Raw genomic sequence first — 41,596 nt, 5'->3', positions numbered from 1 at the left:
CTTAAATTTAAAAAATATTTTAAATAGTGTTTAGGTAACTATAAGTTGCATATTTTGCCGTCCTGAGATTAAAAAAGATATAAATTACGGTTGTTTTACTATTATTTTGCAGGGTTACTAAAATTAAAGTAACTTTAAATACAAAACACAAGCGGACAGGGTCTGCAAGTTTAACAAATACAATGAGGAGATTTTTAGCGGCTTTACTATTTACTGTTGCGTTTACAAATTGCAAGCCGCCTGTTTATACCTATGTATATAAGACATTGCCACCAGAAATACAAATCCACGATACCTCCAAGGGCATTGTACTAATTGATGCTACCCCAACAACAGGTGATAACAATAATGCCAATAACAACTACTCGCAATACCTTTTTGCTGCTATGCAGGAAGACGTAAAACTGCCAGTGGAAACAGCCAGCGATGTTTGCAAGGAAGAAATGCAGCTATTGTTGGCCAAAAACCCAACTGTAACCAGTAAAATAATGAAGCAATATAATGCCAACATGCTGGTTGTGATAACGAAAGAAGAAGTTGGTTTTAAGCTCGATAAGATTGATAAAGTGAAATATGAAAATGGGGCGGTATCGAAAACGGCCATGTTCGATGTATTTTTTGAAGCAAAGGCATTGATTGCACAAGACAATACTTTCCTGGAGCGTACTATATATGTAAGCCGCTATTATGCTAGCCGCAACGTGATTGACGGCGTGCAGACCCTGCCACCGGAAATGAAAGGGTGCGGCGCCGACATAAATATGATGGCAAAAGAAAACGCACAAAAATTGGCACACTTGTTTTTAGATAAAAAAGTAATTGAAACCTGGTTGAATAACAAACGGCATTTCAAGGAGGTGAATGAATAAAGTGGCTTGTATCTACTACCATGTATTTGTATAGCCACAAAGGCACGAAGTAGCACAAAGAAAGAAGAAGATATTGTACCAAACTTTTTTCTTTTTTTCTTCTTCCTTTAAAACTTTGTGCCACTTTGTGTTTTTGTGCCTTAGTGGTAGATTGACCAAAATTGCACCTGAGTAGCACCCTAGTTTTAAGCATTTATTACTTGGAGCGCAATTTTAAAGCATATGTTTCCTATGTTTTCTTCCTTTTTTTTCGCTTAAAACTATGTGGCTATTTGCCTATTTGGTGAAATGTACTTGAGCAGTAACTTTTTTATTATATGCCTATTCTTTCTTTCAAGAACAATATCGATTCGCTTATTGCGGCACTGAGCGGGGCTCTATTTATTTTTTTGCTTACTAGCTACCACGGTGTTGGCATATCGCCCGATTCGGTTTCTTATGCAGGGGTGGCAAGGAATATCCCTTTAGGCAAATGGCTGGTAGAGTTCAACGGATGCCCACTGATTATTTTCCCTGCTGGCTACCCTGTTTTCCTAGGCATTATTACCAAATTTGCTGGCACAGACGTGGTTGTGTTTGCCCCTTTTGTAAATGCGTTGTTGTTTGGCGTGGCCATTTTTGTAAACGGCTGCTTGTTGCAAAACATTGCCCCCAAAAACAAATGGTATAAATGGGCAGTGCTTAGCCTTTTGCCCATAAGCTACGCCATGCTGGATATATATACCATGCTATGGAGCGAGACTTTGTTTGTGATGCTGGTTTCTTTTTTTATGGTTGCCATTAGGGGCTACCTTGTTTCCCGTTCATTACCTGCATTATTATTAGCGGCATTGGTTACTGCATTGGCGTGCGATACCCGCCTTGCAGGGATTAGCGTGTTGGCTACTGGGTTGTTTTTTATCCTGCTGCAAAGGGATTTTTATTGGTTAAAAAAAATCATCCATTTAACAATATATCTTGTTGCTAGCGCATCCTTGCTGGCTACCAATTTAATAAGGAACCAACTTTTAAATGGCACGATGACAGGCATCAGGCAAAAAAGCATCACGCCATTAATAGTGAACATCCGCTTTTATGGCGAAACATTACTGCAATGGCTGCAACTGACTGGCACTAATAAAACGATAGCTGTTTTTGCTGGCATTTTGCTGGTAACCAGTGCTGCATTGATTATTGCATACCGTTACTTTAATGATAAGCAGTTTGCTTCTTTTGAAAACATTAACCTAGGGTTTTGTTTTATCTATATCTGCTTTATAGTGCTTACAGCTAGTATATCTAAATATGAACAGCTAAACAACCGCTTACTTTCCCCTGCTTATTTGCCAATGGTTGTTGGCATTTCCAGTTTAATACTACTTGGGCTTTCTAAGTTGCAAAAAGGCATTTGGCGGAATGTAGCAATTGCCTGCATTGCCCTTTGTTACCTTTTGTTCCAAGGGCATCAATTGTTGTTTGCGTTAGAGTTTCATTCAACGATAAAAGAAAACGGCATACCCGGTTACACAGAAGTTGGCAACCAGGAGAGCGATATAGTGCAATTCCTGGAAAAAAAGCAGCCCTATTTTAACCAAGATACGGCTATATATTCCAATGTTTGCGATGCCGTTTATTTTTACGGCGGCTTGCCTGCCATTACACTGCCTGAAAAAGCCCATATAATAGACATCCAAGAATATTATTTAGAAGACCCAAATTATATTGTTTGGTTTACCAATGAATTTGACAACAAAGCCATTATCCGTTTAGCTGAAATAAGCCAGCATAGGCAGTTGGATACGCTTGGGGTATTTAAAGATGGATTGATATTATTGAGCAAGCCTAAGGTGAAGTAGCAATGTAAATATTCATCTCAAAGGGAAAAGAAAGAAAAATGAGATAAAATATAGTATTTCGTTATATTTTTATCCAGTGTATCTGTTTTGAAATATAAAACACTATTTTCTTTCTTTATACTTGCGTACATCTAATGTTTCTATATGTTCTATCTGCTTAAAAAGTACCGAGTAGTAATTATACTGTGGAGAAAATGGTTTGAGAAAATCATCCTGATAAAAGCCTTTTAGGCTAAGGGGTTCAATCATGTAAATCATTTAATCATTGGTATAAAAGTAGTTTCCCGCTTATGAACTTGTATTACCTTATATCGTTACTGGTTATTTTATCGGCAGTTTTTGCGTATATCAATACCCGTTTGCTCAAATTGCCGCTTACTATTGGCTTGATGTTGCTTAGTACTATTTTCTCTGTGGGTTTACTGGCCGTTAACCAGTTTTTCCCTTCAACCCTCACGCCAGTAACTACTGCAATCAAAACTATTGATTTTAGTGCCGTGGTGCTGAATGTGCTGCTTAGTTTTTTATTGTTTGCAGGTTCAATGCACACAGACTACAGGCAGCTACAGCAAAACAGGAAGTCTATTATCTTGTTTGCTTTGGTAAGCGTATTGCTTTGTACAGTTTTAGCAGGGGCGGCACTCTATTTTTTAACCAGTTTTTTTGGCACGCCCATCAATTTCTTGTATTGCCTTTTGTTTGGCGCCATCGTTTCGCCAACTGATCCTATTGCAGTACTAGGCATATTAACCAAAGCCAATGTGCCAAAATCGGCAGAAATAAATATCGTGGGCGAATCGTTGTTCAACGATGGGATAGGGGTAGTGGTTTTTGTGTCGCTGCTGGCATTGATAGAAAAAGGCTCTGGCCATATACAAGCGTGGGACATGCCATTGGTCTTTCTCCAGCAAGCCGTGGGAGGCATTGGGCTGGGGTTTATTTTAGGATATATTATTTTCTTTTTATTAAAGTCGATAGACGACTACGAAACAGAAGTGATGATTACGCTGGCAGTAGTAATGGGCGGCAACTGGGTGGCGCATATAGCCGATGTTTCTGGGCCGTTGGCCATGGTAGTGGCCGGTTTAATCACAGGTTACAAAGTAAAAAAAGAAGTAATGAGCGATGTAACCATGATGTATGTAGAAAAATTCTGGCATTTGATAGACGTGCTGATGAACGCTATTTTGTTTGTGTTGATGGGGCTAAAAATATTGTCCATCCATTTTGAATGGGGTTATTTGCTTGTTGCGCTGGCCATTATCCCCTTGCTATTGTTGTGCAGGTATTTGTCTTTGGCTATACCATACCAAATTTCCAAGCAATGGCTGGACGTTTCCCCCAAAACCATACTGCTTATGACGTGGGGCGGCCTGCGTGGCGGGTTGTCCATTGCCATGGCATTGTCGCTATCACCCAGCTTCGCCGTAAAAGACGAGTTGGTTTTTATTACATACATTATCGTAATGTTTTCAATTTTTGTACAGGGGCTAACCGTGGAAAAAGTGGCTAAGAAGATTTATGGGCATCGGTAAGTTTAGTGGTTGTTTTAAGTGTTGTGTTTTAAGTTTTGGGTTTCATGAAATTCGCTTCAATTCGTGTTATACGTTTTACCGGTTTTTGTTTATCATGCAGCTATAAATGTAAATGTTATGGGAGAAACTACTTTGGAAATAAAAGGCACAACACAAAAGCAGCCCTCATGGAGGGCGGAATATGATCGGAAGGTAAAAATGTCAGAAGAAGAGCAGTTGAAAATAAGGGACTCTAAATGGCAAGATATACTGGAAAAAGCCAAGGAATTAGATAAAAAAGGGGCAGGAAATGAAATTTCATTAACAGAAGATGAAATAGCTGTTATTGTAAGTAAATACAGGAGGGAAAGGTATGAAGCATCACTTCGTCATTGAAATATTAGTATTTATTACTTATCAGTGACAATCCACGACATTAAATGGTTCAAGGAAACTTTTCCCTTGCTGCTCTGATTGTTTTAAACGTTGGGCAATTCGGTCTAATTTGTGTTTTGGGTTTCGCTTTTTAAAGGTTACCTCCCAGTTCCTTCTGTATAGCAAGCCAAATCTTTCAATGAAACAGCCTTTATAGTTCTTGCCGTGGGCTACTCCCATAAAGTTTCTTCCGCTAAGGGTACTGCCTCTACAAAACGAAAAAATAAAAAGCCATGTTTACTTGCCACAATCCATTTTTCTTCCTTTAATTCCTGTAACCAATTCAAGTTGTAATAATTATTTTGTAATATTTTTTATTATTCTTTTATTTTTATTACAAATGTGTAATAAAAAATTTGCAATAATTTAATTTACTACAAAAAAATTATTACAAATGTGTATGTTGTCTGTGCGTAAATCAGTACAAATTTTAACAGCTTTAGAAATCAGAAAGGAAGACACTTTTTTTTGTAGCCTTAATGGCCTTGTTTTTTTTGTAAATATTCCTACAAAAGGGTAATGGAGTGAGTTAGGTGGCACCAACAATTCTACATTTAATTGTAATATAAATAGCCTAGCCATCGATGGCAAGGGCAATGTGTATGCAGCAGGGCTTTTTACAAATGGAAGTGGCAATCAATATGTAGCAAAATGGAACGGCAGTAATTGGCAAGAGTTTGTAAGTAGCATCAGTTCTGTGTTCAATAGCACTATAACTTGCCTCATCATCTATACTAGCGGCACTCTGTATGCCGGAGGGGATTTTACTAATGCCAATGGGAAATATTTTGTAGCACAATGTAAGGATAGCAATTAAAGTGTGGTTTCGTTGGGAGTAGTCTCCAGACTATTTCGCAGTGTTTTCAAATCTGCTGATTTGGGTTTTGAATATCGGCATAATTAGCGAAATATTTATTTTTAGCCAATGCAATAGAACTTTATAATGCTGATTTTGCGCAACAAAAATTAGCATACAACCATAATAATCACGTAAGGGCTTCAAATGTGGACAAAGCAGAAGATTATTTGTATTGCATTGAAAGGAATTATGCAGGCAAGAATGGGTTAATTGAAATTGATTTGTTGTATAAAGCATATCAGGATGCAAACGCAAGGACGTTGTGGGGGACTATGCCGAGTTAGGTGGGAGATGTGACACTTTTGCCAAACCCAATGTTGATTGCTAGGTCTTTGTCAATCGTTGTCAAGTTTTGTTTTTAGTTTTCGTAAATATTTTTTTATATCTCTATCAGCCTTGAATGAAACAATAAATTTTGGTAAACCAAAACCCAAAGCATATTTTACAAGGTCAATGTCAAAGTCAAGCGTATAAATAATTTCTGTCGAGTTGTCCGAAATTACTTTTACTTGTCGCTGGCTTTTTATATAAAATTGAGTGTTGTCAGGAGTTTCAAAAATTGCAAGTTTGTTTTTGTCATACTGAACGCACTTTAGTTCTATCAAATTGTTAGGTACTTTTTTTGACAAGTAAGAATATTCATGAATCGTCACGCCTAATTGCAATGGCCCAGCTAGTGTTGATTTATTTATTTCTGTCCGCCACAAATTGTCGTTAGTTGGATTAACAAAAAAGTCAAAAACACTTTCTAACTTTTTGTTTACTAAAATTGTCCCTGTGGTTTTGATGAGTTTCTTATTTGTCATATTACTTGCCAATGTCATTTCGTTGTTTCGTCAGAGAGCCTTTCCATTATGAGCCTGTATTTGCGATTGTGACTAAAAATAGCATTAAGTCAGCCAACAATTAAAGCCAAATACCTGCTCCTAAAATTCAAATATATAATCTACTTCCCAATATTGTTGGGGTCTGCCAGAACAAAAGCAAAAAAGGACTGAAAGCTGAGTTTGTTCCGTAATGCCAGCCATATTGCAAATACGGATGTTGCAAGCAGTACATGTAAGACAGGAGTGGTCTGCAAAGTAGACCACTCGAGCTAGTGAGACTAAAAAAGACAATTATGCTATAATCTATTTAAAATAAGGCATATTGCTATCCATAAAAGATTTTTCGGTGCTGTTCCAATTGTTCACAATGCTGTTTCTAATATTGTTCGCATTGTTATTTGTTTGGTTGTAGGAATTTACGCCTGCATTCATTTCTTTTACTGCTTTATTATAGGCATCTACATCTTCTTTCGTTCTGTCGGATGCCGATTTTGAGTCGAATGATTTTTTGATATTATTGAAGTTTTCTTCTTTCAAGTAATAGTCTGTCATTTTGGGTATTTCGGTTTCTGCCAACTTCTTATAGGCTTCTAAGGATTGCTTGCAAGCTAAAGCCAATGAAGCGTCTCCATTAAAAGAGCGAAGCGTATCAAGTGCTTTTAATCCTTCTTCTGCATATTTAATTAACGTATTGCGACATTGCTCAATATCATTTACTTTTTTATTGGTCAAGGCTTTGGTTAGTTGCTTATCTTCCCAATTGCTTTTAAAAAACTGGTTATATACTTTATTAAAGTATTTATTGAGCTTGCCTACAATCTCCATTTTTTCTCCCTTTTCAGATTTAGAATCAAGAATTTCTATTTTATACTTAGCAGCAAATGCCCGATATGCCAAATCATTAGCTTGATTTGCTTCTTTAAGCTTTTCACTAGTCTTTTCTTGCAATAGCAAATAGGCTTGCATTTCATCTACAGATTGCTCAGATATTTCTTCCAAATCTACAATATGTGCATAATCATCATTGAATAGTTTGTAGCAAAATTTTATATAGTCTATACTACTTTGCCTTAATGAATTATCGCCTTTGTACGGGAATAATAATTGGGTGTTGGTTAAACTTAATGAGATGCTTTCAACAGCTTGTTGTCTTAGTTTTTCTACTTTTCTCAATCGTTTACCATGAGCAGATGCGCTTACATAAGCTAGATATTTTTTATTCATATCCTCTTGTACTTTGGTAATACTATTCATATACGCTACTGGTGTTTCAACATCTTGCGCCATTACCAAGGCATTTTTTACTACAAAAAATGCGACAATCAATAGCATTTTTAGATTTGTTCTTGTTCTTTTAGTCATTGTAAGATTAATTTATGATTTTACAAATAAAAGGGATATTCTATTTAATCGTAATAAAAAATTGTTTTGGAGAAAATACTTTTTCTGCTACTATCATCACTTAGCTGCCATTGCTTCCATTAGCTTATAAACAGTACGTATATAGGGGTCTTGCGTAAGGAATGCTTTCCACTCCTTATTGCCATCTTGTAGGCTGCTGTTGGCTTCAATTTTTTTTGTTTCATAGGCGTTATTGGCAACTTGATAGTAAGCAGTAGTACTATCCTTTGGTGTTCCAAGTTTTGTTATATCAGCATCTGCATCCTCAGTATCATCGTCACTGTCATCATCATCCCAGCTTGTATGATTTAGTGCTATCAAATCAGCTAAAAACAAGGGTTTATCTTTCTTTTCTTTGTTTATCTTGGCTTCCATTATTTTTTTTTGTATGGCGGCAAATGCTGGGGAAGTAGCTATTTCATTGGTAGCAATAGCTTGAATAGGTGCTAAATTAATTGGGGGTAGCGGGGTAAAATATTTATTTGCACTAATAGGAACTACCTGCAAAGCAAGTGGGTCGTCGGCTTCTCTTTGGGCATTTGTGCCTAATAAATCTGGTAATGCAATATCTGGTTTTACGCCAATAGCTTGCGCCGTATTGCCAGTGATGCGGTATAATCGGATATTGGTAATTTTTATATAATCCTCGGCTTTTTTATTTCGTGTATCTTCTGTTATATTTACAGTTGTATCCATCGGAAGCACTACTTGCCCTGTTGCCTTTTCAAATGTAGTAGCACCTACAATTATTGCTCGATGATAATCTTGCAATGTTCCTGCAAACATTTCCGATGCTGAAGCACTATATCCATTTACCATTACTGCCAATGGCCCATCGTAAATAGTACCCCTGTTCATGTCTTTTAGGGTAATTGTTTTTCCCTCTTTTTCTTTTATCATAGCTACTGGGCCTGCATCTATAAAAATACCTGCTAAGTCTATTGCTTCCTTCACATCCCCGCCACCATTAAAACGCAAATCCATTACTAGGCCATCTATTCCTTCTTTTTTTAATTTAATTATTTCTTTTGCCACGTCATTTGCACACCCATTTACATCTTTGCTTCCTTTGTCCCAATCGATATAAAAAGCGGGTAAAGAGATATATCCAATTGATTTCGAGCCTTTTAAAATAAAGCTTCTCACTCTTTCCTCATCCTCGCTGCCATTATCTACAATCTCTTTTTGCAATGTTACCTGCCTCACTGTGCCATCACTTTTTTTTACTGTTAGTAATAGTTTATCCGATTTGTTTTCCTCTAATAAATCTTGTATAAATGCAACACCTTTTTCAGCAACAGCCATTCTTTCTTTGCCAGCCCATTGTATAAATTGTATTTTATCACCTTTGTTTAATTGTCCACTTTTATAGGCAGGGCTACCAGGCACTAAATTGTCAATTTTTACGCTCCCATCTTCTGAATCTTCAAGATAGAATCCAAATATCAATGGCTTTTTACCAAGTTGACCATCAAATTCTTCTTTTGCTTCCGCAGGAAAATAATTGGTATGTGGGTCGTAAGTATTGGCAATTACATCACAATAAATAGTTGCCACTTCTTTTTTTAGTGCATTTGGCTTTTCCAGTAATGGTTTAAAGGAGCGTTTTATAGATAGTACAATGTTTTTTCTTAGAATGGGTTCTATACTATCCAAATACTTTTTTTGTGCTAAAGGCGTAACTTCTTTTTTATAATCGCTAACTATTTCACGCACCAAAGCCCATTTCATTAATTTGTATAGCTTCGTTTTTAATGCAATAGTGTTATCAGCATAAGCTGTATCTTCTGAAACAGAAAGTTTTTCTTTAACCATAAAGTTAAATGGCTTTTTGCCAATATCATCTATTAACGAGTCTGTTTGTTTTATCCTGATGCCATATAAACCAATCAATTGTTTTAAAAAATCGGTTTTTACATTTTGTATTTGATCGTCTATTTGATAAGCAAACTTAGATAGTGATAAGACATCTTGTTTTGTAAAAAAAATGCGCTTGGCATCAAGTTTTTTTAATACCCCATCAAATACTGCTATAGAAAACTGATCGTTTAGTTCCTTTGGCTGCACATGAAATTTTGCTGCCATCCTGGAAATTAAGAAGGCATTGTTTGCAGCTTTTTCAGGAATATTTTGTGCATTAATTCGATAGCCTATAAACAATAGCATAAGAAAAAGAAGAAATTGCTTGCTTGTTCTGTTAAATTTTCTCATAGTGACGAAAATAATGGAAAATTTTATTATGCTGACTACATTTTGCAAGTTTTGGGTTGTTGCAAAAGCTATTTCAATTCACTTTTGCATCATGATATAAAGAAAATATGAAAGAGTAACAAAGTGTGAATTATGAGGAAACAATCAACTGCCCTGCCTTTGACGAAAAACAATATTTTTATCGGCCTTAAGGCTTGCTCAAGGTCTTTTCTTCAAACCATTTTGCTATATGCAAATGCACCTAATATTATTTTTCAACTATCATTTGTAAAAATGACAATAAACAGCCATTTTCGCAACAAAAGCACCATCATGAAGCCTGCCTTTATCATATCATTATTCTTTATAGTATCGTTAACCAATATTGCCCATGCCCAAAAAGACCTTACCCTATGGTACAAACAACCAGCCACTGTGTGGACAGAAGCGTTACCTGTAGGCAATGGCACGCTAGGTGCAATGGTTTTTGGTAAAGTAGATGAAGAACTATTGCAACTAAACGAAGCAACTTTATGGAGCGGCGGGCCAGTGAAAACAGGCGTAAACCCTACATCGCCGCAATATTTACAGCCTTTGCGGGATGCCCTGTTTAAAAGAGATTATGGAACAGCTACCAACCTTGCCCGTAAAATGCAGGGCTTGAATTCGGAAGCCTATATGCCCTTGGGTGATTTGAATATAAAACAATCGTTGGGCGGGGATACTGCCCAGCAGTATTACAGGGGGCTTAATATTGAAGACGCCATCAACACGACAGAATTTACCGTAAATGGGGTGCATTACAAGCGGGATGTATTTGTTTCTGCCCCAGATAAAGTAATAGTAGTACGGCTAACGGCAGACAAGCCCGGGCAGTTAACCATCAATGTATCTGCAAAAAGCAAAATAAAAAGCAATGTATCTACCAATAAAGAGGTATTTGTAGTAAAAGGCAAAGCCCCTGCCCGTGTTAACCCCAGCTATTACAACCCTGCAAAGAGGGATGCCATGGAGTATGAGGATGTGAGCGGCTGCCGGGGTATGCGGTTTGAAATGCTAGTAAAAGCAGCTATAAAAGGTGGCACGCAAGTAACAGATACAAGCGGTATTCATATTGCCAATGCCACCGAGATTGTTTTGTATGTAACAGCAGCAACCAGTTTTAATGGGTATGACAAATGCCCAGACAAAGAGGGCAAAGACGAGCACATGCTTGCTTCATCTTATTTAGCAAAAGCATCAGCACAAGATTACCAAAGCATATTGCAAGCACATTTGGCAGATTACCATCAATTGTTCAACCGTGTTTCCTTGAACCTAAACCCTAGCAAAGAAAGCAAAACAGCTATCCCTACCGATGAAAGGCTGGAAGCGTACAGGAACGGCGGTGCAGATGCTGGTTTGGATGCTTTGTACATGCAATATGGCCGATACTTATTAATATCATCCTCACGCACACCCAATGTGCCAGCCAACCTGCAAGGCATCTGGAATAAGGAGCTTCGTGCGCCTTGGAGCAGTAACTACACTACCAATATAAACGTGCAGATGAACTACTGGCCTGTGGAAAGCCTCAATTTGTCGGAGCTGCACCAGCCTCTTTTGGGGTTATTGAAAGAATTGGCAGTTACAGGCAAGCAAACGGCCAAGGAGTTTTACAATATAAAACATGGGTGGGTGGTAAACCACAATTCAGATATATGGGCATTGAGCAATCCAGTGGGAGATTTTGGCAAGGGCGACCCTAAATGGGCCAACTGGGCAATGGGTGCCAACTGGCTTAGCCGCCACGGATGGGAGCATTATTTGTTTACTGGCGATAAACAGTTCTTGCAAAAAGAAGCATACCCATTGCTAAAAGGGGCAGCGGAATTTACATTGGACTGGCTGGTAAAAGACAGCAGTGGGCATTGGGTTACAGCACCTGCCACTTCCCCTGAAAATGATTTTTATGATGGCGACAAAAAAGCCGCTATGTCTATTGCTACTACAATGGACATGGGCATTGTAAGGGATGTGTTCCACAATACCATTGCGGCAGCTAAAACTCTTAATGTTGATAAGGCTTTTTGCGAAACTTTAAACGATAGGTTAAACAACCTATATCCCTTCCAAATAGGCAGTAAAGGCAATTTGCAGGAATGGTACAAAGACTTTGGAGACGTGGACCCGCACCACCGCCATACTTCGCACCTTTATGCACTGCATCCAGCGAGGGAAATATCTCCATTAAGCACGCCGGATTTAGCAGCGGCGGCCAGGAAAACATTGGAAATGCGTGGCGATGGCGGCACAGGTTGGAGCCTTGCATGGAAAGTGAATATGTGGGCAAGGTTGCTAGACGGCAACCATGCCTATATCCTTTACAGGAATCTTCTCCACCTAGTAAAAGAAAACAATAAAAGTTATAGTGGCGGCGGTATTTACCCCAATATGTTTGATGCGCACCCGCCTTTCCAGATTGACGGCAATTTTGCCGGGGCTGCGGGTGTTGGTGAAATGCTGCTGCAAAGCCAAAACGATGAACTGCACCTGTTGCCAGCCTTGCCAGATGCGTGGGAAAGCGGGGATGTAAAAGGCTTGGTAGCAAGGGGCAATTTTGTAGTGGACATAACTTGGGAAAAAGGCAAACTAACCAATGCCTCTATATTGTCCCGCAATGGTGGGTTGTGCAGCCTCCGGACTAACCAGCCCGTGCAGCTAAAAGGCAATCCTGCTGTTGTGTCAAAAGCGAGTGCCATTGGCTATACATTGTCGTTTAAAACGATAAAAGGGGGAGTGTATGTGGTGAGTAGTGAGTGGTGAGTTGTACACTAATTTATTTGCAAAAATTTGTAAATTCCATATTGTCTACTTGAAAAAAGCCCAAACTTGTAGTTGCACAACCCAAACGTTTGATTCTGTAACCCCAAACTTGTGGTTGGTAACTCCATTTTTGGGGTAAAAGATCCTAATAATAGGATTAAACATCCTATTATTAGGGTTAAAAACCTTAAACTTTAGATTTTCAATCCTATTATTGAGGTTAAAGACCCAGGTTTTGGGTTGGATAACCCCATAGTTGGGGTTAAAAACCCTAAAATTGCGGTTGCTAATCCTAGCATTGGGGTTGAAAACCCAAACATACAGTTGTTTAATCCTATCCTTGGGGGTAAAGACCCCATCGTTGCGGTTCAGAGCCCCGAAACTTGTAGTTGGAGATAATATCCACCCTAATTCATAACTCATAACTCATCATTCATAATTAAAAAGTTTCTGTTTAGGTGGTGAAATGTAAACCACCCTATTGTTTTGGGCATTTAGTTGTGCGGAAGTTTTGGATGTATTGACTTGTTTCAACTATTTTTGATATTGCTGTAAGCTTAGTGCCATAACTTATGGTTTAGCTTTTATACGAATGCTTCATAATAATTGCCCCTTAATGCGTGCCAGTTTATTCATCATTTTATCATTTTTGTTTTTGAATACATGGTTATTAGCGCAGCCAAACGTGAACCAATACCAGTTTAGGCGTATAGATATTAGCAAGGGGCTATCCCACAACCAAATAAACTGTATTTTAAAAGATAGCAAAGGGTTTATGTGGTTTGGCACTATGTCGGGCTTAAACAGGTTTGATGGCTATCAGTTTAAGGTGTTTAAACACGACATAAAGGATTCTTTAAGTATAGATGATGACTTTGTAACAAGGGTTTTAGAATTGCCCGATGGCAAGCTGCTTGTAGCAACAAGGAGTTGGATGAATATTTATGACCCAAAAACTGAGAAGTTCAGCCATAATATAGCTGGTTATTTTGCATCGCTTGGCTTGCCTAACGGCGTGGTAATGAAAACTGTAAAAACACCCAATGGCGATTTTTACTTTCTTATTGAAAAAGAAGGGGTGTTTAAATATAGCATATCTACCCGCAAGGCATCAAAGATGCGTATCAATGAAAAATCGTATATCACTTCTATATCCCGTAATAAAGATGGCAATTTCTGGGTTATTTGCAATGATGGCAGCATAGAACTGCTGGATGCAAAAACAGAAAAGGTAGTTTACCACACAGATGTTGTTAATAAATACAACAACACTGAATTGATGAATTACCAGATTTTTGCCGATAATGAAAATGAGTTGTGGGTTTATACTTTTGGAGATACAAAAGGAGTGTGCCGCTTTAATCCGGCTACCAATCAATTAACCATTATCAATAAAGAAAGCGTGCCAGCCAAGTTGAATACTAACCTAGTAATGGGCATCCTACAAGACAATCAATCTAATATCTGGATATATACAGACCACGGTGGCATTAATGTATTCGATAAAAAGAAGAAAACTATTCAATATATTGTAAATGATCCTGACAATAACAATAGCCTTAGCCAGAATAGCATTAATACAGCATATAAAGATGATAACGGCATTATTTGGGTAGGAACTTATAAAAAAGGCATCAATTGCTACCACGAAAGCATTATCAAGTTCCCATTGTACAAAAACCATCCATCGCAGCCAAATAGCCTCCCATACGATGATGTAAACCGTTTTGTAGAAGATGCAAAAGGTAATATCTGGATAGGTACCAATGGGGGAGGGCTGATTTATTTTGATAAGGGGCGGGATGTTTTTACGCAGTACAAACACCAATCGGGCAATAACAATAGTTTGTGCAACGACGTAATTGTAGGTTTGTGCATGGATAAAAAGCAAAGGCTTTGGATAGGTACTTATTTTGGGGGCATGGATTGTTTTGATGGCAAAACATTTATGCATTACCAGCACAACCCCAATGATAATTCGTCTATTGCAGACAATAGGATATGGAGTATTTATGAAGATGCTGCCAATAACTTGTGGGTAGGCACACTAGGTGCCGGGCTAGACAGGTTTGACAGGGATAAGCATATTTTTTATCATCACAATGTCAATATTCCTAATTCCATCCAGTCAAACTATGTTTCCGTGCTTACAGAAAACAAGAAAGGTGATTTGGTAATAGGCACGGCTTCTGGAATGGATATTTTGGAAAAAGGAACAGATAATTTTACACATTATTTTTATAACCCTCAAGATGCTGGTTCTTTAAGCAATGGCAATGTAAATTCCCTTTTAATTGATAGTAAGGGTAGGATTTGGGTAGGCACCAGGGAGGGGTTGAATATTTTAAATGATAAAACCAAGGCGTTCCAGCATTTCACCATAGAAAATGGGTTGCCAGATAATGCCGTTTTAAATATTTTAGAGGACAATAAACATAGTTTTTGGATAAGTACGCCTAAAGGTATTTCAAATATAGCAGTTGCAGAAAATAGTGGCAAAGATGGTGCTATAGATATTAGCTGCCGTAATTATGATGAGTCTGATGGGCTGCAAGGAACACAATTTAATGAAAATGCAGCTTTAAAAACAAAAAAAGGCGAGTTGATATTTGGTGGAGCCAATGGGTTTAATGTATTCCAGCCCGAGTCAATTGTGCCTAACAAGCAAATACCAAACATTGTATTTACCGATTTTCAGGTATTCAATAAAAGCATCAGCCCCGGGGAAGAACTAAATGGCAAGGTATTACTTGAGGGTTCTATTACAGAAACAAAATCTATAACACTTAATTACAACCAAAATGTAATTGCCATAGAATTTGCAGCATTAAACTATTCCAATGCCGATAAAAATAAATATGCCTATAAACTAGAGGGCTTTAAAGATGAATGGCTGGTGGCAGATGGCAAAAACAGGAAAGCCGTATTTACCAACTTAGATCCCGGCAATTATACTTTTTATGTAAAAACAGCCAATGATAATGGCAAGTGGAATGATAATGCTATAAAGCTAAGCATAAAAATACTGCCACCTTTTTGGAGGGCGCCACTGGCTTACTCTATCTATCTACTAATAGTGGTAGTAGTTTTGTATATTGGCAGGATAAGGATTATCCATAAAGCGAGGGAAAAGTTTGCCATAGAACAAGAGCGGGTAGAAGCACAGCGTATGCACGAGCTGGACTTAATGAAAATTAAGTTCTTTACCAATGTAAGCCATGAGTTTAGGACACCCCTTTCCTTGATACTTGCCCCAGTTGACAAAATGCTTAAACGTGCGATGGAGGAAGGGCAGAAGCAACAATTGCAACTCATCCATCGGAATGCAAGGCGTTTGTTGAACTTAGTAAACCAATTACTCGATTTTAGGAAAATGGAGGAAAGGGAATTGAAGCTGCACAGTACCAAGGGCGATATTGTTCAATATATTAATGAAGTGTCGCATTCTTTCTCAGACGTGGCGGATAAAAAGAATATCAGTTTTTCTTTCCATTCCAATATTGATAACTTGGAAACAAGTTTTGATACCGATAAAATAGAAAGGATACTGTTTAATCTTTTGTCCAATGCCTTTAAATTCACCCCAGAAAATGGGCATGTGGGGGTAGATGTATTTGTAAAAGCGAAAGAAGATAGCAATAATTGGTTTGAAGTAGAAATTGCCGTACAGGATACAGGCATTGGCATAGAAGCTAATAAGCAGGAAAAAATATTTGAACGCTTTTTTCAAAACGATATACCAGGATCCATGGTTAACCAAGGCAGTGGCATAGGGCTTGCCATAACAAAGGAATTTGTAAAGCTGCATGGCGGCAATATTACCGTGGAAAGCGAGCCCAACAAAGGCAGTTGCTTTAAAGTAACAATCCCGGTACTGGTGGTTGCAATAGAGAAAATAGTCAGCGCCAAAAGCAATGATGCGCCTGTAATTGAAATGAATGGTGTAGAATCCTTGGAAGAAATAGATATTGCCGATGAAATAGAAGCCGAGGACTTAGTTGTAGAAGAGAAACCGTCAATGCCAAAAAATAAAAAACCAACGGTGCTATTAGTAGAGGACAACGATGATTTTAGGTTTTATTTAAAAGACAACCTGAAAGAGTATTTCAATATACTTGAAGCCATTAATGGGAAATTGGGATGGCAAAAAGCACTGGCCGCACATCCTGATTTGATAGTAAGCGACATAAGTATGCCCGAAATGGATGGGATAGATTTATGTAAAAAAATTAAGCATGATAGCCGTACCAAGCATGTGCCTGTTATATTATTAACCGCATTGATAGGGGAGGAGCAACAACTAAAAGGGCTGGAAACAGGTGCAAACGACTATATGACCAAGCCTTTTAACTTTGAGATATTACTATCTAAAATAAAAAACCAGCTAACACAGCAGGAGCAAATTAAAAAAACATATCAGAAACAAGTAGAGGCCAAGCCCACGGATATAGTGGTGGAATCGCCACAGGAAAAATTCATGCAGCAGGTGCTTACGCTGATAGAAAAAAATATTTCGGAGCCAGATTTTTCGGTGGAAGACATGAGCAGGGGCATGTTTATGAGCCGGGTAGCGTTGTATAAAAAAATATTGTCGCTCACGGGCAAAACGCCTATAGAATTTATTAGGCAAATAAGACTGAAAAGGGCAGCCCAATTACTGGAAAAAAGTGATATGACCGTGGCGGAAGTGGCGTATGAAGTAGGCTTTAACAGCCCTAAATATTTTTCTAAGTATTTTAAAACAGAGTACGACAAGCTCCCTTCTGTATATATGGAAGAGATGAGGCGTAAGTAGTAAGTCATAAGTTGTAAGTCATAAGTCATAATAGACATTATATATCATTTAGCATCACTAATCTCTTTGTTTGAAAAGTGCCGTATGCACGACTTATTACTTACCACTTACCACTTACGACTATCTAAAATGTTAACCAACAGGGCTTTTTAGGCTGTTTTTTATCAAATATACCCCCTAGTTAACATTTGAACCCTTAGTCAAAAACAATCCGATACCTGTAATTATTTGCTATCCATCTAGTTTTGTTCTTCGGTTCTGTTAAAGCTATTTTGTTGATGAAAAAAACTTTTTCCGGGCTGTATGGAAATTTATAAAAGATGATTGTCATGTTGAATAAAAAGATACTTCCTTTGCTGTCCATGTTTTTGCTTGCAGCCTATTTCCCCACAATAGCATTATGCGAAATAACACCGTATTCTAAATTAGACGACGGTGTGATGATTCATTTAAAACAGTCTTCTCCTAATGCTCCTAAGCTATTGAAGCTACAGGTAATCACAGACAACATAATACGGGTGCTTGCAAGCCCAATAGACTCTTTCATAACACAAAAAAGTCTCATGGTTTTGGATGAAAAAAGGCCTTCGGTAAAATGGGAACTGAAAGAAAAGGATGGACAAATAATAGTAAGCACTTCAAAAATTAATGCCATTATTTTTACCAGTAATGGTTCAGTAGTTTTTACAGATGCCTACGGCACACCAATATTAGCTGAAAAAAAAGAAGGCGGCAAAACGTTTAATGGGGTGTTAGTTGAGGGGGAGGAACTGTATAAGTTGAAACAAGTATTTGAATTAACTGCAAACGAAGGTTTTTATGGCCTTGGGCAGCATCAGAATGGCATGATAAACTACAACGGGCAACATGTAGATTTGATGCAGAACAATACAGAAGTAGCGATACCTTTTTTGGTGTCTGATAAAAACTATGGTATACTTTGGGATAACTACTCCATTACCAATGCAATGGATAGCAGGGATTATGAACCAATGAGCAGCTTGAAGCTGTTTGATGTAAATGGTAACCAAGGATGGTTAACAGCCACTTATGCTTCTAAAAAGAATACGGTTGCCCCCATAGTGCGTGCAGAATCAACCATAGACTATGAGTTTATTGAGGCTATGAAAAACTTCCCAGAAGGGTTTAAACCTGCTGATGGCATTGTAACTTGGGAAGGGTTTGTACAAAGTGCTTTTGACGGCACGCATCATTTTTTATTAAAAAATGCAGGGTATGCCAAGATATGGATTGATGGAAAATTATTGGTTGAAAAATGGAGGCAATCCTGGAATCCTGGTACTAGCTCAATAGACGTAAAACTAGCCGCTAATACAAAACACAGTTTTAAAATAGAATGGAAGCCAGATGGCGGTGAGTCTTACTTGTCTTGTAAATGGCTGAAACCATTGACTGAAAGTGAGCAAAAAGAATTTTCTTTTAGCTCCGAGGCTGGAAAAAATATAGATTATTATTTTGTTTATGGTAGCAATATGGATGAAGTGATCAGTGGCTACCGCGATATTACGGGCAAAGCTACGATGATGCCCAAATGGGCCATGGGGCTTTGGCAAAGCAGGGAGCGGTATAAAACACAAGATGAAATATTGCAAACGGTAAGCGAGTTTAGGAAAAGGAAAATACCACTAGACAATATTGTATTGGACTGGAATTACTGGGAGCAAGACAAATGGGGTAGCCAACAGTTTGATGCTTCTCGGTTTGCAGACCCGGCCGGGATGATTAAAACCTTGCATGAAAAATACAACACCCGTTTCATGATTTCTGTATGGCCTAAGTTTTACGAAGGAATAGATAATTATAAATACTTTGATGCAAATGGCTGGCTATTTAAAAGAAGCATTGCCGATAGGCGGAGGGATTGGATAGCCCAAGGCTATGTATCTACTTTTTATGATGCCTTCAACCCTAAAGCAAGGGCAGCTTTCTGGGACATTATGAATAAAAATTTATTTGTAAAAGGGATTGATGCTTGGTGGCTGGATGCAACAGAACCGGATATTTATTCCAATTGCAACACCGAGCATAGGAAACAGTTAATGAACCCTACTGCTTTAGGTTCTGGCACGCAATATTTTAATGGCTTCCCTGTACAAAATTCAAGAGCTGTTTATGAGGGGCAGCGTAAAACCAGCCCCAACCAACGTGTATTTATTTTAACACGTTCAGCGTATGCAGGCTTGCAGCGTTATGCTGCCGCCACTTGGAGCGGGGATATTGCCTCACGGTGGGAAGATTTTAAAAACCAGATACCTGCGGGCATCAACTTCTCATTGTCTGGTTTGCCCTATTGGACAACAGATATTGGCGGTTTTGCAGTTGAAACCCGTTACGAACACCCACAAGGGAAAGACTTGGAAGAATGGAGGGAGTTATCTACACGCTGGTACCAGTTTGGTGCATTTTGCCCATTGCTGCGTGTGCATGGCCAGTTTCCTTACCGAGAGATTTACAATATTTCACCCGAAGGCACGCCCACTTATGAAAGCATCTTGTATTACGACAGGCTCCGCTACCGTTTGATGCCTTATATCTATTCGCTGGTGGGCAAAACATACCATGATAATTATACCATCATGCGTGGACTGGTAATGGATTTTGGCAAAGACCCTGAAGTGAAAAATATTGGCAGCCAGTTTATGTTTGGGCCATCTATATTGGTGAACCCTGTTACCGATTTTAATGCAACTACTAAAGACTTGTATTTGCCTGCTACTACGGGATGGTACGACTTTTATACTAGCAAGTATTACGAAGGCGGGCAGCACATTACTGCCGCCGCACCGTTGCAAACCATGCCTTTGTACATTAAAGAGGGTTCTATTGTTCCTTTTGGCCCAGCCATGGAATACACTGGCCAAAAAGCGGCTGATACCATTAGCCTGTATGTATATACGGGTAAAGATGCTTCGTTTAAGCTATATGAAGACGAGGGTTTGAATTACAACTACGAAAACGGTGCTTTTGCCAATGTTGAGTTTACTTATACCGAAGCCTTCAAAACGCTTTCTATTTTAGAACGGAAAGGCAGCTTTGAAGGCATGTTGAAAAACAGGGTATTCAATATTGTTTGGGTGAAGAAAGAGAAACCAGCACTATTTAACCTGGATAAAAAGCCAGATGCGGTTGTAAAATATAAAGGAGAAAAAATATCAGTAACCATGAAACAGTAGAGTGGCCAGAGAAGTTAAAAAAATAAAAATACGTGTTGCTAATTTTAAATTGCTATTATGAAAAAACGGGTTTTACATTTTAAAATGAATAAAGATAAGGGCAGGCTATCGCTTGCAAAATGCCATTTGGTTTTGTTCTTGGCACTTATCTTATCAGTCATGCTTCCCAATTGTTCTTTTGCGCAAAATGGCAAAAGGACAATTACTGGTAAAGTAACTGTAGGTGCAGATGGCAAGATTATGTCTGGCGTGGCTGTTTTCATAAAAGGCAGTACCGTAAACACAATTACCAATGCTAGTGGGGCATATTCTATTACAGTAAATTCCGATAAAGATATATTGGTATTTTCTTATGTTGGTTATTATGCGCAAGAAGTTCCTGTAGGTAAAAGAACAACTATTGATTTAAAAATGGTTGAAGATGCATCTGCTAAATTGGATGATGTGGTAGTAATTGGCTACGGGAAAGCAAAGAAAAAAGATGTTACTGGAGCTATCTCGTCTATTAGTGGCGACGAACTTAGGAAAACTGCCCCTACTACTTTTGACCAAGCATTGCAAGGCAAGGTAGCTGGCGTAGTAGTGCAGCAGGTATCAGGCCAGCCGGGGGGTGGTGTTTCTGTGCAAATACGTGGGTTATCTTCTTTTAATGGCCTTCCACCATTGTATGTAATTGATGGCGTTTTTATGGCACCGCCTGCTATTGACGGGAGTGGCTCAAATCCATTAGCCAGCATTAATCCAGCAGAAATAGAAACAATAGACATATTGAAAGATGCTTCTGCTACCGCTATATATGGTTCTCAGGCTACTGGTGGCGTGGTGATAATTACTACAAGAAGGGGGCAATCTGGCGCACCAAGAATTAGTTATGATGGGTCTTATGGCACAAAGCAATTACCTAAGTATTACGATGTAATGAACCTGAGGCAATATGCACAGTTTAGGAACGATAGAGCACCGATTTTCAGGGAAGTACCAAACCCTGCATTTGTAAACCCCCAATATTTGGGCGATGGAACAAACTGGCAAAAAGTGCTTTTTAGGAAAGCACCTACCCAAAACCATACAATAAGCATAAGCGGAGGTGATGCACGTACACAGTTTGCGCTTTCGGGTAGTTATTATACTGAAGAGGGCATAGCTGTAGGGTCTGACTTCAAGCGCATATCCGTCCGGTTTAATTTAGATAATAAAGCAACTAATTGGTTAAAAGTAGGCAATAGCTTACAGTTGGCAAATATTGTTGAAAATGTAAATGCTGGCAATTCAAGTGCCATTTCCACAGCACTTTCTCAAACACCAGATGTAAGGGCAACAGCCGATGCAAACGGAAATTATACAGCTAATGACCCAAATGTATATGGGGCTTATTCTGTAAACCCCTATGCAATAGCATTGCTAAAAACAGATATTAAAAAGCGGAACCAAGCAATAGGCAACTTATATGCAGAAATAATGCTGTATAAAGATTTGACGCTACGCAATGAGGTTACGGGAAACCTTGAATTTAGCACACAAGACCAGTTTACGCCTACTTATAATATGGGTACTGTTAGGAATACTACTGCTTTTGCCAATTATACCACTGGACAAAATATAAATACCGTTGTGAGGAGTTACTTTACTTATAACCACTCGTTTAATAAAAATAATATAAATTTCAATGCAGTGCTTGGCCATGAAGCCAATTTGAATAAAAATTCCATCAATTCTGATTACAGGAGCAATTTCCCTTCAAATACTATCCATGCCATTAACAATGGCGACCAACAGACTGCCAGAAATAGTGGCGACCAAGGCCAACAGGCAGTAGAGTCTTATTTCGTTCGCATGAATGCCATCTATAAAAGCAAGTATATATTAACCTTTACTTTGCGTGATGATGGTTCGTCTAAATTTTATGTTGACAACCGCTGGGTGTTAACTTATTCAGGTGCTTTTGCTTGGAGGCTTAAAAATGAGCCTAGCTTAAGCAAATACCTTGGCTTGTTTAATGACCTGAAATATAGGATTGGTTATGGCTTAACAAACAATCAGAATATACCCAACAATAGTTTTACCACTATATTGGCAACGACTGCAACTGGGGTGTCTGGCAATGCGCAATTGATTACCAACTTAAAGAACCAAAAAGTGAGTTGGGAAACAACTAACTACTTCAACACAGGTTTTGATGGCACTATTTTGAACAATAAAATAGATTTTACGATTGATTATTATAATCGATTGACGAATAACCTATTATTAAGTTTGCCGCTGCCACAATTTTCTGGCACTACCCCTTCCGTGGTTTATTCTCCCGGAGCTATTGCCGCACCTATTGTAAATATTGGTTCTATGCGTAATTCTGGTTTTGATTTTACTATCAGTAGCAATATTTTAAAAACTGCGAAACTTAGTTTGAGGACAAACCTTACGCTTTCGCACAATGTAAATAAAGTAGTTTCACTAAACAATGGTGCTGCTGCTTTAATTTCTTATGGCACTAAAACAATTGTTGGCAGGTCTTTAGGCGAATTTTATGGGTATCAAACAGACGGTCTTTTTACAAAACCATCTGATTTTAAAAATGCAGCTTTGCCTGTAACGATTGATGCAAGTGGTACTGCAAACCCAATTCCAATTGCCCCAGGCACGGGTGGTGTATGGCTTGGTGATAGGAAGTTTAAGGATTTAGATACCAATGGCATTATCAATGAAAACGATCAAACATACCTAGGTTCCCCAAGACCTACTTACCAAATGGGTTTTAATAATACAGTTACATATAAAAATTTCGACTTTAACATATTTTTCATTTGCAACTTAGGCAATAAAGTATTAAATGAGTTGAACATATCAGGCACGAACCCAAATCAGAATTTTGGTTATTTCAGTAGTGTGCTAAACTATGCACAGGTAAAAATGATAGACCCTACTGGTTCTACTACAGATATTAATAATTTTTATGTGGTCAACCCTTCTACCAAAATCGTTAGGCTTTCATCTAGCAATGGAAATGATAACCAACGCCTCTCTAATCAGTATATTGAGAATGGTTCGTTTGTAAGATGCAAAACAATTTCTATAGGCTATCGGCTACCGCCAGCAATATTATCTAAAGCACACCTCAATGCATTTAGGGTGTATGCAAGTGTAAACAATGTATTTTTAATATCAAAATATAGTGGTTACGACCCAGAAGTTGGCTCTTACAACCCATTGTCTGAAGGTGTTGACAATGGCCGCTACCCTTCGCCAAGAACGGTAACATTTGGGGCTAACTTAACTTTTAAATAATAATAAAATTGCTCGATATGAAATTCATGAATAAAATATTTTTTGCTATTTGTATGCTCAGTTTATGTGGTGCTTGCAGCAAAGATTTTTTAAACCGCCCCCCACTTTCGCAAATTACAGGTGATAATTTTTACAAAACCTCCGATCAGATAAGGCTAGGTACTGCTTCCATGTATGCAGGGTCTATGTGGTTTAAATGGAATTCTTACCCCATGATAGGCTTAGGCGATATTATGGCTGGGAACCTACTAGCGCCGTATGGAGGCAATAGTGCCATACAGGTGGCTACTTTTACCACCAATAGTTCTAATACTATTTTGGCAGATGCATGGTCTGGCTTGTATGATGTTGTAGCACAAGCCAATGTAAATATTAGTGCTCTAAAAAATGTGCCAGATAGTGTGCCTTCTGCCAATGTAAACGCAGCTATTGGGGAGCTTCGTTTTTTTAGGGCATCTGCCTACTTTTATCTGGTGCAATTGTGGGGAGCAGTTCCTATAATAGAAGATAATTATAAATTGATAGCGAACCCTTTAGTGCCTAGGCATAAAAGAGAGGATGTGTATAAATTCATTATTAATGATTTAACTTTTGCTGCCCAAAACCTTCCTCCAGCCGATGCAAAAGGCCGTGTAACCTTGTGGTCTGCAGAAGGTATGCTGGCTAAAGTATATTTAACAAGGGCGGGGTTGAACCAAACAATTACGCGTACCCAATCAGATTTGGATAGTGCAGCATATTTTGCCGGGGACGTTTGCAACAATAGCGGATTATCGCTATTGCCTAGCTACTACAACTTGTTTAGGTCGCAGTACAACGATAACCAAGAGTCTTTATTTGCATTGCAATGGGTGCCTGGTGTAGGATATGGGGCTGGGAATTATTTTCAATCCAATTTTGCACCAAGCGGTGCTATTATCACAGGTACAGGCGGTTACGGTGCGGCCATTGGCCCAACAGTTGACTTGTATAACCAATACAGCAAAACAGATTCCGTGAGGCGAAAAGCTACTTTTATGCTCAAAGGGGATTATTACCCAGAATTGAATGCGGCAGGAGGTGGATATGTTGCGACAGCCAATGCCTGTGTTAAAAAACACATAATAGGCACAGCTGCAGACAACAATGCGCCAACCATGGATGGCCTTTCATCTATAGAACACAATACAATCTTGCGTTTGGCAGATGTGTACCTTGTATTGGCAGAAGCTATATTGGGCAATAATGCCTCTACTACCGACCCTACGGCATTACAATATTTTAATTTGGTAAGAACTAGAGCTGGGTTAAACCCATTAGCTGTACTTACCTCCGATAGCTTAATGAAAGAGAGGAGGGTGGAACTTGCTTTTGAAGGGCAATACTGGTTCGATCTGGTTAGGCTTTCGTACTATAACCCACAAGCAGCCATCAATTCTTTAAATGCCCAAAATAGGGTGCAATTTACTTATAACAATGGTGTTGTTACGCCCAACAAGCCTGACCCTCGTTTTACAAAGGCCAATGTAGGTACGTTTGTTATGCAAATACCCACCAATGAAGTTAACCAAGATTCAAAGTTGTTAGACCCACCTGTGTCTTATTATTAAATCTTTTTGGATTAAGGGGTTAAAAAAAGGCTTGTACACATTTAATAAAATGATTTTAAATATGAAAAAAATACTTTCTCTATACCTGCATTATCAGCTTTTTGTTTGTATGCTTTTGCTTTGCTTTGCTTATGCAGGTTGTAAAAAAGATGCTAATAGCCCGCCTGTTATTAGTTATGTACGGAATTATGTAGCATCACCTGGCGACACAATATTAAGCAAGGTATCTCCTGGCAATTGGGTAGTGATTATTGGCAAGGGGCTAAGTACTGCACAGGCCATTTATTTTGACGGTGTGCCAGCCCGTTTTAACCAAGCATTATTTTCCGATACAAGCGCAGTTGTATTAGTGCCTAGCCCCATTTACTTGCCAATTGTACCTGCTGATAAATTAAATACCATACAGTTTGTAACAAGTTATGGCTCTACAACTTTTTCTATATCTATTGGGGTGCCAGACCCTGTTTTAACCGGCATTTCCAATGAAAATGCAAACCCATTGGATTCAGTTGTAATAAGTGGGCTTAATTTAATAAATATCCGTAGTATAACTTTTGCTGGTATTCCTATTACTAGGTATTTGTATGCATTAAATGGCACTGGAATTAGGTTTAAGCTCCCTGCCAGCTTGCCACAAAGCGGGCCGTTGGTATTAGTAACACAAGCTGGCACTATTACCACTACCTACAATATGAACGATGTACAAACAGGCATGATTTGCAATTTTGATGACATAAACAGGTATAGCTATGGTGCTACAGCTATTACTAACAGTACTACCCTGTTCCCAGATGGCAGGGGCAGGTATGCAAGGATGAATTTTGCAAACCTTGGCCCTTACGATTTTTCTTGGTACAATGGTGGTAAATCAGTTAACCTAAATACTGCCTTATGTGTGCAGCCTGCGGATACACTAAGGCCTGTTGGCAGTTTTGCATTAAAATTTGAAATTAATGTAGCGCAAGGGTGGAGTACGGGCAGCCTTTTTATTCGTACCCTAGGAAATCAAACATACATAGCAAGGTATGCGCCATGGAGCCTTGCAACTGGGAATATTAATTATGTATCGAATGGGTGGACAACAGTTACCATTCCTTTTACTTCTTTTCTCACATCAGCAAACGGGGCGCAGGGTACTGGGAACCCTCCGACTAAGTTGACCGATTTATTAGATGCCAATTATCAAGGAGCAATAGGCATTATGTTTGAAAATAACAGTGGGCTGAATATATCAAGTTTCGATGCTGCCTTCGATAATATCAGGGTGGTAAGAATAAACTAATTTAATTATGAATTATAAATTATGAGTTATTTTACTCAGAACGTCATAAACGTATAACGTACAACTTAAAACGTATAAGTAATGAGCCATAATTATCTTAATATAATTCTAAGAAGGTTTTGTTCTTGCCCCTCTCTTTCGGAGAGGGGTTGGTGGTGAGGTCTTTAAAATAAAATAGTATTAACTTAATTAAGTCTACATACTTAACTCATAATTCATAACTTATAATTCATCATTCACAACCTTTTTTTTCACAAATTAAAAAAACAAATATGAAAACAGTTTCTACACTGATGAAAACAATTGCTGTTGCTGCAATTGTATTGCTTGCAAATATTTCTAATGCACAAAACCGCCGGGTAGATTCTGCCGCATTGGTGGCTTTGTACAATGCAACCGGGGGTGCATCTTGGACAAATCATACAAACTGGTTGACTGGGCCTATTGACGCTTGGTTTGGTGTTACTGTTGCCAATAGCAGGGTTACTGCTGTAAACCTTTCTAATAACAATTTGGCTGGCGGGCCTATTCCGCGTGGCATCGTTATAGACAGTGCCTTGCAAGTATTAGATTTGTCGAGCAATGCTATTACTGGTGCTTTTCCTGCTATTAGCGACACCAGCTTGCTTACGCTAAACTTAGCCAACAACCAGTTGGCAGGAGCTTTTAATGGCTATAATTATAGCATGGCCAACCTGCAAACCCTGAGTTTAAGCGGCAACCAGTTGAATGGCACAATAGCATCGGTTAGCAAGTTTAATAAACTGGTAACCCTAAATATTGCTAATAACCAATTTACTGGTACTATACCGTATTTTAGCGATACATTGCTTACAACCTTAAATTTAAGCAATAACCAGCTTACAGGTACTATCAACTATTGGGCACTCAAGAATTTGCAACACCTTGATTTAAGCAATAATCAACTAACTGGTGGTGGCGGCGCATTGGCTAGTTTTGCCAATATTGTTTCTATCAATGTTAGTGATAATCAATTTAGTGGCACAGCACCCTATTTTGGCGGAAAAGCATTTCTTGTTAGCTTAGATTTGAGCCACAATGCTTTCACAGGAAATATGCCCTATTTTACAAATGTTTCTTTGCAAACTGTTAATCTATCTTATAATCAATTCAGTGGTATAATAGGTTATTACAATACACCTGCTTTGGTTAATTTTTACGCAGATCATAACCAGTTAACGGGTGGAATTAATATGTACAAGCCCGCTACATTAAAAGTTTTGGCATTAAATGCTAACTTATTGGGAGGTACTATTACCAATAATTTTAATGGTATGGGTACTTTGTTATTAGATAGCAATAATTTCACTTTCAATGGCATACAAACATTGGCTGCAGATACCATTGCTACATTCACATACGGGCATCAGGATACTGTTTTGCCTTTGCACTATATAACCTATTCCCAAGATAAGTTGTCTGTTACTGCGGGTGGCAATGTTGCCAAACAAACCTTTAGTTGGTATAAAGATGGCCTTTTGATAGCTAAGATAATTGGTGATTCTACTTATAAGCCAACTGGCACAGGTATATACTATGTGCAGGTTACCGATTCTGTTGCCAAATTGCTTATGCTTACAAGTGCTTTGTACAATGTATCGGTTTTGCCTGTTACGTTCACTTCTTTCTCTGCTACATTAACAAGCAACAGCGGGGCTAACCTGAAATGGCAAACTACCACCGAAACCAACAATAAATATTTTGAAGTAGAGCGTAGCCTTGATGGTATCGTGTTTACAACCATTGGTACTGTGGCATCTATAAGCGGCACAAGTACTAGCGTTAAGGATTATGCTTATACCGATGATGTAACTTCTTTCACAGGTACAGTTTACTACCGTTTAAAACAAGTGGATGCAGACGGCAAAAGCCAATTCAGCAAGATAGTAACGGTAATAGTTAGTAAGTTGAGCAGGGCTGCTGTTAGTGTATATCCTAACCCAGTAAAAACAGTTGCCACCATAAAAATCAGCAGTTTACAAGCCCGCCAAGTATCAGTAAGGGTTGTAAATACTAATGGTGCAGTGGTGTACCACATTGGCAAAGCAAACTTGCAACAAGGTGATAACACTATCCCTGTAAACTTGTCTGCTTTTGCATCTGGCACATACACGATAGAAATAGCTGGCACAAGCGATAAAAGCATTGATTACAAAAAGATAATAAAATACTAGAGGGAGTGATTAAACCCCGGCAATGTTCCCATTGCTGGGGCCTCTTTTATCAAGATATACAAATAATTAAGTGGTGTATAAAAGTTTTCGCTTTGCCCCTCGCCTTTGGAGAGGGGTTGGGGTGAGGTTTAATTAGAATAATAAAAATACCATGGCTTCATTTTTAGTTCGTATTTTATCAGTAATACTATTTGTTGGTTTGTTAGCATCAGCAACACATGCACAAACAACCTACAAATGGGGAAATGTGGCATTTGGGGGCGGTGGGTTTGTAAGTGGCTTGCTTACTTGCAAATACAAGCAGAACCTGATATACGCCCGCACCGATGTGGGCGGGGCTTACCGTTGGAACGACACAACAAGTACTTGGGTGCCGCTGTTGGATTGGTGCAATACAAATCAAACAAGTTACCAAGGGGTAGAGTCTTTTGCTATTGACCCAAGTGCGCCTAATAAATTATACATGCTGGTAGGTACCAGTTATTTTAATGGTGGCAGCACTGCCATCCTTAGATCTAATAATTACGGGGCTACTTTTTCTATTACAAACGTTACCAACCAGTTTAAAGCAAGTGGCAATGGTGGGGGAAGGAATAATGGTGAAAAATTGCAGGTAGATCCCAATAATGGCAATGTATTGTTTTGCGGCACTAGGCGCAATGGGCTATTTAAAAGCACCAATGCGGGCGTAAGCTGGGCACAAGTTGCTTCATTGGGTACTATTGTTACCCCCAATGATAATGGTATTTCATGGGTAGTTATGGATTCTTCAAGTGGTTTAAAAGGCTTTGCCACACCTACAATTTTCGTAGGCATTTCGGACACAGGAACTAATGTTTACAGGAGCGATGATGGGGGGACTTCATTTAACCCCATAGTGGGAGCCACTACTACTTTAATGCCCCAAAGGGCAGTCTTGGCAAGCGACCACAATTTATATATTACTTATGCCGATAAGGAAGGCCCATCCAATGCATCTATTGGCCAAATATGGAAATACAATACACAAACAGGCGTATGGACGAATGTAACACCAACTGGTGTTACTTATCCATTTAGTGGGATAAGTGTAGATCCAAACAACCCGTTAAAAATAATTGCCTCTACCATTAACACTTACCAGATACAGTATGGCAATACCCGGGGGGATAGATTTTACCTTACCACGGATGGTGGGACTACATGGCGGGATTTGATAGGCAATGGCATACGGATGAATACAAATGGTTGCCCATGGTTTGCCAGTGCCTCTATCCATTGGGCAGGTAGTATAGAATTTGACCCTTTCAACACTAATAAAGCATGGGTAATTTCAGGAAATGGATTGTTTTATTGCAACAGCCTTAGTTCAGCCACCAATACATGGTATTTTGGTGCAAGAGGGATAGAGGAAACCGTGCCGCAGGACATTGCAAGTATCCCCAACGGGCCACTTTTTACTGCAATTGGAGATTATGACGGGTTTAAGAATACAGACCCTACCTTATACGGCACAAGGTTTAGCCCTACAATGGGCAGCAACAATGGGGTAGTTTATGCAGGATTGAATCCGCAGAAATTATTGCGGGTAGGCAACAGTATCTACTACACCAACAATCAAGGCACAACATGGACAAAAACAGCTACCGCTATGGGGACTGGCAACAATATTGCCCTATCGGCCGATGGCAGCATATTCATGCACTGCCCCGATAGGGCAACCGCTACCTATTGGTCTACCAATAATGGAACAAACTGGACGGCATCTACTGGCATTGCAGCATCGCAGCCCGTGGCAGATCCTGTAAACCCTAAAAGGTTTTATGCTTATAATAGCGGAGATGGCAATATGTACACAAGCATAGATGGCGGCGTAAGTTTTACGGTTGCAGGCACGCCCGGCAAAGGCGGCAACACCTTAATAAGGACAGCCCCTTACAAGCAAGGGCATCTTTGGCTTGCCATGAACAATGGCGGCCTCATGCGTTCTATTGATTCGGGGGCTAATTATATCAAAATACCGGGGGTAACTGTTTGTGGCTCGGTAGGGCTGGGCAAGGCAGATACTAGTTCAGCAGCTAACTACTACGCCATTTATATATGGGGTACAGTTAGTGGTGTTACAGGCGTTTTTCGTTCTACTAATCTTGGCACAACATGGACTAGGGTCAATGACAATGCCCACCAATACGGCGGCACTGGCAATGGGCAGTTTGTAGCAGGCGATTTTAATGTTTTTGGGCGTGTATATATGAGCACAGTAGGCAGGGGAGTGCCTTATGCAGATTTGGTAACCACTTTGCCTGTGCAACTGGTGTACTTTTCAGGGACCTTGAACCAGCAGGGGCAGACATTATTAAAATGGCAAACTGGCACCGAAACAAACAATAATTATTTTGACATAGAAAAAAGCACTGATGGAACTGTATTTAGTACAGTAGGCACTGTTGCCAGTAAAAATATAGTAGGCAGTGGTGCAGGGTTTACATATAACTATACTGACATTGGCAATAACACAGGTACAATCTATTATCGATTGAAGCAAGTAGACAAAGAGGGGGCATACACTTATAGCAATGTAATAAAGCTATCTAGCAATACTGCTAGTGAAGAAACAATAAAAATATATCCTAACCCTGCAATAGATGGCAATATCAACTTGCAGTTACAATTAAAAACAGCAAAGAATATTAATATCAGTATAACAAATATGAATGGGAAGACGGTTTATCAACGCCCCTCCATCTATTTGCCATTAGGAACGAGTTCTATTAAGATCACGGATGCCGATAATTTACCCAAAGGTGTTTATATCGTACAAGTAATAGCAGGAAATGATAAAACAATTGTAGGGACAAGTAAGTTGGTGATAGAATAATATACTCTAAATTAAATAATCTTTAAAAATCAACTGCTTGCTTTTGTCGGCAATTGGCACCCTCTCCTTCGGAGAGGGCGGGGGGTGAGGTCTCTTCAAAAAGTGAAAAATATTAATTTACAATCTATAAAGAAGTTATAAGCAATAAATTGAAATTTATATAGTAGTAAATCACCCATAAATAGTGGGACATATTGTCATAAAGCTTCGGTAAGGGTGTAACGGACAACAAACGGAGGTGAAACGGAGGAGAAACGGAGCTAAGCAAAAAATAAAGCGTCCTTTAAAATGTGTCATAATGGCAAAAATTGCATAAAAAGATTAAATATAAATTAAAAAGCAAAGTAAGGCAATGCAAGCAAAGTCAAAAGCTTTCAAATCAATTCCCTCCAACTTTAGCTGTAGATAAATTAAAATAATTCAAATTAGAATGGGTAATAGAAAATATGTAGGCGTGATTTTCCTTTTGGTATTGGGTTGTTTAACTGCAACTGCGCAGGAGAATGCCAGGACGAAAATAAATTTTGATAAAGGCTGGAAGTTTTACTTGGGCGAGGCAGCGGAAGCAAAAAATCCTTCTTTCGATGATGCCAATTGGCGTAACCTAAACCTCCCACACGACTGGAGCATAGAAATGCCTTTCGATTCTGCCAGTCCTACGGGCATTGGTGGTGGTGCATTGAGGGGTGGCTTGGGTTGGTATCGTAAGACTTTTAACTTGTCTGCTACACAAAAAGGCAAACATTTCTTTATAGATTTCGATGGGGTGTACAGGAATAGCGAAGTTTGGGTAAATGGTAATTATCTGGGCTTGCGTCCAAATGGTTATATCTCCTTTGAATATGATATTACCCCTTACTTGAAATTTGGAGCAGAGAAAAATGTAATTGCTGTAAAAGTTGACAATTCAAAACAACCTAATTCACGTTGGTACTCCGGCTCTGGCATTTACCGAAATGTATGGCTGGTAAGTACCAATGATGTAATTGTAAACCATTGGGGTACTTTTGTTACTACCCCAAAGGTAATGAAGCAATCAGCTACCGTAAACATCAAAACAACTTTTAATAATTTATCGGGCACCAAGCAAGATGTTACTGCAACCACAATTCTTTACAATGCAGCTGGGGTAGAAGTAGCTAAAAAAGTTACAAGCCCGTTCTCACTTGAAAAAACAAAGGAAACAGAAGAGGTATTCACCGTAACCAACCCTGTTCTATGGACTATCAATGCCCCTTATTTGTACAAGGCAAAAACAACTATTACAAGCAAAGGCAAAGTACAGGATGAATATGAAACTGTATTTGGTATCCGCTACTTTTCGTTCGATGTAAACAAAGGCTTTTCATTGAACGGCAAGCCAATGAAAATTAATGGCGTGTGCGACCACCATGATTTGGGCTGCCTCGGCACGGCTGTAAACTACCGGGCATTGCAACGCCAATTGGAAATATTGAAAGCAATGGGCTGCAACGGCATACGCACTTCGCACAACCCACCTGCACCTGAGTTATTTGAGCTGACAGACAAAATGGGCTTTATTGTAATGGACGAGGCATTCGATATGTGGCAGAAAGAAAAGAACCCTTACGACTATCATTTGGATTGGAAGGAGTGGCATGTGAAAGACTTGCAAGATCAATTGCTGCGCGACAGGAACCACCCATCTGTTTTTATGTGGAGCATTGGCAACGAGGTTAGCGAGCAATGGGACAAGAACGACCCATTAGGCACAAAGATTTGCAAGGAACTGGTGGGCATCGTTAAACAATTTGACACAACAAGATATACCGTGTCTGCCCTAAGCGACCCTAAACCCTATAACCCTTTGGTAAAAGCCAATGCGTTGGATTTAATTGGGTTCAATTATGAGCATAAGTTATACGCCACTTTCCATGATAGCTTCCCCGGCAAGCCATTCTTGGGTTCGGAAACCGTATCGGCATTGGAAACTCGTGGCCAATACGATTTGATACCTTCCGATTCTATCCGCCGCTGGCCTTCAAGGTGGGACGAGGTATTTAAAGGCGGCAATGCCGACCATACTGTTTCCGCTTATGATCAGGTGTCTGCCCCATGGGGTAGCACGCACGAGGAAACATGGAAATTAATCAAGAAGTCCCCTTATTTGTCAGGCCAGTATATCTGGACCGGTTTTGATTATATTGGAGAACCTACACCTTATCTCTGGCCATCCCGCAGTAGCTATTTTGGCATCATCGATTTGGCAGGTTTCCCAAAAGACGTGTACTATATGTACCAAAGCGAATGGACAAATAAACCCGTATTGCACATACTGCCGCATTGGAACTGGAAAGAAGGCAACACGGTAGATGTATGGGCTTATTATAACAATGCCGATGAAGTAGAGCTATACCTGAATGGCAAATCATTAGGCATCAGAAAAAAAACAGGCAACGATTTGCATGTGATGTGGCGGGTTGCTTACCAAACAGGCACATTAAAAGCGGTATCTCGTAAAGGCGGTAAAATAGTATTGACCAAGGAAATAAAAACGGCTGGCAAACCTGCTAAAATAGTGTTGGTGGCAGACAGGCAAAACATCAAAGCCGATGGCAATGATTTATCTTTTATCACAGCCAAAGTGTTAGATGCCGATGGCAATATAGTGCCAGATGCAGCTAATTTAATTGAGTTTACTACCAAAGGTGCAGGCAACGTAATAGCTACGGACAATGGCTTGCAAACCAGTTTAGAGCCTTTCCAATCAAACAAGCACCAGGCTTTTAATGGCTTATGCTTGGCTGTTGTGCAATCAACAGAAAAAGAAGGGCAGGTGGTTGTTACCGCAGTCGCAAAGGGTTTACAATCGGCAAGTATTACTTTAACCACTAAGAAATAAGCTGCTTGTGTATAAACAAACCTTTTTTATGTTGCTGTTATATTTAGTCCCGACTTTGTCCTGCAAGCCTTATGCACAAAGTACACAGGACTTTTTTTTCAATGATAAAAAACCTAAAAAAGCAATTGTACCTGCATCAGAAAAAATAAAAAATACCATAACTGCTCCTGCAACGGTAGTTATCACAATCAATACAAAAGATACCATTGCAACTGTATCAAAGTATTTGTTTGGGAACAATACCAACCCTTACATGACGCAAATTGTAACAGAAGATAAGCTGATGCAGCAATTACAGGCATTGTCGCCTAATATATTGCGATTCCCTGGAGGCAATATCAGCAATGTTTATTTTTGGGATGCCCTTCCTGATCATGTGCCTGCCGATATGCCAGCAACAATCATGTATAGCGATATGCGCAAACCCAACAAGCAGCAGGTTTGGGTGGGTAGAAATGATAACCCCAATACTATTTCATTGGATAATTATTATAAGCTATTGCTCAAAACCCACAGTACGGGTACTATCTGCGTGAATGCAGCTTATGCCCGCTATGGCACGGGCATTAACCCTATTGCCACCGCTGCACACTATGCTGCAGATTGGGTGCGTTATGACAAGGGCAGGACAAAGTTTTGGGAAGTAGGCAATGAAGACTATGGCACTTGGCAGGCTGGCTATAAGATAGATACTACCCAAAACAAAGACGGGCAGCCCGAAATAACCAATGGTGCTTTGTATGGCAAAATATTCAAAGCTTTTAGCGATTCCATGCACAGAGCGGCAGGGGAAATAGGCACTACAATACATGTTGGGGCTACCTTGATAGAAGAACCTAAGGACAAGCCCTACAACACGTCTGTGGACAGGGATTGGAACAAAGGTTTCTTTGCTTCTGCAGGGGATGCTGCCGATTTTTTTGTGATACATAGCTATTATACCCCTTACACAAAAAATTCTAGTTCTACAGAGATATTAGCTACTGCAACAACGGTTACCTCTCAGATGGTAGCGTATTTGAAGGCGGTTGCCAATGAAAACAACAGGCTGCTAAAGCCCATTGCCCTAACCGAATGGAACATATTTGCCGAAGGCTCTAAACAGCAAACTTCTTTTATCAATGGTATGCATGCTGCTATCGTGCTGGGCGAAATGGCAAAGCACCATTACAGCATGGCTTGCAGGTGGGATTTAGCCAATGGCTATTCCAATGGAAATGACCACGGCATGTTCAACAAAGGGGATGAGCCCGGTATGCCAAAATGGAGCGCAAGGCCCGTTTATTATTATATGTACTATTTCCAACGTTTTTTTGGCGATAAAATGCTGGCTGCTACATCTACCGATGATAATGTATTAAGCTATGCTTCCACCTTTAGCGATGGCAAAAAAGGGTTGGTTATTGTAAACAAAGACACAACAGAAAAGATTGTCAGCATACATCTTGGCCATCCAAAAAAGAAAGGGAAATATTATGGCTATACATTAACGGGTGGTGATGATAATGGTGCATTTTCCCAAAAAGTATTGATCAATGGTGTTGCACCTACATTGCCCGCTGGCGGGCCAGAAGATTTTGAAAATATTAAAGCACGGTCATCGGGTTTTAAAAATGAAATAAAGTTGGTGATGCCCCCAAGGTCGGTGGAGTATCTTTTGGTACAGTAAGAGGCATACCCCTTCGGTTGCCCATCCCCTTCATTTTGAATTAGACACTTTGACAAACAAAGAAAAAACGGTAATGACAATTAATAAATTACTCATGGTTTGCCACTTGTAGAGACATTGCATGCAAGCTCTCTACTTCTGAATATCGGCACGCTATAGTAACGAAGGAGAAATCTTACCGAAGGTGGTAATAACTATTTGCTGTTAGGCTTCTATTAATTTGAAAGCGCATGTCGATTTTCGATGAGATTTCTCCTTCGTCGAAATGACGGTTAGCATAGGGCTAAGGGTTGGCAACCCAACTATAAACCGAATAGCAGCGGAAAAATGTTATGCACCCGTGGTAGGAGTATCTAATAAATAACAAACCCTACTTTAATAAAGCGTTTACAAACCATCAATATTATGAGGTATTTTAAAAAGAGTATAACCCTATTGGCAGTCATTGCCTCGTCAGTTATAACAAACCAACTATCAGCCCAAATAAAAGGGGCAGGTGATGTATTATTGAATGGGCAGTGGCAAATGGGTTTTGCAAGGAACTATACCAGCACCGTTGCCGTGCCGGGCATTGCAACAGACCCCACCAAGATGAACAATGATGAATTGTGGTATAAGCGTGAAATAAAACTGCCAGAAGGCAACTGGGCAGTCGCTACCTTGGAATTGAAAGGCGCACGTTTTCAGCCAACCGTATATATCAATGGCGATATAATGGGCAAGCAGGAGGGGGGCATGGCGCCAATTTTCTTTATCCTACACCACGATGCGATAAAACCCGGCAATACCATTACAATGGAAATTTCTCTCGCATCTTTAAAAAACATGCATCCTACGGATGCTTCCTACATCCCCGGTTCCGATCATTGGCGTACCAACGTGGGTTCTAGTTTGTGGGACGATGTGGTGCTGCATCTGCACGGTGCGGTAAGCATTAACCGCATCATACCTTTTAACGATTTGCAAAACAAAAAAGCAAACATCCAGTTCGACTTGGATGATGCCACAGGTTTTAAAGGCAAAGCCACTGTTGAAATAACAGATGCCAAAGGCAAACTCTTACTTGCCAAAACAAAAGCTGTTGCTGGCAAGCATGATAATGTTGAATTTTCAACGGAAGGAAAAATAAAAAACTGGTCGCCAGATGAACCCAACCTGTACCATTTAAAATTATCCATCATAGATGATAAAGGCAAACTGGCCGATCAATCTACCATTGCTTACGGATTTAAAAGCCTTGAAATAAAAGACAAACAGTTTTACCTGAATGGGCAGCATTTTGTAGCCAAAGGCCCCACGGTTGTATGGCACCGATGGATGCGGGCAAAAGAAGGCAGGGAATTGGGGTATGATACCACTTGGTTTGTGAAAAATATTATACAACGTACCAAAGACTTAGGCGGCAACTACCTGCGTTACCATTTAGGGCTTCCCCCCGAAAGGCTACTGGATTTGTGCGACCATTATGGCTTAGCGGTGCAATTTGAGTGGAGCTTTTTCCACGGTATGCCCGCAACAAAAGAAAGCCTGTTGATACAATACAAAAGCTGGTTGAACCTAGCCATGAGGCATCCATGCGTTTCCTTCATCCATCCATATAATGAAACGGGAGGGGAGCAGTTGAAAACGGCATGGACTGCATTGGATGAATTGTTGTTGGCTTACCCGCCTTTAGTTTTGGAAGACAGGGATGTAATTCATGTACATAAATATTGGTGGAGCTTGTTTGAAAACTTGGGTTTGTATTACGACAATGCCAATATATTCCCCAAAGTGATTATGGCAGATGAGTTTGGCGGCGATTATTTGGATCAAAAAGGCAATGTGGGTTCGTACCCCGCTTCTAAAGAAACATATTTACGTTTCCTAGGCCGCACGCATACGCCTGAACATAACCTTGCTTTCCAAGCAGAAGCCAATGGAAAAATAGCAGAGTACTGGAGGCGCATAGGTGCGGCAGGTTTTTCGCCATTTTGTGCACTTGCCAGCGATGAAGATGGTAATAACTGGTTTTTGGGGCCTTTGAAAGAAGGCAAACCCAAACCTGTTTGGGATGCGCTTGCCGTGGCATTCTCCCCACAAGCGGCAAGCCTGGAATTATGGGACAGGGATTTTGTGCCAAGCCAGCAGGTAACAGTGCCTGTGTATGTGTTTAATGATTACAGCATAGGGGCTGACTTGTCCGTTAAAGTAACCATTGAGGATAAGGCTGGTAAAATAGTATCATCTAAGGATTTTACGGTAAAAGTAGCGGGGCAAAGCAAATTAATAGAGCAAGTTAGCCTGTCAATGCCTACTGATATTGGCGATTATACCATGAAAGCCGAATTGCTAAACAAACCTTTGGCTGTAAAATACCCTGTAGTTTCTGCTTGGGATTTCCGTGTGTTGAAAGCAAATGTGCCTGCAACTGTGCAGCAACTGAAAGTGGGCGTGCCTGATAATGAAACCGAACTAAAAGATTTTTTAAAAGAGAACAACATAGCGGCTGTTGATTTCAATGATGCTTCGGCTAATGTACTCCTCACTTCCCTAAAAACATGGAACAAGTTGGCTAAGGGCGATAGTAAATTGTCTGACAAACTACAATCTGCCATCAATGAAGGCAAGTCGGTAGTGATGCTGGATATTGGCGACAGGCAGCTTGGGCAAGGTTATCCTGACAAGCCGGGCAATTTGGGGCCTTTACAGGGAGTGATGCGGCTTACCAATCCTGGAAGCAATACCTACAACTTGTTTGGGGGTATCAGTTTAACCTTTACAGAAACTGCAGAGCCTGAAAGCCATATTCATCCAGACAGGGCAAACAGGGAACTATGGGGCAATAGGCCCGATAATTATGCTTGGTTGTGGAATGGGTATAGGGGCGGCTTGATAGTGCCAGCGGCAGACATGGCGTTTTCTGGTTTGAGTTCAAAAGCCTTTGTTGCACAATGGAAAGCACATGGGGCAGACGAGCAGAAAATAACCAATGGTGCTTATTATGCATATGAATTACAAGGCTTCTACGCTTTTTCCGATAGCCAGAACGATAAGGTTACGGAAATGAAGCTAAAAGAAAAGGTGTACAATTTAGTACAAGACGCACCTGCATTGGCCAATTCTATCAACCCGAATTCGCCAGTAACCGTTACGGACTTGAATAAAGGATATAAAGATGCAGCAAAAGGTATAGCCGAGAATTTGGTACCATTGGCCAACTGTGCCAAGAACCTTACCCAAACGCCAATAGCATTGGTAAGTTTTGGACAGGGCAAAGGCTCGCTAATCGTATCTCAATTATTAACAGCAGGAAGGCTTGCCAAAGGCTATGGCCAACCGGGTTTGTATGGGATACGATACGATGAAACCACCGTGCAATATGTGCTGAACATGATAGCATTGGCAGCAAAAAAATAGTCGTAAGTGGAAAGACATAAGTTGTAAGTCGTAAGTCATCAGTTGCGAGTAGTGGGTTTGTCTTAAACCCTGAAATGGTTAAACAAAAGTAGCCACGGGTGAAACCCGTGGTAGGCTGCATGTAGGGGCAACCCTTGCTGTTGCCCTATTACATCCTTTTTGACTTTACGGTTCTTGACAAGGGTTGCCAACCTTAAAAAGGTTGGCAACCCTTAATCTTATTATTTCCTTCTTCTTTCTTTGTGCCCCCCTTTGTGTCTTCCTGCTTTTATAGCAAAAAAAACAAACTATGAAAAAATTAATCCTTCTACTGCCAGTACTGGCTATTTCAGTATTTAGCTATGCGCAAAAACAAAAGAAAACCGCTAGCAAATATAACAACATGGCTTTCATCCATTCCAAAAACCAAAGCTTTATGATGGGGTGGACAAAAGAGGAGGGAGGCACAGAATGGTCCTGCTTTATCGGCAAACACAAAGTAACGTTTACCTATAACCTGTACATGGATAGCACGCTAGTAATACAAGCAGATTACCAGCAGTTGATGGGCGTAAACCCGTCTGCTCATCAGGTGGGCAATTTGAAAATGCCAGTGGAAAAAGTATCTTGGTATGATGCAGTGCTGTATTGCAACGCACGCAGCAAAAGGGACAAGTTGGATACGGTTTATACCTATACCTCCATTGTAAAAAAAGATACATCTGTAACGGCACTTACGGATATACAATATGACATCCATAAAAATGGCTACCGCCTGCCCACCAATTCGGAGTATGAGTTTATAGAAAGGGCAGGCAAGCAAGGCAATTATTTTTTGCGGACACTACCCAAAATATAGATTCTATTGGCAACCAATACGCTTGGTCTAGGATGAACTCTGGGTTTTTAACCCATGAAGTAGCCCTTAAAAAGATGCACCCTTTGGGGCTATATGACTTAATAGGCAATGTGTTTGAATGGTGCAGCGACTGGGAAGGCCCGTACCCATCCGAGCCACAAATAGACCCCATTGGCGTTGCCGATGGCAAAACAGAATGCGGCAACCACTGGGTAGGCAGCGAAAAAAAGATGGCAAAAGGCGGCTCCTACCGTACCGATATAAAACTGCACATGCGCATCAGCTACCATTACAAATGGCCGCCAACCACTACTTCGCCAGAAGTGGGTTTTAGGTGCGTGGCTAGTAAGTTGTAAGTCGTAAGTCATAAGTGATAAGTCATCAGTCGTGAATTTGTTCCAAACCCTATCCAAAGGGAGAGGGGGCAAGAACAAACGAGGGAATAAGAAGAACTAAGCGAAGATTTGGAATGGCTTATTTTCTGCTTTTAAGTGATTTATTTTTTTTGCTATTTCTCCTTTTTGCCTATAACTCATTGATATTCAGTTGTTTGTATTTTTTAAGCCTCATTTTTTATTATAATTTAAGTGAATTTTTTGATAATTTATTGATAATGGAATGATAGTGTTACTATAGTAAATTGATAATTTATTGATAAGAAACTAATAAGATTTTGATGGTGGATTATTATTTTCCTAAGCCAACTAGCATTCGATGCGGGAAGCAAGGCCAAGATGCCCCTAGTTGCTCCTTTACTGTAAAATTGGCATGAATAGGTATATAGTCCAAAATAAAAATCCTATATGGGGGAAATATTCCCCCATGAGTATCCAAAATTTCCCCCATATAGGATACTTTTTAAACCTAGATTTTGCAGTTGAAATCTATTGAAAACAAT

Annotated in this window: 23 protein-coding genes; 17 read left to right on the top strand and 6 right to left on the bottom strand. The window is 39.6% G+C overall.

What is annotated here, in order from left to right:
• Positions 1-182 precede the first annotated feature (182 nt).
• Both ACHFIY_RS12150 and ACHFIY_RS12145 read left to right on the top strand, forming a co-directional pair.
• Positions 183-869, top strand: coding sequence for a hypothetical protein (locus ACHFIY_RS12150; RefSeq protein ID WP_410846369.1), 687 nt, complete (start codon positions 183-185; stop codon positions 867-869).
• 317 nt (positions 870-1,186) lie between these two features.
• Positions 1,187-2,704: a hypothetical protein gene (locus tag ACHFIY_RS12145; protein WP_410846368.1), complete on the top strand. Its 1,518-nt coding sequence runs from the start codon at positions 1,187-1,189 to the stop codon at positions 2,702-2,704.
• Between the two features lie 102 nt (positions 2,705-2,806).
• On the opposite strand, the gene ACHFIY_RS12140 is transcribed toward ACHFIY_RS12145, so the two are convergent.
• On the bottom strand, positions 2,807-2,953 hold the full coding sequence (locus tag ACHFIY_RS12140) for a hypothetical protein (protein ID WP_410846367.1): 147 nt from the start codon (positions 2,951-2,953) through the stop codon (positions 2,807-2,809).
• 41 nt (positions 2,954-2,994) lie between these two features.
• Here ACHFIY_RS12140 and ACHFIY_RS12135 point away from each other — a divergent pair, with 41 nt between their 5' ends.
• Complete coding sequence (locus ACHFIY_RS12135; RefSeq protein ID WP_410846366.1) at positions 2,995-4,239, top strand: cation:proton antiporter; 1,245 nt, start codon at positions 2,995-2,997, stop codon at positions 4,237-4,239.
• A gap of 117 nt (positions 4,240-4,356) precedes the next feature.
• Positions 4,357-4,614, top strand: coding sequence for a hypothetical protein (locus tag ACHFIY_RS12130; RefSeq protein WP_410846365.1), 258 nt, complete (start codon positions 4,357-4,359; stop codon positions 4,612-4,614).
• Positions 4,615-5,227: 613 nt separating this feature from the next.
• Here the strand turns inward: ACHFIY_RS12130 and ACHFIY_RS12125 are convergent.
• The 4 genes from ACHFIY_RS12125 to ACHFIY_RS12110 all read right to left on the bottom strand — a co-directional run bounded on the left by ACHFIY_RS12125 (position 5,228) and on the right by ACHFIY_RS12110 (position 9,825).
• A complete protein-coding gene (locus tag ACHFIY_RS12125) occupies positions 5,228-5,452 on the bottom strand; it encodes a hypothetical protein (RefSeq protein WP_410846364.1) in 225 nt (74 codons plus the stop codon).
• Between the two features lie 395 nt (positions 5,453-5,847).
• Positions 5,848-6,318, bottom strand: a complete 471-nt coding sequence (locus ACHFIY_RS12120; RefSeq protein WP_410846363.1) for an SRPBCC family protein — start codon at positions 6,316-6,318, stop codon at positions 5,848-5,850.
• Between the two features lie 324 nt (positions 6,319-6,642).
• A complete protein-coding gene (locus tag ACHFIY_RS12115; RefSeq protein ID WP_410846362.1) occupies positions 6,643-7,701 on the bottom strand; it encodes an LIC11966 family surface protein in 1,059 nt (352 codons plus the stop codon).
• 96 nt (positions 7,702-7,797) lie between these two features.
• Positions 7,798-9,825: a S41 family peptidase gene (locus tag ACHFIY_RS12110; protein ID WP_410846361.1), complete on the bottom strand. Its 2,028-nt coding sequence runs from the start codon at positions 9,823-9,825 to the stop codon at positions 7,798-7,800.
• A 258-nt stretch (positions 9,826-10,083) separates the two neighbouring features.
• Here ACHFIY_RS12110 and ACHFIY_RS12105 point away from each other — a divergent pair, with 258 nt between their 5' ends.
• Positions 10,084-12,735 (top strand): glycoside hydrolase family 95 protein, encoded by a 2,652-nt coding sequence (locus ACHFIY_RS12105; protein WP_410846360.1) that lies wholly within the window; start codon positions 10,084-10,086, stop codon positions 12,733-12,735.
• A gap of 45 nt (positions 12,736-12,780) precedes the next feature.
• Here the strand turns inward: ACHFIY_RS12105 and ACHFIY_RS12100 are convergent, their stop codons facing one another.
• A complete protein-coding gene (locus ACHFIY_RS12100; protein WP_410846359.1) occupies positions 12,781-13,158 on the bottom strand; it encodes a hypothetical protein in 378 nt (125 codons plus the stop codon).
• A gap of 193 nt (positions 13,159-13,351) precedes the next feature.
• Here ACHFIY_RS12100 and ACHFIY_RS12095 point away from each other — a divergent pair, with 193 nt between their 5' ends.
• The 12 genes from ACHFIY_RS12095 (at position 13,352) to ACHFIY_RS19360 (ending at position 41,054) form a co-directional block, all read left to right on the top strand.
• Positions 13,352-17,530 carry a two-component regulator propeller domain-containing protein gene (locus tag ACHFIY_RS12095; RefSeq protein WP_410846358.1) on the top strand — a complete coding sequence of 1,393 codons (4,179 nt, stop codon included), beginning with the start codon at positions 13,352-13,354 and terminating at the stop codon, positions 17,528-17,530.
• A 329-nt stretch (positions 17,531-17,859) separates the two neighbouring features.
• Positions 17,860-20,724, top strand: a complete 2,865-nt coding sequence (locus ACHFIY_RS12090) for a TIM-barrel domain-containing protein (protein ID WP_410846357.1) — start codon at positions 17,860-17,862, stop codon at positions 20,722-20,724.
• Between the two features lie 84 nt (positions 20,725-20,808).
• On the top strand, positions 20,809-24,006 hold the full coding sequence (locus ACHFIY_RS12085) for a SusC/RagA family TonB-linked outer membrane protein (RefSeq protein WP_410846356.1): 3,198 nt from the start codon (positions 20,809-20,811) through the stop codon (positions 24,004-24,006).
• Between the two features lie 17 nt (positions 24,007-24,023).
• Entirely contained in the window at positions 24,024-25,595 is a 1,572-nt protein-coding gene (locus tag ACHFIY_RS12080) for a RagB/SusD family nutrient uptake outer membrane protein (RefSeq protein ID WP_410846355.1), read from the top strand.
• Positions 25,596-25,656: 61 nt separating this feature from the next.
• Positions 25,657-26,877 carry a glycan-binding surface protein gene (locus ACHFIY_RS12075; RefSeq protein ID WP_410846354.1) on the top strand — a complete coding sequence of 407 codons (1,221 nt, stop codon included), beginning with the start codon at positions 25,657-25,659 and terminating at the stop codon, positions 26,875-26,877.
• Between the two features lie 272 nt (positions 26,878-27,149).
• Positions 27,150-29,072, top strand: a complete 1,923-nt coding sequence (locus tag ACHFIY_RS12070; protein ID WP_410846353.1) for a T9SS type A sorting domain-containing protein — start codon at positions 27,150-27,152, stop codon at positions 29,070-29,072.
• Between the two features lie 151 nt (positions 29,073-29,223).
• Complete coding sequence (locus ACHFIY_RS12065) at positions 29,224-31,929, top strand: T9SS type A sorting domain-containing protein (RefSeq protein ID WP_410846352.1); 2,706 nt, start codon at positions 29,224-29,226, stop codon at positions 31,927-31,929.
• A gap of 430 nt (positions 31,930-32,359) precedes the next feature.
• Positions 32,360-34,792, top strand: a complete 2,433-nt coding sequence (gene galB / locus ACHFIY_RS12060) for a beta-galactosidase GalB (RefSeq protein ID WP_410846351.1) — start codon at positions 32,360-32,362, stop codon at positions 34,790-34,792.
• Positions 34,793-34,820: 28 nt separating this feature from the next.
• Positions 34,821-36,461 (top strand): alpha-L-arabinofuranosidase, encoded by a 1,641-nt coding sequence (locus ACHFIY_RS12055; RefSeq protein WP_410846350.1) that lies wholly within the window; start codon positions 34,821-34,823, stop codon positions 36,459-36,461.
• Positions 36,462-36,866: 405 nt separating this feature from the next.
• Positions 36,867-39,860, top strand: coding sequence for a glycoside hydrolase family 2 protein (locus tag ACHFIY_RS12050; RefSeq protein WP_410846349.1), 2,994 nt, complete (start codon positions 36,867-36,869; stop codon positions 39,858-39,860).
• A 289-nt stretch (positions 39,861-40,149) separates the two neighbouring features.
• Entirely contained in the window at positions 40,150-40,698 is a 549-nt protein-coding gene (locus ACHFIY_RS19365; RefSeq protein WP_489685643.1) for a formylglycine-generating enzyme family protein, read from the top strand.
• Between the two features lie 32 nt (positions 40,699-40,730).
• Positions 40,731-41,054 carry a formylglycine-generating enzyme family protein gene (locus ACHFIY_RS19360; protein ID WP_489685642.1) on the top strand — a complete coding sequence of 108 codons (324 nt, stop codon included), beginning with the start codon at positions 40,731-40,733 and terminating at the stop codon, positions 41,052-41,054.
• The last annotated feature ends 542 nt before the right edge of the window (positions 41,055-41,596 follow it).

Source organism: Parasediminibacterium schistidii (genome assembly GCF_046546515.1).
In the GTDB taxonomy this organism is placed as follows: Bacteria; Bacteroidota; Bacteroidia; order Chitinophagales; family Chitinophagaceae; genus Parasediminibacterium.
Note: the sequence above shows the minus strand (reverse complement) of the source record. Positions and strands in the feature narration are given on the sequence as shown.

Bases quoted from the DNA above. Each gene is read 5' to 3' on its own strand.
- ACHFIY_RS12150 (WP_410846369.1), top strand. From the start codon at position 183: ATGAGGAGATTTTTAGCGGCTTTACTATTTACTGTTGCGTTTACAAAT.
- ACHFIY_RS12145 (WP_410846368.1), top strand. From the start codon at position 1,187: ATGCCTATTCTTTCTTTCAAGAACAATATCGATTCGCTTATTGCGGCA.
- ACHFIY_RS12140 (WP_410846367.1), bottom strand. From the start codon at position 2,953: ATGATTGAACCCCTTAGCCTAAAAGGCTTTTATCAGGATGATTTTCTC.
- ACHFIY_RS12135 (WP_410846366.1), top strand. From the start codon at position 2,995: ATGAACTTGTATTACCTTATATCGTTACTGGTTATTTTATCGGCAGTT.
- ACHFIY_RS12130 (WP_410846365.1), top strand. From the start codon at position 4,357: ATGGGAGAAACTACTTTGGAAATAAAAGGCACAACACAAAAGCAGCCC.
- ACHFIY_RS12120 (WP_410846363.1), bottom strand. From the start codon at position 6,318: ATGACAAATAAGAAACTCATCAAAACCACAGGGACAATTTTAGTAAAC.
- ACHFIY_RS12115 (WP_410846362.1), bottom strand. From the start codon at position 7,701: ATGACTAAAAGAACAAGAACAAATCTAAAAATGCTATTGATTGTCGCA.
- ACHFIY_RS12110 (WP_410846361.1), bottom strand. From the start codon at position 9,825: ATGGCAGCAAAATTTCATGTGCAGCCAAAGGAACTAAACGATCAGTTT.
- ACHFIY_RS12105 (WP_410846360.1), top strand. From the start codon at position 10,084: ATGAGGAAACAATCAACTGCCCTGCCTTTGACGAAAAACAATATTTTT.
- ACHFIY_RS12100 (WP_410846359.1), bottom strand. From the start codon at position 13,158: ATGAGTTATGAATTAGGGTGGATATTATCTCCAACTACAAGTTTCGGG.
- ACHFIY_RS12095 (WP_410846358.1), top strand. From the start codon at position 13,352: ATGCGTGCCAGTTTATTCATCATTTTATCATTTTTGTTTTTGAATACA.
- ACHFIY_RS12090 (WP_410846357.1), top strand. From the start codon at position 17,860: ATGTTGAATAAAAAGATACTTCCTTTGCTGTCCATGTTTTTGCTTGCA.
- ACHFIY_RS12085 (WP_410846356.1), top strand. From the start codon at position 20,809: ATGAATAAAGATAAGGGCAGGCTATCGCTTGCAAAATGCCATTTGGTT.
- ACHFIY_RS12080 (WP_410846355.1), top strand. From the start codon at position 24,024: ATGAAATTCATGAATAAAATATTTTTTGCTATTTGTATGCTCAGTTTA.
- ACHFIY_RS12075 (WP_410846354.1), top strand. From the start codon at position 25,657: ATGAAAAAAATACTTTCTCTATACCTGCATTATCAGCTTTTTGTTTGT.
- ACHFIY_RS12070 (WP_410846353.1), top strand. From the start codon at position 27,150: ATGAAAACAGTTTCTACACTGATGAAAACAATTGCTGTTGCTGCAATT.
- ACHFIY_RS12065 (WP_410846352.1), top strand. From the start codon at position 29,224: ATGGCTTCATTTTTAGTTCGTATTTTATCAGTAATACTATTTGTTGGT.
- galB (WP_410846351.1), top strand. From the start codon at position 32,360: ATGGGTAATAGAAAATATGTAGGCGTGATTTTCCTTTTGGTATTGGGT.
- ACHFIY_RS12055 (WP_410846350.1), top strand. From the start codon at position 34,821: ATGTTGCTGTTATATTTAGTCCCGACTTTGTCCTGCAAGCCTTATGCA.
- ACHFIY_RS12050 (WP_410846349.1), top strand. From the start codon at position 36,867: ATGAGGTATTTTAAAAAGAGTATAACCCTATTGGCAGTCATTGCCTCG.
- ACHFIY_RS19365 (WP_489685643.1), top strand. From the start codon at position 40,150: ATGAAAAAATTAATCCTTCTACTGCCAGTACTGGCTATTTCAGTATTT.
- ACHFIY_RS19360 (WP_489685642.1), top strand. From the start codon at position 40,731: ATGAACTCTGGGTTTTTAACCCATGAAGTAGCCCTTAAAAAGATGCAC.